This window comes from Amycolatopsis mongoliensis (assembly GCF_030285665.1).
Classification (GTDB): domain Bacteria; phylum Actinomycetota; class Actinomycetes; order Mycobacteriales; family Pseudonocardiaceae; genus Amycolatopsis; species Amycolatopsis mongoliensis.
In genome coordinates, this window is the sequence record NZ_CP127295.1 from 1801431 (window position 1) to 1857123 (window position 55693).

At 70.4% G+C, this 55693-nt stretch carries 61 protein-coding genes and 1 pseudogene (2 of these 62 only partly in view); 17 read left to right on the top strand and 45 right to left on the bottom strand.

The features are described from left to right. On the top strand, positions 1-99 hold the final stretch of the coding sequence (locus tag QRX60_RS08540) for a 2-oxoacid:ferredoxin oxidoreductase subunit beta (RefSeq protein WP_286000231.1). The gene continues 966 nt to the left of window position 1, outside the view; the window shows 99 of its 1065 coding nt (coding positions 967-1065); the start codon falls outside the window, past its left edge; the stop codon is at positions 97-99. A gap of 116 nt (positions 100-215) precedes the next feature. Beyond that, positions 216-545, top strand: a complete 330-nt coding sequence (locus QRX60_RS08545) for a VOC family protein (RefSeq protein WP_286000232.1) — start codon at positions 216-218, stop codon at positions 543-545. 46 nt (positions 546-591) lie between these two features. Here QRX60_RS08545 and QRX60_RS08550 read toward each other — a convergent pair whose 3' ends face one another. The 3 genes from QRX60_RS08550 to QRX60_RS08560 all read right to left on the bottom strand — a co-directional run bounded on the left by QRX60_RS08550 (position 592) and on the right by QRX60_RS08560 (position 3354). After that, positions 592-1839 carry a sunset domain-containing protein gene (locus QRX60_RS08550; protein ID WP_286000233.1) on the bottom strand — a complete coding sequence of 416 codons (1248 nt, stop codon included), beginning with the start codon at positions 1837-1839 and terminating at the stop codon, positions 592-594. A 19-nt stretch (positions 1840-1858) separates the two neighbouring features. Continuing rightward, positions 1859-2911: a polyprenyl synthetase family protein gene (locus QRX60_RS08555; protein ID WP_286003533.1), complete on the bottom strand. Its 1053-nt coding sequence runs from the start codon at positions 2909-2911 to the stop codon at positions 1859-1861. A gap of 116 nt (positions 2912-3027) precedes the next feature. Then, positions 3028-3354, bottom strand: coding sequence for a DUF6204 family protein (locus QRX60_RS08560; RefSeq protein ID WP_286000234.1), 327 nt, complete (start codon positions 3352-3354; stop codon positions 3028-3030). Between the two features lie 171 nt (positions 3355-3525). Here QRX60_RS08560 and QRX60_RS08565 point away from each other — a divergent pair, with 171 nt between their 5' ends. From QRX60_RS08565 to QRX60_RS08585, 5 genes are all read left to right on the top strand, one after another. Then, entirely contained in the window at positions 3526-4182 is a 657-nt protein-coding gene (locus QRX60_RS08565) for a hypothetical protein (RefSeq protein ID WP_286000235.1), read from the top strand. Positions 4183-4341: 159 nt separating this feature from the next. After that, positions 4342-4764: a hypothetical protein gene (locus tag QRX60_RS08570; RefSeq protein WP_286000236.1), complete on the top strand. Its 423-nt coding sequence runs from the start codon at positions 4342-4344 to the stop codon at positions 4762-4764. A 41-nt stretch (positions 4765-4805) separates the two neighbouring features. Continuing rightward, positions 4806-5384: a DUF3558 domain-containing protein gene (locus QRX60_RS08575; RefSeq protein ID WP_286003534.1), complete on the top strand. Its 579-nt coding sequence runs from the start codon at positions 4806-4808 to the stop codon at positions 5382-5384. 4 nt (positions 5385-5388) lie between these two features. Beyond that, positions 5389-6642 (top strand): PPE domain-containing protein, encoded by a 1254-nt coding sequence (locus QRX60_RS08580; RefSeq protein WP_286000237.1) that lies wholly within the window; start codon positions 5389-5391, stop codon positions 6640-6642. A gap of 28 nt (positions 6643-6670) precedes the next feature. Then, the gene (locus QRX60_RS08585; RefSeq protein WP_286000238.1) at positions 6671-7360 is read left to right on the top strand and encodes an ESX secretion-associated protein EspG; all 690 of its coding nucleotides are present in this window, start codon (positions 6671-6673) and stop codon (positions 7358-7360) included. Positions 7361-7391: 31 nt separating this feature from the next. On the opposite strand, the gene nuoN is transcribed toward QRX60_RS08585, so the two are convergent. The 17 genes from nuoN to QRX60_RS08670 form a co-directional block, all read right to left on the bottom strand. After that, positions 7392-8966, bottom strand: a complete 1575-nt coding sequence (gene nuoN, locus QRX60_RS08590; protein WP_286000239.1) for an NADH-quinone oxidoreductase subunit NuoN — start codon at positions 8964-8966, stop codon at positions 7392-7394. 2 nt (positions 8967-8968) lie between these two features. Then, complete coding sequence (locus QRX60_RS08595; protein WP_286000240.1) at positions 8969-10519, bottom strand: NADH-quinone oxidoreductase subunit M; 1551 nt, start codon at positions 10517-10519, stop codon at positions 8969-8971. Beyond that, positions 10519-12420 carry an NADH-quinone oxidoreductase subunit L gene (gene nuoL, locus QRX60_RS08600; RefSeq protein WP_286000241.1) on the bottom strand — a complete coding sequence of 634 codons (1902 nt, stop codon included), beginning with the start codon at positions 12418-12420 and terminating at the stop codon, positions 10519-10521. The genes QRX60_RS08595 and nuoL overlap by 1 nt, the downstream gene beginning before the upstream one ends. Before the next feature lie 10 nt (positions 12421-12430). Further along, positions 12431-12730: an NADH-quinone oxidoreductase subunit NuoK gene (gene nuoK, locus QRX60_RS08605; RefSeq protein WP_286000242.1), complete on the bottom strand. Its 300-nt coding sequence runs from the start codon at positions 12728-12730 to the stop codon at positions 12431-12433. Further along, positions 12727-13587: an NADH-quinone oxidoreductase subunit J gene (locus QRX60_RS08610; protein ID WP_286000243.1), complete on the bottom strand. Its 861-nt coding sequence runs from the start codon at positions 13585-13587 to the stop codon at positions 12727-12729. The genes nuoK and QRX60_RS08610 overlap by 4 nt, the downstream gene beginning before the upstream one ends. After that, entirely contained in the window at positions 13584-14111 is a 528-nt protein-coding gene (gene nuoI, locus QRX60_RS08615) for an NADH-quinone oxidoreductase subunit NuoI (protein WP_286000244.1), read from the bottom strand. The genes QRX60_RS08610 and nuoI overlap by 4 nt, the downstream gene beginning before the upstream one ends. Next, positions 14098-15447, bottom strand: a complete 1350-nt coding sequence (nuoH, locus tag QRX60_RS08620) for an NADH-quinone oxidoreductase subunit NuoH (RefSeq protein ID WP_286000245.1) — start codon at positions 15445-15447, stop codon at positions 14098-14100. The genes nuoI and nuoH overlap by 14 nt, the downstream gene beginning before the upstream one ends. Then, a complete protein-coding gene (locus QRX60_RS08625; RefSeq protein WP_286000246.1) occupies positions 15444-17918 on the bottom strand; it encodes an NADH-quinone oxidoreductase subunit G in 2475 nt (824 codons plus the stop codon). Before QRX60_RS08625 ends, nuoH begins: the two co-directional genes overlap by 4 nt. Further along, a complete protein-coding gene (gene nuoF / locus QRX60_RS08630; RefSeq protein ID WP_286000247.1) occupies positions 17915-19195 on the bottom strand; it encodes an NADH-quinone oxidoreductase subunit NuoF in 1281 nt (426 codons plus the stop codon). Before nuoF ends, QRX60_RS08625 begins: the two co-directional genes overlap by 4 nt. Then, positions 19195-20073, bottom strand: coding sequence for an NADH-quinone oxidoreductase subunit NuoE (gene nuoE, locus QRX60_RS08635; RefSeq protein WP_286000248.1), 879 nt, complete (start codon positions 20071-20073; stop codon positions 19195-19197). The genes nuoF and nuoE overlap by 1 nt, the downstream gene beginning before the upstream one ends. Then, a complete protein-coding gene (locus tag QRX60_RS08640; protein ID WP_286000249.1) occupies positions 20070-21440 on the bottom strand; it encodes an NADH-quinone oxidoreductase subunit D in 1371 nt (456 codons plus the stop codon). The genes nuoE and QRX60_RS08640 overlap by 4 nt, the downstream gene beginning before the upstream one ends. Next, entirely contained in the window at positions 21437-22186 is a 750-nt protein-coding gene (locus QRX60_RS08645) for an NADH-quinone oxidoreductase subunit C (protein WP_286000250.1), read from the bottom strand. Before QRX60_RS08645 ends, QRX60_RS08640 begins: the two co-directional genes overlap by 4 nt. Before the next feature lie 3 nt (positions 22187-22189). Then, entirely contained in the window at positions 22190-22738 is a 549-nt protein-coding gene (locus QRX60_RS08650) for a NuoB/complex I 20 kDa subunit family protein (RefSeq protein WP_155548771.1), read from the bottom strand. Between the two features lie 4 nt (positions 22739-22742). Next, on the bottom strand, positions 22743-23162 hold the full coding sequence (locus QRX60_RS08655; protein WP_286000251.1) for an NADH-quinone oxidoreductase subunit A: 420 nt from the start codon (positions 23160-23162) through the stop codon (positions 22743-22745). Positions 23163-23669: 507 nt separating this feature from the next. After that, positions 23670-24956, bottom strand: a complete 1287-nt coding sequence (locus tag QRX60_RS08660; RefSeq protein WP_286000252.1) for a geranylgeranyl reductase family protein — start codon at positions 24954-24956, stop codon at positions 23670-23672. A 10-nt stretch (positions 24957-24966) separates the two neighbouring features. Continuing rightward, a complete protein-coding gene (locus tag QRX60_RS08665) occupies positions 24967-25656 on the bottom strand; it encodes a class I SAM-dependent methyltransferase (protein WP_286000253.1) in 690 nt (229 codons plus the stop codon). Positions 25657-25665: 9 nt separating this feature from the next. Next, on the bottom strand, positions 25666-26211 hold the full coding sequence (locus QRX60_RS08670) for a DUF4386 domain-containing protein (RefSeq protein ID WP_286000254.1): 546 nt from the start codon (positions 26209-26211) through the stop codon (positions 25666-25668). Positions 26212-26264: 53 nt separating this feature from the next. Here QRX60_RS08670 and QRX60_RS08675 point away from each other — a divergent pair, with 53 nt between their 5' ends. Beyond that, complete coding sequence (locus tag QRX60_RS08675) at positions 26265-26732, top strand: MarR family winged helix-turn-helix transcriptional regulator (protein WP_286000255.1); 468 nt, start codon at positions 26265-26267, stop codon at positions 26730-26732. A gap of 44 nt (positions 26733-26776) precedes the next feature. Here the strand turns inward: QRX60_RS08675 and QRX60_RS08680 are convergent, their stop codons facing one another. Then, positions 26777-27880, bottom strand: coding sequence for a glycosyltransferase family 4 protein (locus QRX60_RS08680; protein ID WP_286000256.1), 1104 nt, complete (start codon positions 27878-27880; stop codon positions 26777-26779). Between the two features lies 1 nt (position 27881). Then, entirely contained in the window at positions 27882-28952 is a 1071-nt protein-coding gene (locus tag QRX60_RS08685) for a glycosyltransferase family 4 protein (RefSeq protein ID WP_286000257.1), read from the bottom strand. A gap of 191 nt (positions 28953-29143) precedes the next feature. On the opposite strand from QRX60_RS08685, the gene QRX60_RS08690 reads away from it, so the two are divergent. Both QRX60_RS08690 and QRX60_RS08695 read left to right on the top strand, forming a co-directional pair. After that, positions 29144-29980, top strand: coding sequence for an inositol monophosphatase family protein (locus QRX60_RS08690; protein WP_286000258.1), 837 nt, complete (start codon positions 29144-29146; stop codon positions 29978-29980). Between the two features lie 249 nt (positions 29981-30229). Further along, a complete protein-coding gene (locus tag QRX60_RS08695; protein WP_286000259.1) occupies positions 30230-30844 on the top strand; it encodes a GNAT family N-acetyltransferase in 615 nt (204 codons plus the stop codon). Here the strand turns inward: QRX60_RS08695 and QRX60_RS08700 are convergent. The 3 genes from QRX60_RS08700 to menD form a co-directional block, all read right to left on the bottom strand. Next, on the bottom strand, positions 30753-31208 hold the full coding sequence (locus QRX60_RS08700; protein WP_286000260.1) for a DUF3592 domain-containing protein: 456 nt from the start codon (positions 31206-31208) through the stop codon (positions 30753-30755). The genes QRX60_RS08695 and QRX60_RS08700 overlap by 92 nt on opposite strands. A gap of 22 nt (positions 31209-31230) precedes the next feature. Continuing rightward, positions 31231-32748, bottom strand: coding sequence for a M1 family metallopeptidase (locus tag QRX60_RS08705; RefSeq protein WP_286000261.1), 1518 nt, complete (start codon positions 32746-32748; stop codon positions 31231-31233). Between the two features lie 134 nt (positions 32749-32882). Next, positions 32883-34556 (bottom strand): 2-succinyl-5-enolpyruvyl-6-hydroxy-3-cyclohexene-1-carboxylic-acid synthase, encoded by a 1674-nt coding sequence (menD, locus tag QRX60_RS08710; RefSeq protein ID WP_286000262.1) that lies wholly within the window; start codon positions 34554-34556, stop codon positions 32883-32885. 51 nt (positions 34557-34607) lie between these two features. Here menD and QRX60_RS08715 point away from each other — a divergent pair, with 51 nt between their 5' ends. The 4 genes from QRX60_RS08715 to QRX60_RS08730 are packed head-to-tail and all read left to right on the top strand — an operon-like array spanning position 34608 to position 37842. Next, positions 34608-35531, top strand: coding sequence for a 1,4-dihydroxy-2-naphthoyl-CoA synthase (locus tag QRX60_RS08715; RefSeq protein WP_286000263.1), 924 nt, complete (start codon positions 34608-34610; stop codon positions 35529-35531). 60 nt (positions 35532-35591) lie between these two features. Continuing rightward, positions 35592-36725: an o-succinylbenzoate--CoA ligase gene (menE, locus tag QRX60_RS08720; RefSeq protein WP_286000264.1), complete on the top strand. Its 1134-nt coding sequence runs from the start codon at positions 35592-35594 to the stop codon at positions 36723-36725. 51 nt (positions 36726-36776) lie between these two features. Next, complete coding sequence (locus tag QRX60_RS08725) at positions 36777-36920, top strand: hypothetical protein (protein WP_286000265.1); 144 nt, start codon at positions 36777-36779, stop codon at positions 36918-36920. Between the two features lie 49 nt (positions 36921-36969). Then, positions 36970-37842: a 1,4-dihydroxy-2-naphthoate polyprenyltransferase gene (locus tag QRX60_RS08730; protein WP_286000266.1), complete on the top strand. Its 873-nt coding sequence runs from the start codon at positions 36970-36972 to the stop codon at positions 37840-37842. Here the strand turns inward: QRX60_RS08730 and cds1 are convergent. Genes cds1 through QRX60_RS08745 form a run of 3 tightly spaced genes read right to left on the bottom strand, consistent with a single transcriptional unit; the run spans position 37839 to position 39690 of the window. Continuing rightward, complete coding sequence (cds1, locus tag QRX60_RS08735; RefSeq protein WP_286000267.1) at positions 37839-38921, bottom strand: L-cysteine desulfhydrase Cds1; 1083 nt, start codon at positions 38919-38921, stop codon at positions 37839-37841. The two genes, QRX60_RS08730 and cds1, sit on opposite strands and share 4 nt — an antisense overlap. Then, positions 38918-39205: a DUF4229 domain-containing protein gene (locus tag QRX60_RS08740; RefSeq protein WP_286000268.1), complete on the bottom strand. Its 288-nt coding sequence runs from the start codon at positions 39203-39205 to the stop codon at positions 38918-38920. The genes cds1 and QRX60_RS08740 overlap by 4 nt, the downstream gene beginning before the upstream one ends. Before the next feature lie 11 nt (positions 39206-39216). Next, on the bottom strand, positions 39217-39690 hold the full coding sequence (locus QRX60_RS08745; protein WP_286000269.1) for an Lrp/AsnC family transcriptional regulator: 474 nt from the start codon (positions 39688-39690) through the stop codon (positions 39217-39219). 279 nt (positions 39691-39969) lie between these two features. On the opposite strand from QRX60_RS08745, the gene QRX60_RS08750 reads away from it, so the two are divergent. Together QRX60_RS08750 and QRX60_RS08755 are read left to right on the top strand one after the other, a co-directional pair. After that, entirely contained in the window at positions 39970-40182 is a 213-nt protein-coding gene (locus QRX60_RS08750; protein ID WP_072474890.1) for a BldC family transcriptional regulator, read from the top strand. A gap of 153 nt (positions 40183-40335) precedes the next feature. Then, positions 40336-40521 carry a hypothetical protein gene (locus tag QRX60_RS08755; RefSeq protein ID WP_286000270.1) on the top strand — a complete coding sequence of 62 codons (186 nt, stop codon included), beginning with the start codon at positions 40336-40338 and terminating at the stop codon, positions 40519-40521. A gap of 130 nt (positions 40522-40651) precedes the next feature. Here QRX60_RS08755 and QRX60_RS08760 read toward each other — a convergent pair whose 3' ends face one another. From QRX60_RS08760 to hemL, 8 genes are all read right to left on the bottom strand, one after another. Beyond that, positions 40652-42001 (bottom strand): MinD/ParA family ATP-binding protein, encoded by a 1350-nt coding sequence (locus QRX60_RS08760; protein WP_286000271.1) that lies wholly within the window; start codon positions 41999-42001, stop codon positions 40652-40654. Between the two features lie 76 nt (positions 42002-42077). Continuing rightward, positions 42078-43046: a c-type cytochrome biogenesis protein CcsB gene (ccsB, locus tag QRX60_RS08765; protein WP_286000272.1), complete on the bottom strand. Its 969-nt coding sequence runs from the start codon at positions 43044-43046 to the stop codon at positions 42078-42080. 3 nt (positions 43047-43049) lie between these two features. Next, on the bottom strand, positions 43050-44645 hold the full coding sequence (resB, locus tag QRX60_RS08770; protein WP_286000273.1) for a cytochrome c biogenesis protein ResB: 1596 nt from the start codon (positions 44643-44645) through the stop codon (positions 43050-43052). Beyond that, on the bottom strand, positions 44642-45415 hold the full coding sequence (locus QRX60_RS08775; RefSeq protein WP_286000274.1) for a cytochrome c biogenesis CcdA family protein: 774 nt from the start codon (positions 45413-45415) through the stop codon (positions 44642-44644). The genes resB and QRX60_RS08775 overlap by 4 nt, the downstream gene beginning before the upstream one ends. 358 nt (positions 45416-45773) lie before the next feature. Further along, the gene (locus QRX60_RS08780) at positions 45774-46139 is read right to left on the bottom strand and encodes a hypothetical protein (protein ID WP_286000275.1); all 366 of its coding nucleotides are present in this window, start codon (positions 46137-46139) and stop codon (positions 45774-45776) included. An 89-nt stretch (positions 46140-46228) separates the two neighbouring features. Further along, a complete protein-coding gene (locus QRX60_RS08785) occupies positions 46229-46798 on the bottom strand; it encodes a TlpA family protein disulfide reductase (RefSeq protein ID WP_286000276.1) in 570 nt (189 codons plus the stop codon). Beyond that, complete coding sequence (locus QRX60_RS08790; RefSeq protein WP_286000277.1) at positions 46795-47421, bottom strand: histidine phosphatase family protein; 627 nt, start codon at positions 47419-47421, stop codon at positions 46795-46797. The genes QRX60_RS08785 and QRX60_RS08790 overlap by 4 nt, the downstream gene beginning before the upstream one ends. Continuing rightward, a complete protein-coding gene (gene hemL / locus QRX60_RS08795) occupies positions 47418-48719 on the bottom strand; it encodes a glutamate-1-semialdehyde 2,1-aminomutase (protein ID WP_286000278.1) in 1302 nt (433 codons plus the stop codon). The genes QRX60_RS08790 and hemL overlap by 4 nt, the downstream gene beginning before the upstream one ends. 27 nt (positions 48720-48746) lie before the next feature. Here hemL and QRX60_RS08800 point away from each other — a divergent pair, with 27 nt between their 5' ends. After that, positions 48747-49256, top strand: coding sequence for a TspO/MBR family protein (locus QRX60_RS08800; protein WP_408630219.1), 510 nt, complete (start codon positions 48747-48749; stop codon positions 49254-49256). Here QRX60_RS08800 and QRX60_RS08805 read toward each other — a convergent pair. The 9 genes and pseudogenes from QRX60_RS08805 to QRX60_RS08845 all read right to left on the bottom strand — a co-directional run. Further along, a pseudogene (locus QRX60_RS08805) lies at positions 49253-49848 on the bottom strand (hypothetical protein). The gene QRX60_RS08800 and the pseudogene QRX60_RS08805 overlap by 4 nt on opposite strands. A 37-nt stretch (positions 49849-49885) precedes the next feature. Beyond that, positions 49886-51091, bottom strand: a complete 1206-nt coding sequence (locus QRX60_RS08810; protein WP_286000280.1) for an ABC transporter permease — start codon at positions 51089-51091, stop codon at positions 49886-49888. Further along, positions 51088-51792 (bottom strand): ABC transporter ATP-binding protein, encoded by a 705-nt coding sequence (locus QRX60_RS08815; protein WP_286000281.1) that lies wholly within the window; start codon positions 51790-51792, stop codon positions 51088-51090. The genes QRX60_RS08810 and QRX60_RS08815 overlap by 4 nt, the downstream gene beginning before the upstream one ends. Next, positions 51789-53078, bottom strand: coding sequence for an efflux RND transporter periplasmic adaptor subunit (locus QRX60_RS08820; protein WP_286000282.1), 1290 nt, complete (start codon positions 53076-53078; stop codon positions 51789-51791). Before QRX60_RS08820 ends, QRX60_RS08815 begins: the two co-directional genes overlap by 4 nt. 62 nt (positions 53079-53140) lie before the next feature. Continuing rightward, the gene (locus QRX60_RS08825) at positions 53141-53479 is read right to left on the bottom strand and encodes a hypothetical protein (RefSeq protein ID WP_286000283.1); all 339 of its coding nucleotides are present in this window, start codon (positions 53477-53479) and stop codon (positions 53141-53143) included. A 13-nt stretch (positions 53480-53492) separates the two neighbouring features. Further along, positions 53493-53939 carry a hypothetical protein gene (locus tag QRX60_RS08830; RefSeq protein ID WP_286000284.1) on the bottom strand — a complete coding sequence of 149 codons (447 nt, stop codon included), beginning with the start codon at positions 53937-53939 and terminating at the stop codon, positions 53493-53495. After that, positions 53936-54478 (bottom strand): heme-copper oxidase family protein, encoded by a 543-nt coding sequence (locus tag QRX60_RS08835; RefSeq protein ID WP_286000285.1) that lies wholly within the window; start codon positions 54476-54478, stop codon positions 53936-53938. The genes QRX60_RS08830 and QRX60_RS08835 overlap by 4 nt, the downstream gene beginning before the upstream one ends. Positions 54479-54495: 17 nt before the next feature. Continuing rightward, positions 54496-55467 (bottom strand): porphobilinogen synthase, encoded by a 972-nt coding sequence (gene hemB, locus QRX60_RS08840; RefSeq protein WP_286000286.1) that lies wholly within the window; start codon positions 55465-55467, stop codon positions 54496-54498. A gap of 165 nt (positions 55468-55632) precedes the next feature. After that, positions 55633-55693, bottom strand: the 3' end of a protein-coding gene (locus QRX60_RS08845) for a bifunctional uroporphyrinogen-III C-methyltransferase/uroporphyrinogen-III synthase (RefSeq protein ID WP_286000287.1). It continues 1472 nt past the right edge of the window; 61 of the gene's 1533 nt are visible here — the last part of the coding sequence; its start codon lies beyond the right edge, outside the window; the stop codon is at positions 55633-55635.

Here is a 55693-nt window from a genome sequence, read left to right on the forward strand (position 1 = left end):
GACGACGGCGCCCGCGCCCAGGTCGAGCAGGCCCGCGCGGCCCGCACGCCCGACCTGCAGGGGCTGCTGCGCGGCAAGGACACCTGGACGGTCGCGTAGCTTTCGCTGTCCCGAGGTCCGTGAAGGCCTCCTTACCGGCTCAAGATGCCGCTAAGGAGGCCTTCACGGCTTTTCGGGGTTACCAGAGTTAGGACGCGTGTCCTAAGTTTTGGGTCATGCGACCTTTCGTGTTCTTCGACGTCCGGACGTCCGATGTGGACGGCACCAAGCGGTTCTTCGGCGAGTTGCTCGGCTGGGAGTCCGACGGACAGCTGCTCACCGCGGACGGCGCCCCCTGGGGCGGCCTGACCGACCTGGCCCCCGGCGACGACCGCGCGCCGCAGTGGCTGCCCTACGCGCCGGTGTCCGATGTGGACTCCGCGGCGGCGAAAGCCGTGGAGCTGGGCGGGAAGATCGTGCGGGAGCGCACCGATCTGCCGGTCGGCTCGCTGGTGGTGGTCACCGATCCCGGCGGCGCGGCCATGGTCCTGTTCCAGGCGGCCTGAAAACGACGAAAGGCCGCCCTGGGGGCGGCCTTTCGTTCCGGAAAACTCAGCTGAGCGGCCGGAACCCGACCCGCTCGGCGTCCTCGGCGGTCCGGAACCACACCTCGGCCACCATCTTCGGGAACTGCGCCGAATCCTCGGTGCAGTACCGCAACGCCGTCACGCTCGCCTTCACCTCGAACCCGTCACCCGGCCGCCCGCCACCGGGCCGCGGCATCGCCGAGCCGGGGCCGAACGGGCCGGGCGGGACGGCGTCGCCGGCCACCTGCCGCGCGGGCGGCGGCTCCGGCGCCGAAAGGGCGGCCTGGTTCGGCTGCACCGACGGCTCGAACAGCGAACCGCTGTGGGCGCCGGACAGGTCGGTCTCGCGGCGCTCGACGGTGCGCATGGACGGCTGGATCGGCTGCGGCGTGTCGAATCCGCCGCGCAGCGCCTCCCGCGGCTGCCGCTTCGGCAGCACCTGCGTCGCCTCGGCCGGGGTCTCCGGCGGCACGTCCAGCTCGCCGTTGGCCCCGCTGTCGCCGTCGCTGAACGCGTACTGCGGCGCCTCCTCCGGTTCGGCCTCCTCGGGCTTTTCGGGCTCCTCGGCGCCGACCGAGCCGAGGTAGCGCGTGCGCTCCACCGGCTCCTCGAACGCCGACCGCTCGGCCGGCGGCTCGTGGTCGAACCAGTCCGGCGCCGGCGCGTGCGTCTCCTCCGCCGGGGGCTGGAACAGCGAGCCCGCGGGGTCCGGGTCGAGCTGCTGCTCGAGCCGCGAGAGCGCCGGCTCGGCCGGCTCGGCTCCGGGGTCCTCACCCGGAACCAGGTACTCCGTCGCGGCGGCGCGGTACGGGTCCTCCGGCTCGGCGACCGGAGTCAGGAACTGGGTTTCCGAGGCCAGGCCCGAAGCAGCTTCTTCGACCTCGGGCTCCGGCCGGAAGGCGTCGTCGGGGTCCGGGCGCATCCCCGGCGGCACCTGGGAGTCCAGCTCGGCGAAGTCCTGGTCGATGTCGTCGTGGACGTCGTCGCGGTTGAACGGCGCCGGGGCGACGAGCGTCCCCGGGTAGGAGGTCTCCTGCCGCGCCGGCTCCGGCTCCCGGCGCGGTTCGGGCCGGGCGAAGACCTCGGTGCCCGGCGCGGCCAGCCCGGCGGCGTTCGCGGGGGTGCGCGCGGCGTCGGCGTGGGCCTGCGCCAGCGAACTCTCCAGCTTGCGAACGCTCCTGCGGAGCGGCAGCACCAGCACCAGCCAGGTGAGCAGCACCCCGACGAAGAACGCCGCGAGACTCCACAGCCAAACCTGTCCGAAAATGGACATCTCTTTTTCCTGCCCCTGTTTAGTGCGTGCGCGCGACCAGGTAGTCGGCGACCGACTCGCACGCGTCCCGGGCGGGTGACGCGGGCAACGCGGCAAGCTCGGCTCGCGCGCGCTGAGCGTAGTCGGAAAGGGTGACGCGTGCGCGTTCGAGTCCACTACTCGCCCGCAGCAGCTCCAGGGCCTCCTGGACGAGGACGTCGTCGGCGATCGGGCCGGAAAGCAGCTCGATGAGCCGCGGATCCGTGTCCGGGTCGGCCAGCGCGTACAGCATCGGCAGCGTCCGGACGCCTTCGCGCAGGTCGGTGCCCTGGGCCTTGCCGAGCTCGTCGGACGGCGACGCGATGTCGATGATGTCGTCGGAGATCTGGAACGCGGTGCCGATGATGTCGCCGAACCGGCGCAGCGCCTCGATGTGCTCCTCGGCGGCGCCGGACATCATCCCGCCGAAGCGGCCGGACGTCGCGATCAGCGAGCCGGTCTTCTGCGCGATCACGGTGAGGTAGTGCGCGACGGCGTCGTCACCCGGTCCGGGGCCGACGGTCTCGCGCATCTGGCCGGTGACCAGCTCGCCGAAGGTCTCGGCGATGATCCGCGCCGCGTCCGTGCCGAGGTCGGCGACCAGGCGCGAGGCGTGGGCGAAGAGGAAGTCGCCGGTGAGGATGGCGATGGTGTTGTCCCAGCGCGCGTTGACGCTCTCGGCGCCGCGCCGCATGTCGGCCTCGTCCATGACGTCGTCGTGGTAGAGCGTGGCGAGGTGCACCAGCTCGACCGCGGCGGCGGCGATCACGACGTGGTCGTCCTGCTTCGGGCCGAACTGCGCGGACAGCAGGGTGAAGAGCGGACGAAAACGTTTGCCCCCCGCCTCGACCAGGTGCAACGCGGCGTCGTTGACGGCCTGGACGTCGCTGCGGACGACCTCGCGCAGCAGCTTCTCGACGTCGGCCAGCCCGGCGGCGATCGCGCGCAGCAGGGTCTCGTCGGCGATCTGCAGGCCGACCGACGCGCGCAGGTCCTCGAGGGCGCCACCCGGCGCAGCGGGGAGGGATCCCGCCCCGGGGGCTGGGGAAGGCACAGACACGTCGGCTCCGCTCTACTCGTGCACCGGTCGGGTTATGGCCTTGAGCGTAGTGGCTACCCCGCGCGGTCGTTTACCCGCTGTCCAGCGGAAACGGTGACGAACATGACACCTCAGCGGCGCTTGATCCGGATGTCGTCCATGCACGTCGAGCTGACGGTGAGGTCGCGGTACGGATAGCCCTCCCGCTCCAGCAGTTCCATGGCCATCAGCTCGGCCGTGTCGTGGGCCCGCCGCGTGGCGTCGTCACCGGGAGCGACGTCGAGGGCGACGCGGAAGCTGAAGCCGCCGAGGTGGTGACTGTAGGTGAGCGTGCCTTCGGGGCTGAAGAGCTGGCCCGCGACGTCCTCACCTGGCCCGAGAGCGCTCAGGAGCTTCTCGCGGATGACCTGGGTGGGCCGGTCGAACTTGCCCCGGACGAGGGCGCGGTAGGTCGGCATGGGCGTCAATATACAGAGCTGTATCCGAATACCGACGGGATTATCCACCGGGTGGTTCATGATCCACGAAGGGGTGATCAGCGGTTTCGGACGCAACGGACGTCTCCGGCGGGCGGATATTCAGCTCGAGGAAGAGCGGCCGCTCTCCCCGTTCGTCAAGGAGGACGCGACATGCGCAACACCATCGCGAAGCGGGCCGCGCTCGCCGGGACACTGCTGGTGGCGGGACTCACCGTGGCCGCGGCCCCGGCGCAGGCAGAACCGCAACCGGGCGTGGCGAACATCGGCTCGGCCGAGTTCACGAAGGCCGGCTCGACGATCAAGGTCCCGACCCAGGGTCACTGCTCGGTGGACGGCCCGACGAGCGCGACGGCCCAGGTGGTGTCGAAGACGGGCATCACCTTCGGCGGCGGCACCTCGTCCTGCACGACAACGGTGACGGACCCGGACACGGACGCGACCACGACGACGTCCACGGCGACGGGCAAGAACTTCGAGCTGTCGGCCCTGGTGAGCGCGGGCGGCCCGCGCGTCAAGCTGTCGACGTTCTCGGTGAAGTGCACGGCGACCCAGACGCAGACGAGTGCGAACTGGACGTACGGCGGCATGTCGGGCATCCCGAACCCGCCGAGCCCGGTCCCGGTGGGGTACGTGTCGCCGATCAAGAAGTCCAACGGAACGGTGCTGGCGAACGCGGTGTTCAACACGCAGAACCTGCCGGGTGACGGAAGCATCGGGCTGACGATGCTGAAGATCACCTTCCTCCCGGCCTCGGGAATCAGCGGCCAGGTGGTGCTGGGCCACACATCCTGCTCACCGACGCCGTAGGTGTTTCGAGGGCCGCGGCCGAGGGGGTCGCGGCCCTCGTTCTTTCCCGGCTTTTGGGGTGTGGGAACCCTGGTAGTCTGTGCGCCGTCGGATACGCAGGGTGCCCGGGGTGGAGCACACTGCAAGCTAGGGGAGAGCTGATGACGACGGGGTTGAGCAATGCCTGAGGGTCCGGTTTACGACCCGCACGGCACACGGCGGGCGCCACTGCGTGCGATCACCCATCAGGCGGGGTCTTATGGGGGTGAGCACCATGCGGAGCCCAGCGCGGCGGGGTTCCAGTACGACGAGGCGACGCTTCGTGAGTTGATGCACGACTGGAACGACCTGGCGAACGAGTTCGCGGACGACTTGAGCAGGGCGCGCGCAATCGCCACCGCAGAGGGGCCTGGTCTCGAGTACGCCAGCGACGGAAACGCCGAGCTGATTCGCCAGTCTGGCTTGGCGCTCACGACCACTCTCGAAGGACGCGAGTCATACTGCCGGGCGATGGCTGCGAAATTCCAGACGGCATTGGGCAAGTACGCCGCTGCAGAGGACAACCACTCGACGGAGATCAACCAGACCGGAGGCAGTCTGTGAAACGCCCGTTGTTACTCGGACTGGGCGCAACGTTGCTGCTTGTGGCTGCTTGCACCACAACTCAAAACGGCACAGCCACGCCTTCGCAGACTGACTCGGTCACGCCTTCGACCAGCGACCCGGACTCCCAGCTTCCCGGAGCAGGCGTGCCCGGAGTGGCGATCCCGATCGACACCACGCAGTTCCAGCAGAAGCCCTGCACGACGCTCACCGACGCGCAGATCGCAGAACTCCTGGGTCCCAACGTGGAGCCGAAGGAGGAGCAGACCGGTGAGGCCGGCCCCAGCTGTTTCTGGCACCCGAAATCTGTCACCCAGGCAGCGGTTTCAGTCATCTACGCCACCAAGAACAGGCGCGGCCTGACTTCGATCTATCAGCAGCAAGGGACGACTTTCCCGCTCTTCATTCCCATGGACCCGATCGATGGCTACCCGACCGTGGCCTACGGGCAGGCCGATCTGCGGTCCAAGGGCAACTGTGCGATCGCCCTGGGAACCAGCAACCAAGACATCGTCGACGTGTCGGTGGGCCTTTCCGAGGGCAACATCGGCAAAAAAGACCCCTGTGCGGCGGCCCACGAGGTCGCGGCGACCGTACTGAACAATTTCCGGGCCAGGTGAGTCGATGGTTACCGAAGGACCTCTGTCTGCCGCTCAGATCTATGAACAGATCACCGGCGGCAAGGGTACCCAGTCGTTGGGTGCAGCTCACGACAGCGCAAGTCAGCTGACCAACCGGATGGTCGAGCGGGCTCAGCGGATCAGCTCTCTCCGCGCCAAGACCATGTCCGGCTGGCAAGGTGGCGCCGGGGACGCTGCTGCTGATGCCACCCTTCCCCTCGTTCAAGCCGCCGCCGATGACGCAGTCCACCTCAAGACCGCTCAAACCGCCGTTGGTGCCCAGATGGATGCCTTCGGGACCGCCAAGAACTCCGTCAAACCCGTTGCCCCTCAGCCTCCCGAAATCACCGCTGCGGATCTTCTTCATGCCATCAACGGGGACGGTGTCGACTCCTACCGAACCAAAGTCACCAGTTGGCAGGCCGACAGCCAGGCCAACATCGACGCCTTCAGTGCCTACCACTCCGCCAGTGGCACCAATGGTGGGCAGATGCCCGCCCAGTACGCGCAGCTCGCCGACTCCGGGACTCCTGTTGCCATGACGACGCCCGGTCAGGGCACAGACAGCAAGACCACCGGGAAGACCGGCCCCACCGATACCGGTGAGTGGGCCCGGAACCCGCGGCAGCCCCAGGTTCCCTCGCAGCAGAACCGGCAGACCGTCCAACCCGGACAGAACCAGGTTCAGCCCCAACTTCAGAACCAAGTCCAGAGCCAGACCCAAAACCAGTTCCAGCACCAGGTCCAGCAGCCCGGCACCGGCAACCCGGACAACACCCACGCCAACAGCTACGTCCCCAAGCCCGTCCTGCCTCCCGCCGCTCAGAGTGGGTATGAGTTCGGGCCCACCGGGCAGCCCGGCAACAACTTCGGCGGGAACACCACCTTCGGGCCTGGCACCGGGGGCTACTCGAGCGGGTTCGGGCCAGGCAGCGGAACAGGCACAGGAACCGGGTACCGGCCAGGCACAGGACCGGGAACAGGGACAGGGACAGGCATGCGAGGCCCGGGAGTGAACACCGGCGCCCGGATGCCCGAGGAGCGGCTCCCCGGCGGAGCAGTCCGAGGCGCCGCCGGGGCCCGAGGCGCCAACGGCATGCCCATGGGCGCCCCCGCAGGCGGACGTGGCGGTAAAGAAGAAGACAAAGAAAAGAAAGCCGCGGCCTACCTCCGCAATCCCGATCCGGAGGAAACCTTCGGCGGGTTCACCGAAAAGCCGATGCCTCCGGTGATCGGCGAGCACCGGCCCAAGAACTAGAGCACCGGAAAACGGGGAGGAAACAACGGTGCTCAAGGCCGAGTTCACGCTGAACACCCTGCTCACCGCCATGCGCAACGTCGGCTGCGGCGACCCGCACCCGATCTTCGCCGGTGGGCTGCGCTACATCCCGCCGTCGGCGCGGAACGCCACGAACCGTGCAGCCTTCGAGGAACTCAGCCATTACGGCTTCACCCAAGGCAACGGCTTCACGCCCGAATTCGAAGACGTCCTGCACCTCATCGACCGCCCGAAACAGGAGTTCTTCGCCTACGCCCGCGACACCGAAGAGCAAATCGGCATCCTCGTCGCCGCGCAGAACCGGAGTGCCGTCAGTGTTCTCTGCCGGGGGGAGACGGTCGAACTCGCCGGGGTCTCCCCCGACACCCATCCCGCCGACGCGCTGGTCAAACTCCTGCCGCCGTACGAGCCCGCGCCCATCAGGCCCTTCTCGCTTCCTCAGGATGACTTCAAACCGCAGGTAGGAAGCGACATCTTCGACGACGCCCCCGCCCGGAGCCGGGAAGCTCAGGAACTCGACGCCCTCTTCCAGCAGCCTCACTTCGGTGTCGGGCAGCTCTACTCCGGAAACACGTCCGTCAACTACCTCGACCTCAACGCGGGACGCGTGGGGATCGCACTCGCCGGCGGTTACATCAGCGTGCTGCCCGGAGAACCGAAGCAACTGAGCCACAAACTGAAGGCCGCCACCCCCTGAGAACGGGAGTGGCGGCCTGAAGAAACCAGTCTCAGGAAGCGAAGCCGCCCGCGCCGGCCCAGCCCAGGGCGAACGCCGGGACCAGGCCGAGGACCAGGGTCACCGCCGTGCCGAGGAAGATCGCCGTTCCCGTGCCGAAGCCCGGGACCGACACCGAAGGACCGTCGGCCGCCGGCTCGGAGAAGTACATCAGGACGATCACCCGCAGGTAGAAGAACGCCGCCACCGCGCTGAACACCAGGGCGACCACCACCAGCGGCGCCATCCCGTCCGACAGTGCGGCCGAGAACACCACGAACTTGCCGACGAACCCGGACGTCAACGGGATCCCCGCCAGCGCCAGCAGCAGGAACGTGAAGATGCCGGCCACCAGCGGTGAGCGCTTCGCGAGACCGGCCCACGCCGAGAGGTGCGTCGCCTCGCCCGAGGAGTCCCGGACCAGGCTGATCACGCCGAACGCCGCCAGCGTCGTGAAGCCGTACGCCAGCAGGTAGAACAGCGTGCTCGACAACCCATCGCGCGTCATCGCGATCGCACCCACGAGCAGGAACCCGGCGTGCGCGATCGACGAGTACGCGATCATGCGCTTGACGTCCGTCTGCGTCAGGCCCAGCACCGCGCCGATCACCATCGAGATGATCGCGACGCCCCAGAGGACTCCGCGCCACTCCCAGCTGGTCGAGGAGAACGCCACCGACAGCACCCGCAGGATCCCGCCGAACGCGGCGACCTTCGTGCACGCCGCCATGAACGCCGTCACCGGTGTCGGCGCGCCCTGGTAGACGTCCGGGGTCCACGTGTGGAACGGGCCGACCGACCCCTTGAACAGCAGGCCCACCACGAGCAGGCCGAGGCCGGCGAACAGCAGCGTGTCCGACCGGTCCGAGCCCGCCGCCGCGGCCGCGATGTCCGCCAGCTTCACGGAGTTCGCGTAGCCGTACAGCAGCGCGAGTCCATAGAGGAAGAACGCCGAGGAGAACGCACCGAGCAGGAAGTACTTGACCGCCGCCTCCTGCGACAGCAACCGCCGCCGCCGGGCCAGGCCGCACATCAGGTACAGCGGCAGCGAAAGCACTTCCAGCGCGATGAACATCGTCAGCAGGTCGTTCGACGCGCAGAACGCCATCATGCCGCCGAGCGCGAACAGCGTCAGCGGGAACACCTCGGTCTGCATGACCGTCGCCGTCTGCTGGGCGCGGTCCTGGATCGTGCCCGGGCGGATGCCGGCCTGCGCGACCAGCGCGCCGCCCGGCTCGACCACGCGGTCGGAGATCAGCAGCACCGCGCCGACGGCCAGGGCCAGCAGCGTGCCCCAGAGGAAGAGCGCCGGCTTGTCGATCGAAATCGCGCCGCTGAACGTCTTGACGCCGCCCGCGGGCGCGCTGCCCGTGGCGTAGACGACCAGGCTGACGCCGGCCGCGACGATCGCCGCCAGGCTCAGCCCGACCTGCAGGCCGAAGCGCGAGCGCTTCGCGGCGAACGCCTCGACCAGCACACTGACGCACGCCGCGCCGAAGACGATCAGCATCGGCAGGACCGCCGGGTAGTCCACCGACGGCGTCGCGATCGGCGGCTCCGGCGCCTGGGTCAGGAGGATGTCGAGCACGGTTACTTGCCTCCCTGGACCGCGGACAGCGTCTGCTGCACCGTCGGGGTGACTGTGTCGAGCACCGGCTTCGGGTAGAAGCCGAGGAAGAGGACCAGCACGACCAGTGGCGCCACGATCGCGATCTCACGGCCGGTCAGGTCGCGGATGGCCTTCTTCGCGCCCAGCTCCGGCGCCATCGCGGTGCCCGGCCCGCCGCCGACACCCACCAGGGCGTCACCGCGGACGGGGCCCTGCATGACGCGCTGGTAGAGCCACAGGACGTACGCCGCGGCGAGGACCATGCCCACCGTGGCGAGGATCGTGTACACCGGCTGGTCCACGAACGCCCCGATGAGCACCAGGAACTCCGAGACGAAGGAGTTGGTGCCCGGCAGCGAAAGCGTGGACAGGCCGGCGAGCAGGAACAGGCCCGCCAGCAGCGGCGTCACCTTCGCCATGCCGCCGTAGTCCGAAATGCGAGTCGACCCGCCGCGCGCGACGACCAGGCCGATCACCACGATCAGCATGCCGGTCGCGATGCTGTGGTTCAGCATGTACGTCGCCGAGCCGACCATCGCCTGCTCGTTGAACGCGAAGATGCCGAGCGAGATGAAGCCGAAGTGGGCGATCGAGACGTAGGCGATGAACCGCTTCATGTCCCGCTGCCCCGCCGCGAGGATCGAGCCGTAGAGGACACCGATCACCGAGAGCACCAGCACCAGCGGGGCGAGGGTCCTGCTCGCGTCCGGGAACATCGGCAGGCAGTAGCGCAGGAACCCGAACGTGCCGACCTTGTCCAGCACGCCGACCAGCAGGACGGCGACACCGATCGGCGCCTCCCCCGCCGCGTCCGGCAGCCAGGTGTGGAACGGCACCAGCGGTGCCTTGATCGCGAACGCCAGGAAGAACCCGAGGAACAGCCAGATCTGCGTGTGCAGCGGCGCGTCGCGGACGACCGTCACCAGCGTCGCCCAGTCGAACGTGCCCTTGCCGAGCTTGTCCGACGCCAGCGAGTACGCCCCGATCGCCGACGCCAGCATGATCAGGCCGCCGAGGAACGAGTAGAGGAAGAACTTCACCGCCGCGTACTGCCGGTTCGCGCCGCCGTAGCCGCCGATCAGGAAGTACATCGGGATCAGCATGATCTCGAACAGCACGTAGAACAGGAAGACGTCGGTCGCGGCGAACACGCCGATCGTGAGCGCTTCCTGCAGCAGGATCAGCGAGAGGAACCCGCCCGCGCTGCGGCCCGGGGGCAGCTTGTCGAGCGTGCCGAGGCCGCCGACGACGATCGGCACCAGCAGCGCGATCACCGCGATCATGATCAGCGAGATGCCGTCGGTGCCGAACGCGATGTGCACGCCGAAGCTGGGGATCCAGTCGAAGCTCGACGTCTGCTGCAGCCGCGCGCCGGAGGGCGAGTAGCTCGCCCAGAACGGGATCACGAGCAGGAACTCGAGGATCGAGAACCCCAGCGCGGCCAGCACCGCGGCGCGGTCGTTCCCCTTGAGGAACGCCAGCACCAGGGAACCGGCGAGCGGCACCAGGATGAGGATGAGCAACCAGGTCATCAGGAGAACCTCACCAGCAGGAGAGCCGCCAGAAGCAGGAACGCGCCGCCCAGCATCGACAACGCGTAGGACCGGACGAACCCGGTCTGGAGCCGCCTCAGCCGGCCGGAGCCGCCGCCGAGGCCGGCCGCCAGGCCGTTGACCGCACCGTCGACGCCGCGGTTGTCGACGAACACCAGCGCCCGCGAGAGCCAGGTGCCCGGGCGGGCGACCAGCGTCTCGTTGAGGGCGTTGCCGTAGAGGTCCTTGCGCGCGGCGCGGGTGACGAACGAGACGCGCTGCGGCTGCTCGACCGGCACGTCACGGCGGAAGATCAGCCACGCGATCAGCACGCCCAGCACGGAGAACACGATCGCGGCCACGGAGATCACCCAGGCGTCGAACGGCGCGTGGTGCGCCTCCTCCAGCGCACCGACCGACGGGGTCAGCCACTCGGCGAAGCGGTCACCGAGGGCGAAGAACGCGCCGGCGCCGACCGAGCCGACCGCCAGCACCGCCATCGGGACCCACATGATCGCCTTCGACTCGTGCGGGTGGAAGTCGTGGCCGTCGGTGCTCTTGATGTCCTTCCAGCGCTCCTTGCCGAAGAACGTCATCACCATCAGGCGCGTCATGTAGAACGCGGTGAGCCCGGCGCCGAGCAGCGCGGCGCCGCCCATCACCCAGCCGCGCCAGCCCCCCTGGCCGAACGCCGCTTCGATGATCGCGTCCTTGGTGAAGAAGCCCGACAGCGGCGGGATGCCGATCAGGGCCAGGTACCCGAGTCCGAACGTGATGAAGGTGATCGGCATGTGCTTGCGCAGGCCGCCGAACTTCCGCATGTCGACCTCGTCGTTCATGCCGTGCATGACCGACCCGGCCCCGAGGAAGAGCCCGGCCTTGAAGAAGCCGTGCGCGACCAGGTGCATGATGCCCAGCGCGTACGCGATGGGCCCGAGCCCGACGGCCAGCATCATGTAGCCGATCTGGCTGACCGTGGAGTACGCGAGGACCTTCTTGATGTCGTCGTACGCGCAGCCGATGATGCACCCGAGGAGCAGGGTCACCGTGCCGACGAGCGTGACGATCAGCCGGCCGTCCTCGGTGGCGTTGAAGATGTCCTTCGAGCGGGCCACCAGGTAGACGCCCGCGGTGACCATCGTCGCCGCGTGGATCAGGGCCGAGACGGGGGTCGGGCCCTCCATCGCGTCCGGGAGCCAGGCCTGCAGCGGGAACTGGCCGGACTTACCGCAGGCGCCCAGCAGGAGCAGGATCGCCATCGCGGTGATCGCCGCCGGCGAGAACTTGCCGTCGGCGACCGCCTGGAAGACCTGCGCGTAGCCGGTCGAGCCCGCGTACTTGAACATGATGAAGATCGCCAGCGCGAGCCCGACGTCCCCGACGCGGTTCATCAGGAACGCCTTCTTCGCCGCGGTCGCGGCGGACGGGCGGCCCTGGTACCAGCCGATGAGCAGGTAGGACGCGAGACCCACGCCCTCCCAGCCGAGGTACAGCGTCACGAAGCTGTTGCCCAGCACCAGGATCAGCATCGAGGCGACGAAGAGGTTCAGGTACGCGAAGAAGCGGTACCGGCCCTCGTCGTCGGCCATGTAGCCGATCGAGTAGTAGTGGATCAGCATGCCGACGCCGGTGATGAGCAGCACGAACGTCAGCGAAAGCGCGTCGATCCGCAGCCCGAAGTCCACCTGCAGCTGGCCGACCGGGATCCACGAGTAGACCTTGGTGTCGGTGGTGGTGCCCGTGTCGGCAGTGAAGAACAGGATCAGGCCGTAGACGAAGGCCAGCGTGACGGTGGCACAGCCGAGCAGATGCCCCCAGGCCTTGGCGCGCTTGCCCGCCAGCAGCAGGATCAGGGCGCCGAGAGCCGGAAGGGCCACCAGCAGCCACGATGATGCGGTCACTCGGTGTCTCCTAGTACTTCAGCAGGTTGGTGTCGTCGACCGAGGCCGAGCGCCGGGTGCGGAAGATGGCCATGATGATCGCCAGGCCGACCACGACCTCGGCGGCCGCGACGACCATGACGAAGAACGCCATGATCTGGCCGTCGAGGTTGCCGTTGATCCGGGCGAAGGTGACCAGCGTCAGGTTCACGGAGTTGAGCATCAGCTCGATGCACATGAACACGACGATCGCGTTGCGCCGCACCAGCACGCCGACCGCGCCGAGCGCGAACAGCAGCGCCGACAGCAGCAGGTAGTACGTGGGGGTCATTCCTTCTCCCCTTCCGAAGCACCCTCGGAGCCGACCAGCGCGTGCGCGTCCGGGTGCGGGCCCTCGTCCTTGACGAGCTTGCGTTCCTTCGCCAGCTCGATCGCTGACGTGGACTCGATGATCGCCGAGAGCGACTCCGGGGCGACCGAGCCGTCCGGCAGCAGCGCCGGCGTCGCCACCGAGTTGGCGGTGGCGAAGACACCCGGGCCGGGCAGCGGCGAGGGCCGGTCGTGCTCACCGCGGAAGCGGGCGACGACCAGTTCCTTCTGCGTCTGCTTGCCGCCCTTGCCGTGCCGGTCGGTGAAGGCCAGCACCATCGCGCCGACCGCGGCGGTGATGAGCAGCGCCGAGGTCAGCTCGAACGGGAACAGGTAGTCGGTGAAGATCAGCCGGCCCAGGCCCTTAGGCCCGCCGCCCGCCGATGTCGTCGAGTCGAGCGGGGTGGCCGGGGTGACGTTGGCCAGCGCCCGGTAGATGCCGGTGGCCAGCAGCGCGGCGAGCCCGATGCCGAGCACCGTCGCGGCCAGCCGCTGTCCACGCAGGACTTCGACGACCGAGTCCGAGCTCTCCCGGCCGACCAGCATCAGCACGAACAGGAACAGCATCATGATCGCGCCGGTGTAGACGATGATCTGCGTGAAGCCCAGGAACGGCGCCGACTGGATCATGTACAGCGCGCCCAGGCTCAGCATCGTGAGCACCAGCCACAGCGCCGAGTGGACGGCGTTGCGGGAGAAGATCATGCCGAGGCCGCCGAGCAGCGAAAGCGGGCCGAGGACCCAGAACGCGATGGCCTCACCGGTGGTGACACCCGCGGCCGCGCCGGTCGGGGTCTGGGCCAGGAGCGCGGTGATCACTGGACGCCCTCCCCGCCGCGAGCCAGTTCGGGACCGTTCACGTAGTAGTCCTGCTCGTTCTCGCCGAGCCGCATCGGGTGCGGCGGCTGCTCCATGCCGGGCAGCAGCGGGGCGAGCAGGTCTTCCTTCGTGTAGATCAGCCGCTGGCGGTCGTCGTCGGCCAGCTCGTAGAAGTTGATCATCGTCAGCGACCGCGTCGGGCACGCCTCGATGCAGAGGCCGCAGCCGATGCAGCGCAGGTAGTTGATCTGGTAGTCCGCGCCGTACCGCTCGCCCGGGGAGTACCGGGCTTCCTCGGTGTTGTCACCGCCCTCGACGAAGATCGCGTCCGCCGGGCACGCCCACGCGCACAGCTCGCAGCCGACGCACTTCTCGAGGCCGTCCGGGTGGCGGTTCAGCTGGTGCCTGCCGTGGTAACGCGGGGCGGCGGGCGCGCCGGCCTCCGGGTACTCCTCGGTGGCGACCTTCTTGAACATCATCCCGAAGGTGACGCCGAAGCCCTTGACGGGATCAAGAAACCCCATCTTGCGCTCCTTCCTTTGCGGTACCGACGGCTGCCGGCTTGCGCCGGGCCGCCTTCGCCTCGGCCTTGGCCAAAGCCTTCTGACGCGGGGTGGTCTGCGGGACCTTGAGGTCCAGCGGCGGGACCGGGAAACCGCCGCCGGTCACCGGGACGGTCTCGCTCTCAACTTCACGGCCCGACGCGCGGACGTAGAAGAACAGCATGATCAGAATGATGATCGCGATCGTGGCGATGGCGATCGTCAGTGGTGTCCAGTGGATGACCTTCGCGAAGGTCACCATGACGATCCACACGAGGTTCAGCGGGACCAGGACCTTCCAGCCCAGGCGCATGAACTGGTCGTAGCGCAGGCGGGGCAGCGTGCCGCGCAGCCAGATGAACCCGAAGAGCAGGACGAACATCTTCGCGAAGAACCACAGCACCGGCCACCAGCCGGTGTTGAGCACGTTGTTCCCGATCAGCGACAGCGGCCACGGGGCCATCCAGCCGCCGAGGAACAGCGTGGTGGCGAACGCCGAAACGATCACCATGTTGACGTACTCGGCGAGGAAGAACATCGCGAACTTCATCGAGCTGTACTCGGTGTGGAACCCGCCGACGAGCTCCGACTCGGCCTCCGGGAGGTCGAACGGGGCCCGGTTGGTCTCGCCGACCATCGAGATCAGGTAGATCACGAAGCTCGGCAGCAGGAAGAGGAACCACCAGTGCTGCTGGGCGCCGACGATGTCGGCCAGGTTCAGCGACCCGGCCTGCAGGATCACCGCGACGATCGACAGGCCCATCGCGATCTCGTACGAGATCACCTGCGCGGCGCTGCGGAGCCCGCCGAGCAGCGGGTACGGCGAGCCGGACGACCAGCCGGCGAGCACGATGCCGTAGACGCCGATCGAGGAGCAGGCCAGGATCACCAGCGCGCTGACCGGCAGGTCGAGCAGCTGGAGCACGGTGCGCTCACCGAAGATCGACACGACCGGGCCGAACGGGATGGCCGACAGCGCGATCAGGGCGGGCACCGCGGAGAGCACCGGCGCGAGGAAGTACACCTTGCGGTCGGCGGTGTCCGGGATGATCTGTTCCTTGAACGGCAGCTTGATCGCGTCCGCCAGGGACTGCAGGTAGCCGTTCGGGCCGACCCGGTTGGGGCCGGGCCGGTTCTGCATCCGGCCGACCGCCTTGCGCTCCCAGACGATCAGGAAGATCGTCATGATCGGCCCGATCAGCAGGATTACCACGCACTTGAGCAGGATCAGCCAGAACGGGTCGTCCGCCAGCAGCGCCGCACGCGTCGCCGCGTCCGGGACACTGCCCACGGCGGCCTCGGCCAGCAACGGTGTCACTGTTCACCCCCAGCGAGGTTCACCACGGCACCGTGACCGGCGCCGAGCGTCTTGAACACGGCGGAGCCGTCGGAGTTGCCCGGCAGCCACACGACGCCGTCGGGCAGGTCCGCGATCTCCACCGGCAGCGTGATCGCGCCGCGTTCGGTGCTCACCTTCACGGTGGTGCCCAGCCCTTCGGCGGTCTTCGCGGACAGCCGCGCGACCGGGGTGCGCTGGGTGCCCTTCAGGTGCGGCTCGCCGTCCTGCAGCGATCCGTTGTCGATCAGCTGGCGCCAGCTCGACAGGACCGCCTGGCCGGCGCCCGGGGCCGCGGTGGCGCCGCCCGTCTCGGCCTGGACAGTGCCCCAGCGCAGTGCCGAAGCCGGGGCGAGCTTCTCGAAGTCGCCGCGGGCGGCGGCCGGCGTCTGCGTGAACAGGTCGGCGTCCATCTCGACGGCGAGGGTGTCGAGCACCCGGCAGTCCGGCAGGGTGCCGGTGCCTTCGATCGTGACGTCGAACGGGCGGGTGCGGCCCTCCCAGTTGAGGTAGCTGCCCGCCTTCTCGTCCGCCGCGGCCACCGGGAGGACGACGTCCGCGCGCTCGGTCACCGCGCTGTGGCGGAGCTCGAGGCTGACGACGAAGCCGGCGTTGTCCAGCGCGCGCAGCGCGAGGTCCGGGTCCGGCAGGTCGAACGGGTCGACGCCGCCGACGACCAGGCCGCCCAGCTCACGGCCCGCAGCCGCCTGCAGGATGCCGGTGGTGTCGCGGCCCGGCGCGGCCGGGATCGGGACGCCCCAGGCGTTTTCGACGGCGACGCGGGCCGCGTCGTCGCCCACCCGGTGGCCACCCGGCAGCAGCGTCGGCACGCAGCCGACCTGCAGCGCGCCCCGGTCACCGGCGCGGCGCGGGATCCACGCGAGCCGGACGCCGGTGCGCTCCACCAGGTCGTGCAGGGCGGAGAACAGGCCGGGCACCTGGGCGGCGCGCTCGCCGACCAGGACGACGGCGTGCTCGCCGCGCAGGGCCTCGTCGAGGTCCGGCGCGTGCTTGGCGATGCCTTCGACGGCCGCGGCTTCCTGGCCGGGAACGCAGGCGAGCAGCTCGCCGAACGTCTTGCGCACCGACGACGTCGTCCACTGTCCCAAGTGGACGACCCGGGTGCGGTTCTTGCGGGCCGCCTTGCGCAGCCGCAGGAACACGATCGGCGCCTCGTCCTCGGGCTCGAACGCCACGCACAGGACCGTGCGGGCCCGCTCGATCTCGGCGAAGGTGACCCCGGAGTCCGGCGTCACGCCCACGACGTGCGAGGTGAGGAACGCGAGCTCCTCGGCCGAGTGCGCGCGGGCGCGGAAGTCGACGTCGTTGGTCTGCAGCGCGACCCGGGCGAACTTCGAGTACGCGTAGGCGTCCTCGACGGTCAGCCGGCCTCCGGGCAGGACGCCGACGCCGCCGTCCGACCGGGCCTCGGCGAGGCCGGCCGCCGCGACGCGCAGCGCGTCGGTCCAGGACGCCTCTTCCAGCTCACCGGTCTCGCGGTTGCGGACCAGCGGACGCCGGATGCGGTCGTCGGCCGAGGTGTAGCGGAAGGCGAACCGGCCCTTGTCGCAGATCCACTCCTCGTTGACCTCGGGGTCGTCGCCGGCCAGCTTGCGCTGGACCTTGCCGCGGCGGAAGTCGGTCCGCTCGGCGCAGCCGGACGAGCAGTGCTCGCAGACGCTCGGCGCGGACACCAGGTCGAACGGGCGGGAGCGGAACCGGTAGGCGGCGCTCGTGAGCGCACCGACCGGGCAGATCTGGATGACGTTGCCGGAGAAGTAGCTCTGGAACGGCTGGCCGGACGTCGTCCGCGACGCGAGGTCGAGGACGTCCGCCGTCTCCGCGGTGCCGATCTGCTGGTGGGCGCCGCGTTCGAGGAGCTCGATGAACGGGTCGCCGGCGATCTGCGCGGAGAACCGGGTGCAGCGCTGGCAGAGCACGCAGCGTTCCCGGTCGAGCAGCACCTGCGTCGAGATCGGCAGCGGCTTCGCGAACGTCCGCTTGGTGTCGACGAACCGCGACTCCGCGCGGCCGTGCGCCAGCGCCTGGTTCTGCAGCGGGCACTCGCCGCCCTTGTCGCAGATCGGGCAGTCCAGCGGGTGGTTGATGAGCAGCAGCTCCATCACACCCTGCTGGGCCTTGTCCGCGACCGGCGACGTCAGCTGCGTCTTGACGACCATGCCGTCGGCGACGGTCATCGTGCAGGACGCCTGCGGCTTCGGCATCGGCCGGCCGCCCATCTCGACCTCGACCAGGCACTGGCGGCACGCGCCGGCCGGGTCGAGGAGCGGGTGGTCGCAGAACCGCGGGATGACCGTGCCGAGGCGTTCGGCCGTGCGGATCAGCAGCTCACCCTTGGGGGCGATGACCTCTTCGCCGTCGATGACCAGCTTGACGTGGCCTTCGGGGACCGGCGTCTCCTGGGTCTCGGTCTTGTCGGGGGCGATCGTCATGCCTGCGCTCCCACCAGTTCGCGCTTGTTGCTCTCACACAGAGCGAGGAATTCGTCGCGGAAGTACTTGATGCCACTGGTGATCGGCGACACCGCGCCGTCGCCGAGGGCGCAGAACGCGCGGCCGAGGATGTTGTCGCAGACGTCGAGGAGGGTGTCGATGTCCTCCTCGGTGCCGTGGCCCGCGACCATCCGCTCGAGGATCTGCGCCAGCCAGTACGTGCCCTCGCGGCACGGCGTGCACTTGCCGCAGGACTCGTGCTCGTAGAACTTCGTCCACTTCATCACGGCCCAGGGCACGGACACCGTCTCGTTGAACACCATGACGGCGGTGGTGCCGAGCATCGAGCCCGCCTCGGCCGCGCCCTCGAAGTCCAGCGGGATGTCGAGGTGCTCCGTGGTGAACATCGGCGTCGACGAGCCGCCCGGCGTCCAGAACTTCAGCGGGATGCCGTCCTTCATGCCGCCCGCCATGTCCAGCAGCTCGCGCAGCGTGGTGCCGAGCGGGCACTCGTACTGGCCGGGCTTCTCGACGTGGCCGGAGATCGAGTAGATCTTCGGGCCGGGCGACTTCTCGCGGCCCATCTCGCGGAACCAGCTGGAGCCGCCGTTGACGATGAACGGCGCGCTCGCGATGGTCTCGACGTTGTTGACCGTGGTCGGCGCGGCGTAGAGGCCCGCGGCCGCGGGGAACGGCGGCTTGAGCCGCGGCTGGCCGCGACGGCCTTCGAGCGAGTCGAGCAGCGCCGTCTCTTCACCGCAGATGTACGCGCCCGCTCCCGCGTGGACGGTGATCTTGAGGTCGAAGCCGGAGCCGAGGATGTTCTCGCCCAGGTAGCCCGCCGCTTCGGCCTCGCGCACGGCCGCGTTGAGCCGGCGGATGCAGTGCAGCGCCTCGCCGCGGACGTAGATGAAACAGTGGTGCGACCGCATCGCGTACGCGGCGATGATGCAGCCCTCGATGAGCGAGTGCGGGTCCGCCATCATCAGCGGGATGTCCTTGCAGGTCCCCGGTTCGCCCTCGTCGGCGTTGATCACCAGGTAGTGCGGCTTGTCCTCGTTCGGCGGCATGAACGACCACTTGACGCCGGCCGGGAAGCCCGCGCCGCCACGGCCGCGCAGGCCGGAGTCCTTGACCAGCTGGACGAGCTGCTCCGGCGTGCCGGCGAGTGCCTTGCGGACGGCGGTGTAGCCCTCCAGCGCCTCGTACGTCCCGATCTGCCAGGAGTTCGGCGACAGCCAGCGCTTCGTGAGGACCGGGGTAATGGGGTCGGCCATTACTTCTTCTCCCCTTCTTTAGAGGGCAGAGCGGGGAGCGGGACATCGGAAGCCACCGGGGCGACCCAGCCGCGGTCCTGGGCGAGCTTCGCGCCCCGCAGCGTCTCGACGGCCTGCGAAGGACCGTCGACGTCCGCGCGGTACTGGCGCTCGTCCTCCGGGAAGAACCCGGCGAGCTGCAGCTCGGCGCCCTTGAAGTTCGTCAGCGGCGCGCCGCGCGTCGGGGCCGGGCGCTTGCCCGCCTGCAGCGCGTCGACCAGCGCGACGGCCTTGTCCTCGGTCTGGTTGTCGAAGTACTCGTAGTTGACCTGGATGACCGGCGCGAGGTCGCAGGCCGCGAGGCACTCGGCGTGCTCGAGGGTGATCGAGCCCGGCTCGTTCGGCGTGCCCGCGGTCTCGTTGTGCCCCAGCGGCTTCTCCTCGGAACCGAGGTGCGTCTGGAGCTTCTTGTAGATCGCGTCGCCGCCCATGGCCGCGCACAGCGTGTTGGTGCAGACGCTCACGAGGTGCTCGCCGCACGGCTTGCGCTTGTACATCGTGTAGAACGTCGCGACCGCGCTGACCTCGGCGTCGGACAGGTCGAGCTGCTTCGCGCAGAACGCGATGCCCTCCTGGCTGACGTAGCCCTGCACCGACTGCACGAGGTGCAGCATCGGCAGCAGCGCCGAGCGGGACACCGGGTAGCGCGCGATCAGGTCCTGGGCCCGGGCGACGACGCCTTCGTCGAAGATGTCTTCGAGCGGCGTGTCTTCGATGATCCCGGCGGCCACCTCGGGGTCCGGCGCGATGGCGATCACGTCGACGTCGCCGCCGGCCGCGACGTGCGTCCGGTCGGCCGCGTTGGGCCCGGGCTCGGGCACTGCGGTGGAAGAAGTCATCGGTCCACTCCCCCCATGACGGGGTCGATCGAGGCGATCGCGGCGATCACGTCCGCGACCAGGCCGCCTTCGGCCATTGCGGGCATCGACTGCAGGTTCACGAAGCTCGGTTCGCGCACGTGGACCCGCAGCGGCCGGGTGCCGCCGTCGGAGACCAGGTGCGCGCTCAGCTCGCCGCGCGGCGACTCGACCGAGGTGTACACCTGCCCGGCCGGCACCTTGAAGCCCTCGGTGACCAGCTTGAAGTGGTGGATCAGGGACTCCATCGACTGGCCCATGATCTTCTTGACGTGCTCGAGCGAGTTGCCCATGCCGTCGCTGCCGATCGACAGCTGCGCGGGCCACGCGACCTTCTTGTCCTCGACCATGACCGGGCCCGGCTCGAGCTTCTCGAGGCACTGCTCGATGATCTTGAGGCTCTCGTGCATCTCGTGCACCCGGATCAGGTAGCGCGACCAGCAGTCGGCGCCGTTGTCGACCGGGACGTCGAAGTCGAACTCGTCGTAGCAGGAGTACGGCTCGGTCTTGCGCAGGTCCCACGGGAGACCGGCGCTGCGCAGCACCGGGCCGGTGACGCCGAGCGCGAGGCACGCGTCCACCGGCAGGTAGCCGACGCCCTTGAGCCGGTTGCGCCAGATCGGCTGGCCGGTGAAGAGCTTGTCGTACAGCGGAAGGCGTTCCTTCATCGTCTTGACGAATTCGGTGACCTTCTCGCGGTAGTCCTCGGGCATGTCCTGCGCGAGGCCGCCGGGGCGGATGAACGCGTGGTTCATGCGCAGGCCGGTCAGGTGCTCCAGCAGGTGCAGCACGACCTCGCGCTCGCGGAAGCCCAGCGTCATCGCGGTGGTGGCGCCGAGCTCCATGCCGCCGGTGGCGATGTAGACCAGGTGCGAGCCGATGCGGTTGATCTCCAGCAGCATCACGCGCAGCAGCTGCGCGCGGCGCGGGGCCTCGATCTGCAGCAGCTTCTCGACGCCGAGGCAGTAGGCCATCTCGGTCGAGAGCGGCGCCAGGTAGTCCATGCGCGTCACGAAGGTGACGCCCTGGGTCCAGGTGCGGTACTCGCAGTTCTTCTCGATGCCGGTGTGGAGGTAGCCGATGACCGACCGCAGCTGCGTGACGGTCTCGCCCTCCATCTCCAGCACGAGCCGGAGCACGCCGTGCGTCGACGGGTGCTGCGGGCCCATGTTGATGACCATGCGCTCGTCGTGCGCCGCGTCGGCGATGACGTCGTCCCAGTCGCCGCCGGAGACCGAGTAGACGCGGCCTTCGGTGGTTTCGCGGGAGTCGGCGTACTCGACGCTGTCCGCGCCCTCGGGGGACGTGTCCGTGCCGGTCTTGACGTCGGAAAGGTTCTCGGTGCTCACGAGTACGACCTCCGCTGGTCCGGCGGCGGGATCTCCGCGCCCTTGTATTCGACCGGGATCCCGCCGAGCGGGTAGTCCTTGCGCTGGGGGTGGCCGTCCCAGTCGTCCGGCATGAGGATCCGGGTCAGCGCCGGGTGGCCGTCGAAGACGATGCCGAACATGTCCCAGGCCTCGCGCTCCTGCCAGTCCGCGGTCGGGTAGATCCCGACCAGCGACGGCACGTGCGCGTCCTCGACGTCGAGGGTGACCTCGAGGCGGATCCGGCGGCGGTAGGTCAGCGACGTGAAGTGGTAGACCGCGTGCAGCCGCTGCGGGATGTCGACGCCGTAGTCCACGCCGGACACCGAGCTGAGCAGCTCGAAGCGGAGACCGCCGTCGTCGCGCAGGACCTTGGCGATCGCCGGCAGCTGCTCGCGGGCGACGTAGAAGGTGATCTCGCCGCGGTCGACCGTCGTCTGCAGGATCGCCTCGGCGGGGATCTTGTTGTCCGCCAGTGCGGCGTAGAACTCGTCGGCGAACTGGTCGAACCAGCCGCCGTACGGGCGTTCGGCCGGCGCGGGGCTGTAGGCCGGGAGCCGGACGCCGCCGTAGCCGGAGGTGTCGCCGGTGCCGTGGACGCCGAACATGCCTTGGCGTTCGCGGCCGGTGACGACCGGTTCGGCGGGCCGGGCGCCCGTCGGCTCGAGGCCGCCTTCGGGACGGTCGGCGCTGGACTGCTCGCCGCCGGGTTCAGGAGTCTCAGTCATCGTTTACTTCTTCGCGTACTTGATCGACGACGCGACGAGCTCGGTGCGGGCCCCGCTGGCGGCGCGGATGGCGGCGCGGCGGGCGTTGATCGGCTCGTCCTGGATCTTGGCGTGCAGCTTGAGGATCGCGTCCAGCAACATCTCCGGCCGCGGCGGGCAGCCGGGCAGGTACATGTCGACCGGCACGACGTGGTCGACGCCCTGGACCACGGCGTAGTTGTTGAACATGCCGCCGGAGGAGGCGCAGACGCCCATGGCGAGCACCCACTTGGGCTCGGCCATCTGGTCGTAGATCTGGCGCAGGACCGGGGCCATCTTCTGCGTGACCCGGCCGGCCACGATCATCAGGTCGGCCTGCCGCGGCGTCGCGCTGAAGCGCTCCATGCCGAAGCGGGCGATGTCGTAGCGGGAGCCGCCGACCGTCATCATCTCGATCGCGCAGCAGGCGAGCCCGAAGGTGGCCGGCCACATCGAGTTCTTCCGCGACCAGTTGACGAGACCTTCGAGACTGGCCAGCAGGATGCCGTTGGGGAGTTTCTCTTCGAGGCCCATGGGTCTAGTTCCAATCCAGGCCGCCGCGCCGCCACACGTAGGCGTACGCGAAGCCGACCGTCGCGATGAACAGCAGGATCTCCACCAGGCCGAACGTGCCCAGCGCGTTCGCCTGCACGGCGAACGGGTAGAGGAAGACCATCTCGATGTCGAACAGGATGAACAGCATCGCGGTGATGTAGTAGGCCACCGGCATCCGCCCGGCGCCGACGAGCGGCTGCGGGGACGGTTCGATGCCGCACTCGTAGGCCTCGAGCTTGGCCTTGTTGTAGCGACTGGGACCGACGAGCGGGCCCAAGAGCACCGACAGCACGGCAAACCCGAGCGCCAGCACGAACAACAGGACCAGGGGCAGGTAGGGCTTCAGGCTCGGGGCCTCTTGAGCCAGCTGCACCGTGTCGGTTCGGGTCAGCAACGTCAGCACGGGGTCTTCGCCATCCTTTCCGCGCCGCTGCGGTTGTGCTTGTGGTGGGAACCGCTTGAGCCTCGTCGGCACCCTAAGGGACCTGGGTCACACCGCCGAGGGTCAGGGTCTCCTTACGGCCCGTGGCGGGGCCCGGACGTGCTTGTGAAATAGTTCACAAGCCACTCGTCGTGGATGTGAAGGGATTCACAAAGCATGGGGGGAGTGTAGGACGCGACTCACATTCTTGTCCCTAGGCCCCCGCGTTATAAGGGTGCCCTAAGTTTCGGCGCCAACGTTGTCACGGCCCGGCAACGGCGCGCGTGCGACCTGCGCGAAGACCGTTCAAGATCCCCTGACGACCGGACAATCCGGGCGCTGACCTGTGACCTATCCCACTGACCGCACGGCCAACTTGCTACGCCACCCGAGTGTCCGCGCGCGGACAACCCCGAGCTTTCCCTAGGAAAGATGCGTCCACAGGCCCTCGGGACGCATCTTTCCTAGGGAAAGTGACGGGTTTGGGGGTCAGCGTGGGGTGGGTGTGACGCGGGCGAGCGCCGAGATCAGGCGGTCGACGCAGTCGCCGCCCTTGGCGTCGTAGCAGCCCGACAGGCCCTTGTAGACCAGCGGCAGGAGCTTGTTGATGCGCAGCCCGTACTTCGTGCAGGCGTGCATGATCTTCGGCTTGCCGATGATCTTCGCGAAGACGTTCCCCAGCCGGTAGTAGCCGCCCATCAGCTCGCCGACCGCCCGCGGGTACGCCTCCAGCGCCCGCTCGCGCGAAGCCCCTTCGCGCCGGGCCAGCGCCTGCACGACGACCTCCGCGGCGATCTGCGCCGACTCCATCGCCGCCGAGATGCCTTCGCCGTTGAACGGGCTGACCATGCCGCCCGCGTCGCCGAGCAGCAGCAGGCCGTCGCGGTAGTGCGGGGTGCGGTTGAAGCCCATCGGGAGGCCGGCGCCGCCGACCTTGCCGATCGCGTTCTCCTCGCGGTAGCCCCACTCCTCCGGCGTGCCGTCGAGCCACTGGCGCAGCAGCGCGCGGTAGTCGGTGTTCCGGAACGAGGCCGACGTCGAGAGCATGCCGAGGCCGACGTTCACCGTGCCGTCGCCGAGCGGGAACGCCCAGCCGTAGCCCGGCAGCAGCTTCGGGTTCCGCGGGTCCGAGCGGTCCCACAGCTCGAGGTGGCCCTCGATGAACGGGTCGTCGTGACGCGGGCTCTTGTAGTACTGGCGCACCGCCACGCCCATCGGGCGCTTCTCGTTCTTCTGGATGCCGACGCTCAGCGCGAGCCGCGCGGACACGCCGTCGCAGGCCAGGACCAGCGGCGCGCGGTAGTGCACCGGCGTCCGCTCCGGCCCGACCTTGGCCTCGACGCCGACCACGCGCCCGGCCGGGCTGGTGATCGCGCCGGTGACCGTCGTGCGCTCGTACAGCCGCGCGCCGGCCTTCACCGCGAGCCTCGCGAGGAGGTCGTCGAAGTCGTGACGAGTACGGGAGACGCCGTACGGCGGGTAGCTCGTCAGGTCCGGCCAGTCGAGCTCCAGCGTCAAGTCGCCGGTGAGGATGCGCAGGCCGCGGCTGTGCATCCAGCCGGCGTCCTCACTGGTGTCGATCCCCAGGTCGATCAGCTGCTTGACGCCGCGCGGAGTCAGGCCGTCGCCGCAGACCTTCTCGCGGGGGAACTCGGTCTTCTCCAGCAGCAGCACGTCGACGCCCGACCGGGCGAGGTAGGTCGCGACGGTGGACCCGGCCGGTCCGGCGCCGACGACGATGACTTCGGCGTCCTGGTCAGGGCTTCGACGACTCATGTACGCGAGTTTAGGCAGGCTTGCGCGCGCGGTGGATCGCCACGACGCCGAATGTGAGGTTCAACCACTCGACGTCGGCCCAGCCCGCGCTCGCGATGATCTCGCCGAGGGTGCGCTGGTCGGGCCAGGTGAGCATCGATTCGGCCAGGTAGGAGTACGCCTCGGGGTTCGACGACGTCCGCTTGCCGACCCAGGTGAGCAGCTTCAGCATGAACCGCCGGTGGATGAACCGGATCGGCGCGAACGGCGGCGTCGAAACCTCGCAGATCACCAGGCGGCCGCCCGGCTTGACCACGCGGGCGATCTCGGTGAGCGCCGCCTTCGGGTCGACGAAGTTGCGCAGCGCCAGGGAGATGGTCACGGCGTCGAAGCTCTCGTCGGCGAACGGCAGGTTCAGCGCGTCCGCCGCGACCATCGGGACCTTGCGGTGCAGCCCGGCGCGCAGCATCCCGAACGAGAAGTCCGCGGCCAGGCACCAGGCGCCACCGCGGGCGTACTCGACGGTGGACACCCCGGTGCCGGCGGCAAGGTCCAGCACCTTCTCGCCGCGGCGGGCGTCGAGCACGCGGGCGGTGGTGGTGCGCCAGCGCCGGTCGAAGCCGAAGGTCATGAACGAGTTCGCCCGGTCGTACCCGGACGCGACGCCGTCGAACATCGCGGCGACTTCGTGCGGGTCCTTGTCCAGGCTTGCGCGTGACATGGCTTGAGATTAGCCGCGGGGCTTGAGGAAGGTCGCGAGCACCAGCCAGATGAGCCCGCCGAAGCGTCCCACCGGGATCAGCGGGTAGAGCACGTCGGCCAGCATGCCGAACGCGGAGAGCCCGGCGAGCGCGGCGATGACGTAGCCGGTGACCGCCAGCCACTTCCGTTCGGTGCGAGCCACGACCGCGATCAGGAGCGCGAGGGGCACCGCGAACCCGAAGGCGCCGGCGGCGAAGGCCAGCGAGGTGAAGGCGCGGGCGAAGTCCGGGTTCTGCGCGGCCGTCCACGTGGCGAGGCCGCTCAGCACGAGGCTCCCGGACGCGAGGAGGCCGCCGGCGAAGCCGAGACGCGGCGGTCCGGCGGCCGCGGTCCACGTCGCGAGGGACAGCCCCGCGCCGAAGACGACCAGCGCGAGCAGCTGGACGAGGCCCTGGTGAGTGGCGTTGTAGGCCGCGACGTCGGCGGCGGAGGAGCCCGGGCGGGTGCCGGTCGCGCCGAGGACTCCCCCGGCAACGGTGAACAGGCCGTAGGCGACGATCGCAAATCGTTTCATGCCTTAAACGATTACACTGGTGTAATCGATTGTCAAGGACTATCGTTCCGGCCATGGAAGCTCCCCGGTTCGGCAACGCGTTCCTGCTCGCGCAGGTCGGCGCGCACGCGGCGACGCGGTTCACCGAGCGGATCGGCGAGCTGGACCTGACGCCGGCGCAGGTCGGGCTGCTGCGGCTGGTCGCATCGCGGCCGGGGCAGAGCCAGCAGGCGCTGGCCAAGCAGCTCGGGACGCCGGCGACGCGGCTGGTCCCGCTGGTCGACGGCCTGGAGAAGCGCGGCCTGATCGAGCGGCGCCGCAACGCGGAGGACCGGCGGCTCTACGCGCTGGAGCTGAGCCAGGACGGCCGGGAACTGATGGGCCAGGTCGCCCGGACGGCGGCGTCGCACGAACGCACGATCACCGCGGTCCTCACCGACGACGAGCGCGCGCTGCTGCACGACCTCCTGACGAAGATCGCCGACGACCAGGGCCTCACCCCCGGCGTCCACCCCGGCTATGCGCGTGGTCGGCTCTCGTGAGTGTTTAGGCGGGTTCTAACCCGCCTAAACACTCACGACGGGTGTCAGCGGAAGGCGGCCAGCATCCCGGCCACCGCGGCGGGCCAGGTGAACTCCTCGGCCCGCGCGCGGGCGGCCGCGCGGCGCAGGTCTTCCGGGCTCTCCAGGAGGTTCGTCACCGCCGAGGCGAACGCGGGCGCGTGGTCGTCCACCGCCGCGCCGCAGCCCGGCCGCACGATCTCCCGCAACGCCGACGACGCCGACACGACCACCGGCGTCCCGGACGCCAGCGCCTCCAGGGCGGCGAGCCCGAACGTCTCGTGCGGGCCGGGCGCCAGCGAGACGTCCGCGCTGGCCAGCAGCCGCGCGACGTCGCCGCGGCCGGACAGGAACCCCAGGAACGTCACCGGCAGGCCGCGGGCCCGGCGTTCCAGGGCCCGCCGTCGCGGTCCGTCGCCCGCCACCACCAGCCGGACCCGCGCGCCCGCCTCCGTCAGCTCGGCGACGGTGTCCACGCTGCGCTCCACGTGCTTCTCCGGCGACAGACGTCCACAGTGGACGAGCAGCGCGTCCGCCCCGCCAGCGAGTCCGGTCCGCCAGCCGTCGTCGCGCATGGCGGGCCGGAACGTCGCCAAGTCGACGCCGAGCGGCACGCGGCGGACGTTGGGGGCCGCGATCCGGTCGAACTCCGCCCGCGCGAACGCCGTCGTGCAGACGACGGTGTCGTAGCTGGCGGCCATCCGCCGGTTCGCGACGTCGGCGACGCGGCGCGCCACCGGCTCGGGCAGCAGGAACTGCTCCAGCAGCCGGTCGAGGCGCTCGTGCGAAATGACCGTGCTCGGGACGCCGTGCCGCCGCGCCCAGCCCCCCATCCCCCGCAGCGTCAGCCGGTCCGACACCTCCAGCCGGTCCGGTTCGAGTCTGCGCAGGACCGCGCGGACGCGGTGCGGATCGACGGCGCGGTAACCGCCGGTGCCCGGGATCTTCGGCGCCGGCAGGGAAAAGCGGCGCACACCGGTCGGCAGGACCTCGTCGGCGTACCGCGTGCCGGGCACGACCAGCGTCACCTCGTGCCCGCTCGCGACGTACCCCGCGCCGAGGTGGTGCAGCGCTGTGCGCAGCCCGCCCGAGCGCGGCCCGTAGAAGTTCGCGAGCTGGACGATGTGCATGTCAGGCCGCGCGGGCGGCCCGGCCCTGCACGGCTTCGTAGTGCCCCATCAGCTCGCGGCAGACGGCCGGCCAGGTGCGGCCCAGCACCACCTTGCGCGCCTTTTCGCCGAGCCTCGCCCGCAGCGCGGGATCGCGCAGGGCGTCGACCTTCTCGACGAGCGCCGGGCCGAACCGCTCGCGGTCCGCGGGCAGCAGGTAGCCGGTCCGGCCGGGCAGCACTAGGTCCTTCGGGCCGCCCGCGTCCGGCGCGAGCACCGGCAGGCCGGACGCCATCGCCTCCTGCACCGCCTGGCAGAACGTCTCGTGCGGACCCGTGTGGACGAAGACGTCGAAGCTCGCGTACGCCGCGGAGAGCTCGTCGCCGTACTTCGCGCCGAGGAAGGCCGCGCCGGGAAGCTGCTCCCTGAGGTTTTCGATTTCGGGCCCGTCGCCGACGACGACCACGCGGATCCCCGGCATCCCGGCCAGCGCGGCCAGCCGGTCGACCTCCTTCTCGGGCGCCAGCCTGCCGACGAACCCGACGAGCAGCTCGCCGTCCGGCGCCAGCTCCGCCCGCAGCGCCGGGTCGGCGTGCTCCGGGGAGAACCGCTCGATGTCGACGCCCCGCGCCCACCGGTGCACGCGCGGGACGCCGTGCAGTTCCAGCTGCTCGACCGAGTCGCGGGACGGCGCCAGCGTCCGGTCGGCACGCGAGTGCAGGCGCCGCACCCAGCGCCACGCGGCCCGCGCGGCGATGCCGAAGCCGTACGCGGCGGCGAACCCGGCGATGTCGGTCTGGTAGACGGCGATGGACGGGACGCGCAGCCGGCGCGCGGCGGCCAGCCCGCGCGCGCCGACCACGAACGGCGAGGCGAGGTGCACGACGTCCGGGCCGAACGCGGCGAGCGCGTTGAGCACCGTGCGCGTCGGCAGGCCGATCGGCAGGGAGTTGACCCCGGGGAAGTCGAGCGCGGGGATCCGGACCACCGGGGCGCCGCGGTAGGAGTCCGGGCCCGGGCCGGGGGCGATGATCAGCACGTCGTGCGCGCGTTCGCGCAGGTGCTCGACGACCCGCAGGACGGAGTTGGTCACGCCGTTCACCTGGGGCAGGAAACTTTCGGTGACTATGGCGACTCGCACGATCCGACCATCGCACCCGATCCTGGCGACCGCGTGACACGGCGGCCAACGGTGTCCGAACACTCGGACCGCCGGAAGATCGGACACGACATGTCATCTCAAGGTCGTGTCCCGGAAACCAGCGGGGCCCAGACTAAGCAGGCATGACCCTCTTGTCCTCCAGGCCGCCGCGGCCCGTGGAGCCCGGCCTGCTGTCGAGGGCCCTCGAAGTGGCCGGGCGACTGGCCAACGACGCCACCGACGTGATCACCGCGACCGCCGGCCGCGGCGCGCATCCCTCCACACTGGACTCGCCGTTCGACTGGGTCACCGACACCGACCGGATCCTGGAGCGGCACACCCGGCGCGTCCTGACGGCGGAGTTCCCCGGCATCCCGGTGGTCGGCCACGAGTTCGGCGCGGACCACGGCGCGGACGTCGCCGAGTACCGCTGGGTGGTCGACTCGGTGGACGGCACGGCGAACTACGTGGCGGGGGTGCCGTGGTGCGCGTACAGCCTGGCGCTGGTCGACGCGGCGGGGCCGGTGGTGGGCGTGGTGGCGGACCCGTACCGGGCCCAGATCTACGCGGCCGCGCGCGGACGAGGGGCCCGCGCGAACGGCAAGCCGGTCCGCCTGACGGACCGCTGCGTGACGGCGGGCGCGCTGGTCTGCACGGAGTTCGCCCGCCGCGGGCCGTGGCCGGGGATGGGCGGCTTCATCGAGCGCGCGGCGGAGGCGCACGCCGGGGTGCGGGTGCTGGGATCGGCGGCGTTGTCGATCGCCCAGGTGGCCTTGGGTCATGCGGCGGCGGCGGTGCTGCACAGCTATCACGAGTGGGACGTGGCCGGGTCGGTGGCGATGGCGATCGAGGCCGGGGCGGTGGTGCTGGACAAGCACGGGGAGGACACGGCGTTGCCGACCGACGGGTTGCTGGTGGCGGCGCCGGGGGTGGCCGATGAGGTGCTGGGGTGGTGGCAGGAGACGGCCCACGCGGGCTGAGTTGTCCACATCGGGTCCGGCTGTCCACAGATTTGCCGCGTCACCCCTTCGGGCAGCCCTGCGCCGATAAGCTGGGACAGGGCACGCCCCCCAGGGTGTGGCGGGGGTCTGTCCGGTGGGCGGGGGTCTGTCCGGTGGGCGGGGGTCTGTCCGGTGGGCGGGGGTCTGTCCGGTGGGCGGGGGTCTGTCCGGTGGGCGCGGCCGGCCCACGCGGGCCAATCGGGTTGCGTGCGCTGTGAGGATCGGGGCATGCCCACGTTGCACACCCCTCGGCTCACGCTCGTGCCGCTGGTCGACGAGCACCTCGAGCTGGAGTACGAGCTGGACTCCGATCCCGAAGTGATGCGGTACCTCACCGGCCGGGCCGCGACCCGGGCCGAGGTCGAACGGGCCCACCGGCGCCGGATCGCCGCCGCGCCCGGGTTCGGCTTCTGGATGGGCTTCGCCGGCGACGACTTCGTCGGCTGGTGGATCCTGCGCCCGCCGCACGGCCCCGACCAGCCGGACGTCGAAGGCGAAGCCGAGCTCGGGTACCGGTTGCTGCGCCGGCAGTGGCGGCGGGGCTACGCCCGCGAAGGCTCCCGCGAGCTGATCCGGTACGGGTTCGAAGTGCTGGGCCTGGACCGCATCTTCGCCCAGACGATGGCCGTCAACTCCCCGTCCCGTGCGACGATGGCGTCGGCCGGCCTCACCTTCGCCAGGGCGTTCACCTCGGCCGCGGACCACGACGATCCGATCGACGGCGCCGAGCAGGGGGAAGTCGAGTACGAGATCACGCGGAAGACGTGGCTGGAGCAGGCGGGACAGCTCGCTTGTCCACCCGCCGGATCCACCACAGCAGCGGCCCGGCCACCAGCCACGTGAACAGCACGAAACTCCCCAGCGGCAGCAGCGTGAGCGTCGCCGACCGGCCGGCCACCCGGGCCAGCTCCGGGTCGGAGGCGTCGTACTCGATGCGGACCAGCTGGCCCGCCGCCAGGCCGTCCGGGTAGAGGACGCCGTTCGCCGGGCTGTGGACGATGCCGTCCGGGGTCTCGAAGTGGATGATCGTGCGGTCGAACGCCACCGAGTCCACCGTCGCGTTCGCCGTGCCCAGCTGGGCCTCGATCGCGCCGTCGTTGCGGATCGCCGCGAACAGGAGGCACACGCACATCACGGTGAGGAGCGAGGCGACGCCGAGGGTGGCCCACCACCCGACGCGCCTCACCCGCTCACCTTTCGTGCTCACGCCGCGAGCGTAGCGGTCCCGCTCAGTGCGAGTGCTCCGCGGCGAGATTCCGGTGGTTCGCCTGGATCTGGTCGTACGACTTCGGCTTCGCCTGAACCGAAGCCGCACGCGCCGTGAACGCAGCAGCGCCGTTCGGGCCGACCGCCGGCTTGCCGGCCGTGTACAGCCACGTCTGGAACAGGTCGTACAGCGGCTTGCCCGAAACCTTCTCGGCCAGCGCGATGAACTCCTGGATGCGCCCGTTCGACCCGCCCTTCTGGACCTGCCAGGTCTGCAGGATCTTGAAGAACGCCTCGTCGCCGACGGCCGTGCGCAGCGCCTGCAGCGTCAGCGCGCCGCGGTCGTACACGGCGTTGTCGAACTGGTTGTCCGCGCCCGGGTCGGCCGGGACGAGCTTCCACAGGTCGCCGTCGGCCGGGTTGGAGTCGTACGTGTACTGGGCCAGCTCGGCGACCGTGCCTTCGCCTTCGTGCTCGGACCACAGCCACTCGGCGTAGGACGCGAAGCCCTCGTTCAGCCAGATGTCGCTCCAGCGGCCGAGCGAGACGTTGTCGCCGAACCACTGGTGGGCGTTCTCGTGCGCGATCAACGTCGTGTTCGAGCCCGCGCGGAAGTTGCGGACGCCGTACGTCGGCCGGGTCTGGTTCTCCAGGGAGAACGTGATACCGCTGGTCACGACGCCGCCCTCGGCCTCGAACGGGTACGGCCCGAACTGCGTCGCCAGGAACGCGTCGATCTCCGGCGTCCGCTCGACGCTGGCCTTCGCCGCGTACAGCGAGTCGCCGAGGTCGGAGCCGTACGCCGTGATGAACGGCTTGCCGTCCGGCGTGGTCGACTGGTTCAGCTCGTACTTGCCGACGATGAACGACGTCAGGTACGTGGCCTGCGGCTTCGTGCTGCGCCACTGCCAGCGGGTCCACCCGGCGCGGCTCTTCGTCTTGCGGACGAGCGTGCCGTTGGTGACGGCAACGTTGTCATCCGGCGCTTCGATGGTGACGTCGTAGGTCGCCTTGTCGGTCGGGTGGTCGTTGGCCGGGAACCACCACGCGGAGCTCTGCGGCTCGTCGACGCCGAGCGCGCCGAAGGAGCCCTTCTTCCAGCCGTTGAGCCCGTCGACCTGCTCGGTGGACGGCGTGTCCGAGTAAGCCACGACGACCGTGGCGGTCTGGCCCTTGAGCAGCGGCTGCGCCGGGGTGACGACGAGTTCGCCGTTGCCGGTCTGGTTCGTGAACCGGGCCGGCCGGTTGTTCACCAGCACGCTCGACGCCTTGAGCGCGAAGTCCAGGTCGAACCGCGACAGGTCCTGCGTCGCGGTGAGCAGCAGCGTCGTGGTGCCGGCGAGGACGTCGGTAGCGGGCTGGTAGGTCAGCCGGATGTCGTAGTGCAGCACGTCCGTCCCGCCGTTGCCGGCGTTCGGGTAGTACGAGTCACCGACACCGGGGGCACCAGGCGTCGGGGCCGCACTGGCGGTGCCGGCGAGCAGCACCGAGGCGACCCCGGCCGCGAGCACACCGAGGCCGGTGCGAGTTCTTGCACGCATTCGAATCCCTCCAACGGGTGAGGATCAGCGCGCTCGAACGTAGCCAGCCAAGGAGGGGCCAGGTACAGCCGAAGGAAGGTTCTTGCCTACTGGGATCAAGATCGGAAACCGCTTGACGTGGCGGTTTGCCCCGGTCAGACGGCCGAAACCGCGCTCGACACCGCCGCCCGCAGGCGGCCGTGCAGGTCCCGGTGCCGCGCCCGGTCCACCCGCACCTCGACCACCCGCAGCCCCGGCGCCGGCCGCAGCGCCGCCCGGAACTCCGTCAGCGTCTCGGCGACCACGTGCGGCACCCGGTACCCCGCGCACAGCGCGCCCAGGTCGGCACCGTGCGGCGTCCCGAACACCCGCTCGAAGCTCGCCGCGTGCTCCGGCGCGCCCTGCTCCAGCAGCGAGAAGATCCCGCCGCCGTCGTCGTTGCACACCACGATCGTCAGGTCCGGGCGCTGCTCCGCCGGCCCGGTGAGCAGGCCCGAGGCGTCGTGCAGGAACGTCAGGTCGCCCAGCAGCGCGTACGACGGCCCGCGGTGGACGTACGCCGCGCCGATCGCCGTCGAGACCGTGCCGTCGATGCCCGCCACCCCGCGGTTGCGGTGCACCAGGACGTCCGGGCGCAGCCGGCCGGCCAGTGCCACGTCCCGGGTCGGGTTGGACGAGCCGACCACCAGCAGCGAGTCCGCGGGCAGCGCGTCCACCAGCTCCGACGCCAACCGCAGCCCGGACGGCCACGGCTCCGAGTCCAGCACCGACGCCACCGCCGAAGACGCCGCCGCGTCGGCTCGGCGCCAGCTCGCCAGCCACTCCGGGTCGGCCGGCTTGGTCGGCTCGTCGAACCACTGCCCGACCTGTCTTACGTTGTGCGCGGGCGCCGGCCAGTCCGAGTCCGGGCGCACCAGCAGGACCTCGATCGACGGGTCCGAGATCACCTTCTGGATCTGCCGGAACACCGTCGGCCGGCCGAGGCAGAGCACCTGTTCCGGCTTGTGCTTCGCGATGAACTCCTCGACGCCCAGCAGCCAGGCGCCGGACGAGATCGCCGTGCCGCCGGACAGCCCCAGCCCACCCGTCTCCGACACCACCGGCCAGCCGTGCTGCTCGGCCCACTCGCTGGCCGCCTGGACGCCGGTGTCGCACGCGATCACCAGGCCGTGCCGCGCCGAGGGCACCACGAACGACGGCAGCGCGCCGAAGTCGGGCAGCTCGGTCCAGCGGGACCCGTCGGCCCGGCCGTCCAGGGACTCGTACCACTCACCGTCGTCGAGGTCCGGCACGAGCGGCTCGCGGAACGGGATGTTCAGGTGCACCGGCCCGCAACGCCACTCGCCGTAGGCCGCGTTCCAGGCCCGGCAGATCTGGCTGCGCCAGTACGAGTTCTGGCCGGCCCGCCGCTCGGCGACGGCCAGCTCGTCGAAGTAGCGGATGGCGTTGCCGTAGAGCTGGTGCTGGTCGATGACCTGCGACGCGCCCGCGGCCCGCAGCTCGGGCGGCCGGTCGGCGGTCAGGACGATCAGCGGGACCCCGGCGCGGTCGGCCTCCAGCACCGCCGGGTGGAAGTTCGCGGCCGCGGTGCCGGACGTGCAGAGCACGGCCACCGGGCGGCCGGTGCGCGCGGCGATGCCGAGGGCGAGGAACGCGGCACCGCGCTCGTCGATGCGGACGTGCAGCTGGAGCTTCCCGGCCGCCGCCGCGTCGTAGAGCGCGATCGACAGCGGCGCGTTGCGGGAGCCCGGGCAGAGGACGACGTGCGAAACGGTGTTGCGGACGAGTTCGTCGACGATGACCCTGGCCTGCGCGGTGGAAGGGTTCACCGGCAGGCTCCGAACAGATCACAAGTGTCCACAGGTCCTATTCTCCCAAACGTGGATGACGCCCGAGTTTCCGAGCTGTTCGACCCCGCCGCGTGGACCGAGGTCGAAGGTTTCGCCTTCACCGACATCACCTACCACCGCTCCGCTGAGAGCCGTGGCGGCAAACGCGTCGTGCGGATCGCGTTCGACCGCCCGGAGGTTCGCAACGCCTTCCGGCCGCACACCGTCGACGAGCTCTACCGGGCGCTGGACCACGCCCGGATGAGCTCGGACGTCGGCTGCGTCCTGCTCACCGGCAACGGCCCCTCGCCCAAGGACGGCGGGTGGGCGTTCTGCTCCGGCGGTGACCAGCGTATTCGCGGACGCTCCGGGTATCAGTACGCGAGCGGCGAGACCTCCGACACGGTGGACCCCGCGCGGGCCGGCCGGCTGCACATCCTCGAGGTCCAGCGGCTGATCCGGTTCCTGCCGAAACCGGTGATCGCGGTGGTGCCGGGCTGGGCCGCGGGCGGCGGGCATTCCCTGCACGTGGTGTGCGATCTCACGCTCGCCTCGGCCGAGCACGCGAAGTTCAAGCAGACCGACGCCGACGTCGGCTCGTTCGACGGCGGGTACGGCTCGGCCTACCTGGCGAAGATGGTCGGGCAGAAGTTCGCCCGCGAGATCTTCTTCCTCGGCCGCGAGTACTCCGCCGAGCAGATGCACCGGATGGGTGCGGTGAACGCCGTCGTCCCGCACGCCGATCTCGAAAAAGAGGCCCTGGCCTGGGCGTGGGAGATCACCCGCAAGTCGCCGACGGCCCAGCGGATGCTGAAGTACGCGTTCAACCTCACCGACGACGGCCTGGTCGGCCAGCAGCTGTTCGCCGGCGAGACCACCCGGCTGGCGTACATGCAGGACGAAGCCGTCGAAGGCCGTGACGCGTTCCTCCAGAAGCGCGACCCCGACTTCAAGGACGTCCCCTACTACTACTGAGCTCGCACTTTCCCTATGAAAGTGCGAACTCCTCACGCGGACTTCACATCGGAAGGTGAGATGCGGACGGTCGAACTCGACGGCTCTCCGGAGGCGCTCGAGGGGTTGAAGACGGCCCTCGCGGACGCGCTGGACGGCGGCCCGGCCGTGCTGCCCTTCACCGACCCGGCGCTGCGCGACGCGATGACGCCGGACGAGCCCGCCGAACCGGACACGGCCGTGGTCATCGCCACGTCGGGCTCGACCGGCGCCCCCAAGGGCGTGCTGCTCTCGGCCCGGGCGCTGACCGCGTCCGCCGAGGCCACCCACGCGCGGCTCGGTGGCCCCGGGCACTGGCTGCTGGCGACGCCGGCGCACTACATCGGCGGCCTGCAGGTGCTGGTCCGGTCGCTGCTGGCCGGCACCACCCCGGCGCTGCTCACCGGCCGGGGCTTCCGGCCGGACGACTTCGCCGCCGCGGCGGCGAAGCTGAAGGGCGGCCCGCGGTACACGGCCCTGGTGCCGACCCAGCTGGTCCGGCTGCTCGACGACGGCGGCGCCGGGCTGGCCGCGGCGAAGGCGTTCGACGCGATCGTGGTCGGCGCCGCGGCGACGTCGGCGACCCTGCGCGAGCGCGCGGCCGACGCCGGCGTCCGGATCGTGCCCGCGTACGGCATGAGCGAGACGGCGAGCGGCTGCGTCTACGACGGCTTCCCCCTCGACGGCGTCCGGGTCGACCTGTCCGGTGAGCGCATCCGCATCGCGGGCGACGTCCTCGCGCACGGCTACCGGCTCCGGCCGGACCTGACCGCGGAGTCGTTCCGCGACGGCTGGTTCACGACGTCGGACCGTGGGGTCCGGCACGGCGACGGCCGGATCGAGGTCCTCGGCCGGGCCGACGACATGATCAACACCGGCGGCGTGAAGGTGTCCGCGAACGCGATCGAGCGACTCCTGGGCGAGCAGCCGGGGGTGCGGGACGCGTGCGTCGTCGGCCTGCCGGACCCGGAGTGGGGCGAGGCCGTCGTGGCGCTGGTCGTCCCGGAAGGGGAACCGCCCGAAGCGGACGAACTGCGCGCCGCGGTCCGGTCCGAACTGGGCGCGGCGGCGACGCCGAAACGCGTCGAATACGGCTCCGAGCTGCCCCTTCGCGGACCGGGCAAGATCGACCGGGCGGCGGTGAAGGCCCGACTTCGGTCGGGTTTGAGCAGCTGAATGGCGGCACTTCGTTGACATGTACGGCGTGCACCCGCTTGGCTACCCATCATGACGCGCTGGATTCGGACCGCTCTGCTCACGACCGCCGTCGCCATGGGGGTTCTCCTTCCCGCGGGTGCGGCGCTCGCCGACGGGCCGGCGGTGGACCCCAACGGCGGCACGCTGACCTGGCAGCTGCCGACCACCGACTGACTTCCCGGGTTCCCGCTCCGGCTTGATCGTCATGGCGTTGAATGGCGCCATGGCGAGCTTGAGCGAGTGGATCGAAGGGGCCCGGCCGCGGACGCTGCCCAACGCGGTGGCGCCGGTGGTGGCGGGCGTCGGCGCGGCGATCGCGCTGGACGCGTTCTCGTGGTGGCGCTCGGTTCTGGCGCTGCTGGTCTCCCTCTCGCTGATCGTCGGCGTCAACTACGCCAACGACTACTCCGACGGCATCCGCGGCACGGACGAAAACCGCGTCGGACCGTTGCGACTGGTCGGTTCCGGGGTCGCCGCGCCGAAGGCGGTGCTGACGGCGGCGCTCGTCGCGCTGGGCCTGGCCGGGGTGCTGGGCCTGGTGCTGGTGGCGGTCAGCGGGCACTGGTGGCTGCTGGCCATGGGGGCGCTGTGCATCCTCGGCGCATGGTTCTACACGGGCGGCAAGAAGCCTTACGGCTACTACGGTTTCGGCGAGATCGCCGTGTTCGTGTTCTTCGGCCTGGCCGGCGTCCTGGGCACGGTGTACGTGCAGGCCGGGCGGGTCAGCTGGGCGGCGCTGGCGTGCGCGGTCGCGGTCGGCTGCTTCTCGACGGCGGTCCTGACGGCCAACAACCTGCGTGACATCCCGACCGACATCGAGTCCGGCAAGCGCACCCTGGCCACCCGCCTCGGCGACCGGGGCACCCGGAACCTGTACCTGGTGCTGGTGACGGCGCCGTACGTGCTCAGCGTGGTCCTGGCGGTCACCGGGCCCGGACTGGCGGCGCTGGCCGTGCTGACCATTGGCCTGCTGCTGCCCGCCATCGGCGCCGTCCACGGCGGGAAGACCGGGCGGGAGCTGATCCCCGCGTTGCGGGACACCGGCCTGGCCATGCTCCTGTGGGCGGTCGTCACCGCGATCGCGCTGAACCTCTAGTCCTCCGGGACGAACTTCCCCGTCGTCAGGAACTCTTCGAACAACGCCGTGTGCGGCGCCAGGTCGAGTCCCTGCTTCGCGACCCACTCGTCGTTGTAGTACGTGTGCGCGTACCGCTCGCCACCGTCGCAGAGCAGCGTCACGACGCTGCCCGCCTGGCCGTCCTCGACCATGCGCGAGATGAGCCGGAACGCGCCGTAGAGGTTCGTGCCCGTCGAGCCGCCCGCCCAGTGCCCGGTGCGCTCGCGCAGCAGCCGGATCGCCGCCAGGGAGCCCGCGTCGGGGATCCGGAACATCTCGTCGATGACACCCGGCACGAACGACGGTTCGCAGCGCGGCCGGCCGATCCCCTCGATCCGCGACGGCATGCCGGTCGCGTAGTCGAGCGCCCCGGTCTCCCAAGCGCCGTAGAACGACGAGTTCTCCGGGTCGACCACGCAGATCTTCGTGGTGTGGCGCTTGTAGCGGACGTACCGGCCGAAGGTCGCGCTCGTGCCGCCGGTGCCCGCGCCGACCACGATCCACGCCGGCACCGGGTGGCGCTCCGCGCGCATCTGCGCGAAGACCGACTCGGCGATGTTGTTGTTGCCGCGCCAGTCCGTCGCGCGCTCGGCGTAGGTGAACTGGTCGAGGTAGTGCCCGCCGCACTCGGCCGCGAGCCGCTCCGCCTCGGGGTACATCGCCGGCGCCTCGTCGACGTAGTGGCACTCGCCGCCGTAGAACTCGATGAGCGCGATCTTCTCCTTCGACGTGCGCCGCGGCACGACGGTGATGAAGCGCAGGCCCAGCATGCGAGCGAAGTAGGCCTCGGACACCGCGGTCGACCCGCTGGACGCCTCGACGAGCACGGTGTCCGGCCCGATCTGGCCGTTGACGAGCCCGTACAGGAACAGCGACCGCGCGAGCCGGTGCTTCAGCGAGCCGGTCGGGTGGACGGACTCGTCCTTGAGGTACAGGTCGATGCCCCACTCCGGGGGCAGCGGGAAGACGTGCAGGTGGGTGTCGGCGCTGCGGTTCGCGTCGGCCTCGATGATCCGGACGGCCTCGCGGACCCAGCTGCGGGCGTGCAGGCGGCTCATTCCGGCTGGCCGGAGACGTCTCCGCGCAGCTGCGCGCGCAGGTCGGCACGGGCCCGGGCGCGCTTCTCGTTGCGCTTGGCCAGGCCGGCCGTGACGCGGGCGTTCAGCGGGCGGAACAGCAGCAGGCCCAGCGGCAGCCCGACGACCAGGCCGACGACCAGCGCCACCAGCAGCGGCACCCCGGCCAGGGACAGCACCCACGCGATCACCGCGACCAGCACGAACCGCGCCACCAGGTACAGCGTCAGGTCACGGGCCAGCTGCGGGGCCTTCTCGTCGCTCACACCGAAGCAGGCTACGCGCCACCCGCCCGGTCCCGCTGCAGGCCCGCGTTGTTCGGGCGGCCCTCGAAGCGGGTCGAGAGCACGACGGTCGTGTTCGTCCGCCCGACGCCGGGGATGCGCCGGAGGCGGCCGAGGGTGCGCTCCAGCTCGTCGACGGTCGGCACGCGCACCTTGACGACGAAGGCCTCGTCCCCCGCCACCGCGTAGCAGCTCTCGACCTCGTCGAGCTCGGCGAGCGCGTCGGCGACGTCGTCCTCCGTGGCGGTGTCGGTCGGGTGGATGCTGACGAGAGCGGTGACGCCGAGGCCGACCGAGCTCGGGTCGACGACCGCGTGGTAGCCGGTGATCACGCCGGCGGCTTCCAGCTTGCCCACCCGCTCGTGCACCGACGACGCGGAGAGCCCGACGGCCCGCCCGAGGTCCGCATAGGTGGCCCGTCCGTTGATACGCAACGCCGCGATGATCTTCCGGTCCAACTGATCCACGAGATCACTCTATGCGGTTGGACAATCCCCCATTGGCACCATGCCACGCGGCCGATGACCGGGTCGAACGACATCCGGGCACGTCAGGTCACCGCAAATTAGTTGCACAACGTAAGCAAACTGTCCGTTTTGACCTTTAAGGGCTCTTTACTCTTGGACAACCGTTCGAGTACCCGACGGGTGAAGTGCAACGATTGCCGTGTTGGCTACCCCGGCGCGACGGGCCAAAAGGGCCCGGACGCCTCCGGTATAGCAGTGAGGTCGTTAAGGAGGCGGAAAATGACCGCGACGATGGGCGGACGCCTGCTCACCCCTGGTGAGGTGGCAGCACTGTTCCGGGTGGACCCCAAGACGGTCACCCGGTGGGCGACAGCCGGGCGGATCGGCTCGATCCGGACCCCGGGCGGGCACCGGCGGTTCCGGGAGTCCGAGGTGAACGAGCTCCTCGCGGAGCTGACCACGGACGCCAGCGAACCGGCCCGCAAGGCCTGAACCATCTCGAGCGCCGGGCCGTGTCGGGTACGGGGGACTTACCCCCGCCCCGCGCGGCCCTTCGTGTTCTGGTCGTCACCCCGCCCGACGGGGTTCGGGCCGAAACCCGGCTCGACGGGTTAACCTCGGGGGACCCACACGGAAGGATCCGGCATGCTCGCTCTGCTCGCAGCGGTCGGCGCGCTGGTCGTCGCCCTGCTCCTGTGGCGGTCGTTCGCCGGTCAGCGGGTCGGGGTCACCTCGCCCCCGCGCCGCGCCCCGATCGCCCCGGACGACGACCCCGACTTCCTGCGCCAGCTGTCCGAACAGCAGCGCAAGCGCCGGGACGAAGACAGCTGAGCCTTTTACTTTCGCTTGCCGGAACCCGTCACTCGCGTGACTGGACCCGGATCTGACGTGATCGAAGCCGGAACTCGCGAGTTCCGGCTTCGATCACGCGAGTTCCGGCCCGAATCACGCGGGTGACGACTTAGCGGTAGCCCTGCGAGAGCGGGGTGGCGAAGCCGTCGGCCACCGTCGCGGCCAGGTCCAGCAGGGCCAGGCGCGTGTCGCCGGACAGGCGGTCCAATTCGATCTCCGCGCCCTCTTCCAGGTGCGGGTCGAACGGCACCTTGCACACCGCCCGGACCTTCGCACCGAAGTGGGCCGAAAGCTTGTCGAGGTCGACCGAGCCGCCCTTGGGACGGACCGAGTTGATCACCGCCACCGAGCGCTTCACGAGCTCGCCGTAGCCGTGGGCCTCGAGCCAGTCGAGCGTCGCCGAGGCGCTGCGGGCGCCGTCCACCGAGCCGGACGACACGACGACGAGCGCGTCCGCGACGTCCAGGACGCCCTTCATCGCCGAGTGCATCAGGCCGGTCCCGCAGTCGGTGAGCACGATGTTGTAGAAGTGCTCGAGCAGGTTGACCGTGCGCCGGTAGTCCTCCTCGGAGAAGGCCTCGGAAACGGCCGGGTCCTGCTCGCTCGCGAGGATTTCCAGCCGGCTGGCGCCCTGGGACGTGTAGGACCGGACGTCGCTGTAGCGCGTGATGCGGGCCGCGTCGCGCAGGAGGTGGCGGACCGTCGCCGTCGTCTCCAGCGGGAGCTTCTGCGACAGCGTGCCGCGGTCCGGGTTGGCGTCCACCGCCACCACACGGTCACCGCGCAGGGAGGCGAACGTCGCCCCGAGCGTCGTCGTCACCGTCGTCTTGCCGACGCCGCCCTTCAACGACAGCATCGCGATCTTGTAGCACCCGCGCAGCGGCTGGTTGACGCGCGCGATGAGGTCGCGGCGCTGCGTGTCCGCCGGGCTCTCGCCGGGGTTGATCAGCTTCCCGGAACCGACGTAGACGGCCTTGCGCCAGCCCGACTGCGGAGGCCGCTTGACCTGCTTGACCAGGTGCGCGGTCGACAGGTCGTGGCCGTGGCCCGGCTGCTGCGGCGCCGCGTGCCGGCCGCCGCCCTGGGGCTGCGGCAGCCCGGACGGCTGCTGCGGCGGGTACTGGGCCTGCGCCTGGGCGTACTGCGGCTGCAGCGGCGGGAGGTTCTGGTCGTAGCCGTACTGGGGCACCTGGTGCGGCCCCGACACGGCGGGGTTGGGCACCTGGTGCGGCCCCGACACGGCCGGGTTCGGCACCTGGTGGGGCCCGGACACCGCCGGGTTGGGCGGCGGGGCGACCGCCTGCGTCGGCTGCACGTCGAACGCGCCCGACGTCTCCGGGTGCGGGTGCGAGTCCGTCCGGTCGTCGGCGAACAGGCTTACCTCCGGCTGCTGCGGGGCAGCGGCCGGTTCAGCCTGTTCGGGGTGGCCAGGAGCCGATTCTTCACTGGGTCCGGTCACCGGTGTAAACCTCCGCGCACTCCGCCCGACATCAATCCCCCTGATGACGACGGTAGTCGGCGTACCAGCGGGTTGCTCAGCCCACCCCGGCGTACGAGTGCAAGCCCGCCGTGACGAGGTTCACGAAGAACAGGTTGAAGATCATCGCGGCGAACCCGACGATGTTGATCGCCGCGGCCCGGGCCCCGCGCCAGCCGGCGGTCGCCCGCGAGTGCAGGTAGGCCGCGTAGATCACCCAGGCGATGAACGCGACGGTCTCCTTGGGGTCCCAGCCCCAGAACCGGCCCCAGGCCGACTCGGCCCAGACCGCGCCGCAGAGCACGCCGAAGGTGAAGACCGGGAAGGCGAAGATCGTCGTCCGGTAGGCGATCCGGTCGAGGACGTCGGCCGCGGGCAGCTTCGAGGCGAACCGGGCGAACTTCGTCTCGTCCTTCTCGTACGCCGCCCGGAAGAGGTAGAGCACGCTGGCGACACCGGGAACGAGGAACACGCCGGAGCCGATGATGGCCGCCGAGACGTGGATGACCAGCCAGTACGACTGCAGCGCGGGCTGCACCGGCGCCGCGGTCGTGTACAGCAGCGTGCCGTTGATGAACATCAGGATCACGACGGGCAGCAGCAGGAAGCCGGTGAGGTGCCGGACCGGGAACTTCGACATGACGACGATCCAGGTGACCACCGTGATGAAGGTGACCGCCATGCCGTACTCGTACATGTTGCCCCACGGCGCGCGGTGCACGGCGAGCCCGCGCAGCACGATCGCCGACAGCTGCAGCAGCGCGCCGAGCACGAGCAGCGAGGCGCCCATCTTGCCGATCCGCTCGGGGCGGCCGGCCGCACGCTGCGCGACCCGGGCCTCTTCGATCGGCGGGCCGCCGGCACCGACGAGCTCACGCGCCCGCAGCTTGGCCCGCTCGGTGGCGAGCCGGCCCTTGGCGCCGAAGCCCTGCTCGATCAGCGTCATCATCAGCGCGACGACGTAGATCGCGGCGGCGGTGGTGTAGAGCCAGTCGCTGTAGGTGGACAGCGTCTCGTTGATCGGCATGCCTCAGCCCTTCTGACCACTGATCAGGCGTTCACTGATCCGGTGGAACTCTTCGCCGTACCCGGCCTGGTCGGTGCGGGCCAGTCCGGCGACCTCGATCACGGTACCCGGGTCGTCCTCGGTACCCGGCCTCACCCGCACCCACAGCCTCCGGCGCTTGACCAGCAGGGACGCGCCGAGGCCGAGGAACATCGCGATCGCGAAACCGAGCACGAACCCCTGCGTCGGGTCGTGGGAGACCTGCAGGGAGACCCAGTGGTTGACGCCGTCGAAGCGGACCTTCGTGCCGTCGTCGAGCTTGATCTCCTGGCCGACCTTGAGGTTCTCGCGGGCGACCTTCTTCAGCCTGCCGTCGTCCACGAGCGACTGGTCGATCTCGAACACCGACTGGCCGCGCCCGGCGTCCAGGCCGAGGTCGCCGCGCATGATGTCGACGGCGACGGCGGGGTCCTTCAGCTCCGGCGCCGACGACGTCAGGACGTTGCCGTGCAGGAACGACGTCGGCGCGAACAGCCCGGTGATGGCGAGCTGGCGGGTCCGCCGCTGCACCTCGTCGGTGATGCCGGGCTGGTCGAACTTCGTCGCGCCCTCGGCGAGCATCGTGGTCGGGTCGACCGTGCGCCACTGGGTGTTCTGGGTGCGCTTGGTGCCGTCCGGGAAGGTCACCGTGAACTGCGGCGAGTAGCCCTGGCCGAGCAGGTAGACGCGGTCGCCGGCGGTGCGCAGCGGCGAGTTGACCTCGAGGCCGTACGGGCGCCAGGTGTTCGTGTCGAGGTCTCCGCCGGACTGGTACTGGATGTTCGCGTGGTAGTACTCCGGCTCGCCGGCCGGGGTGTACCGCACGGTGAAGTCGTTGACCTTCACGCAGAACGGGTCGAGGTCGGTGCCGTCGACGCGCAGGCCCGCGTTGAAGGAGTCGTAGTTGTAGATGCCGGAGTTGCAGAAGCTGTCGCCGTCGGCCTGGACGATGACCTGGCCTTCGTACCCGTACAGCTTGCCCAGCGCGAAGAACACGATCAGGCCGAGCATGCTGAAGTGGAAGAGCAGGTTGCCGGTCTCGCGCAGGAACCCGCGTTCGGCGGAGATCGTGCGGACGCCGTCGGCTTCTTCGCGCTCGACGCGCCGCCAGCCGGACAGGTGCTTGTGGACGGCGGCGATCTCGGCGCCGACGTCGGACTTGCCGCGGCCGAGCCGGTAGTGCGGCATCCGCGCGAGGTTGCGCGGGGTCAGCACCGGCTTGGCGCGCATCGCCTTGACGTAGTCGAAGCTGCGCGGGGTCAGGCAGCCGACGAGCGAGATCATCAGCAGCAGGTAGATGGCCGAAAACCAGATGCTGGAGTAGACGTCGTAGAACTCGAGCTTGTCGAGCAGGGTGCCCCACCAGCCGTGGGCGGTGATGTACTCGTCGACCTTGGGGGCGTTGAGCTTCCGCTGCGGCAGGAGCGCGCCGGGCAGGGCGGCGAGGGCGAGCAGGAACAGCAGGACGAGCGCGGTGCGCATCGACGTCAGGCCGCGCCAGGTGTTGCGCACGAAGGCGAAGGTGCGCTTGGCGGGCGTCGGGCCCTTGGGGGCCGCGGGCGGGGCCTCGGTGGTCGTCACAGCGGCAGCTCCAGGGTGCCCGTGAGCTCGTTGCGGAGGAAGCCCATCAGGTCTCCCCAGACGCCGGTGACCAGCAGGATCCCGACGACCATCAGCAGTGCGCCGCCGAAGATCTGCACCTGGCGGCCGTGCCGACGCACCCAGTCGGTGGCCCGGACGGCCCAGCGAGCGCCGAGTGCGATGAGCAGGAACGGCACCCCGAGGCCGAGGCAGTAGACGGCGATCAGCAGGTAGCCGCGGGCCGCGGCGCCGCCGGTCGCGCTGGCCAGCGACATGACGGCGGAGAGTGTCGGGCCGATGCAGGGCGTCCAGCCGAGGCCGAAGACCGCGCCGAGCAGCGGCGCGCCCCAGACGCCCCCGCCCGGGACGCGGTGAGAGCGGACCTCGCGCTGCAGGCCGGGGATCCAGCCGAGGAACACCAGCGCCATGGCGATGGTCAGGACGCCGCCGATCCGCTGGAGGAGGCTCTGGTTGAGGGTGAGCGTGTCGGCCAGCCAGACGAGGGTGCCCAGCGTGGCGACGAAGACGACGGTGAACCCGAGCACGAACAGCAGCGCGGCGCCGAGAACGGCCCAGCGGCCCTTCTTGCGGTCCTCGTCGGCGCTGACGGCGGGCGCGTCCGCGCCGACGAGCGCGGCGAGGTACGCGAGGTACCCCGGCACGAGCGGAACGACGCACGGCGAGGCGAAGGAGATCGTTCCGGCCAGCAGCGCGACGCCCGCGGCGAGCAGCAGCGGTCCGGAGATCGCCAGCTCGGTCACGGAGTTCACCCCGTTGAGGGTAGGCAGTGAGGTCCCGGTGAGAACGCCGGGGCCGCTTCACAGGACCTACGCCACAGCAGATCAGGACCTTGGTCCCGCCCGTCCGCTCACACCGGAGCGCCCCAATGTGGCGGTGGTTGCGTCCCACGCACCCAATGTGGCGTTCGCCGGCTGCCAACGGACAGCCCGTGAGCGTCCGGCCTGTCAGGCCTTCAGGCGTTGCGTCCCTGCAGTTGTCCACAGCGCGCCGCGAATGTGGACAGCTCCGGCGCGGAGCCGGCTGTCAGCGGGGTTTGTCGCACCTCGCCGATAGACTGGACAAGGGCACGCCCCCCAGGGATGGGTGGGGGCGCCGGGGCGCCGTCGATCAGAAGTGCACCTCGACGCACGGCCGGCCGCGCAGGGCGTGGCCGGCGCCGGTCTGCTCCCAGCCTTCGACGCACAGCACCGAGCCGTTCGGCAGGTCACGCCCCGGGTAGATCCTGTACCCGGAGAAGCCCCAGGTCTGCGTCGGGCTGTTGACGTCGATGCCGCCGCCGTAGATGTGGAAGTGGCCGTAGAAGCTGTCCCCCGGCTTGGTGTGGGCCTGGATCATGTCGACCCGCAGCCCGCTCCCGTCCACCTCGATGCAGCTCCGGTCGTTGCAGCCGCCCGCGGACGCGAGCGCGGGCGTCGCCACCGCGGTGGTGGCGGCCGCCGCGATCAGTGCGGCGGCCGCGATCTTCTTCAGCATGGTTCCTCCCCATGGTCGAGCGAAACGATCATGGGCAAACCTAGCCGAAAACTGCGCAAGCCGGTAAAAATCCGGCAAAAGCCCTTCGATCAGGCTTCCTTCTCCAGGCTCTGCGTCACCGGGAGGAGGTCCTGGGCCAGCACCTGCCGCAGGAAGACCGCCGCCACGCGGTGCTGTTTGTCCAGGACGATCGTCGACGGGATGATGTTGCGCGGGTAGCCGCTCAGCTTGAGCAGCACCCGGCCGTCCGGGTCGTAGATCGACGGGTACGTCAGCTGCCGGTCCCGGACGAAGTCCTGCGCCACGTCGCGCGCCGGGTCGCGGACGTCGATGCCCACCACCTGGACCTCCGGTGCCTGCTTCGCCAGCGACTCCAGCTCCGGGACCTCCGTGCGGCACGGCCCGCACCACTGGCCCCACAGGTTGAGCACGACGACCTTGCCGGGGAAGTCCGCCAGCGACAGCTGCTTGCCCTCGTTCATCAGGTCGTCGCCGGCCAGCACCGGCGCCGTCTGGCGCTGGGCGAGGTCGTAGGTGATGTCGACCTTGCCGCCCGGGGAGACGAAGCTGAAGCTGCTCCCCTGCACCACCGCGTCCTTGCCGCTGCTGCACCCGGCGAGCGCCAGCACCGCGACGACCCCGACGACCAGCCGTTTCATGCCCCGGTCACCTTCGGATCGGTGGTGCCGGCGGGCTCGCTGTAGACGATCTCGCGCAGTTCGCCGCCGTCGAAGACGAGGCTGGTCAGCGACGCCAGCGAGCACTGGCGGCGCCGCGGGTCGTGCCACAGCTTCTTGCCCTCGAGGAACCGCCGCAGCGTCCAGATCGGCAGCTGGTGCGACACGCAGAGCGCCTCGTGGCCGTCGGCCGCCTCCCGCGCCCGGTGGACCGCGCCGAGCATCCGGTGCGCGATCTCGAGGTAGGGCTCGCCCCACGACGGCTTGAACGGGTTGATCAGCTTGGGCCAGTGGCGAGGCTCCCGCAGCGCGCCGTCGCCGACCGCGACGTGCAGGCCCTCGAACTGGTTGCCGGCTTCGATCAGGCTCTCGTCGGTCGCGATGTCGAGCCGGTGCGCCGCGGCGATCGGGCCCGCCGTCTCCTGCGCGCGCTGCAGCGGCGACGCGACGACGTGCACGAGGTCGTGGCCGGCGACGGCCTCGGCGACCGTCAGCGCCTGCCGCTGCCCGCGCTCGGACAGCCGGTAGCCGGGCAGCCGGCCGTAGAGGATCTTCTCGGGGTTGTGCACTTCGCCGTGCCGCAGCAGGTGGACGACGGTGGTCACTTGACCGCCTCCGCCGCCGCGCGAGCCGCCGCCGGCAGGGCCGCTTCGATCACCGAGAACGCTTCGTCGTCCATCGCCGCGTTGACGAACCAGGCCTCGTACGCGCTCGGCGGCCCGTACACACCCGCGTCGAGCAACGCGTGGAAGAACGCCGGGTACCGCCACGTCTCGGACGCCTGTGCGCCCGCGTAGTCGCGCACCGGCTGGTCCCCGAAGAACACGCTGACCAGGTTGCCCGCGTACTGGACGTGGTTCGCGACGCCGGCGGCGCTCAGCTCGCGGCGGAAGAGGTCGCCGAGGCGCTTCGCGTTCGCGTCGAGCGCCGCGTACACGGCGTGGTCGGCCGCGCGCAGCGTCGCGAGGCCCGCGGCCACCGCGACGGGGTTCCCGGAGAGCGTCCCGGCCTGGTAGACCGGCCCGCCCGGGGCGAGCTTGGCCATCACGTCGGCGCGGCCGCCGAACGCCGCCGCCGGCAGGCCGCCGGACATCACCTTGCCGAACGTGTAGAGGTCGCCGGCCACGCCTTCGAGGCCGAACCAGCCCGCGCGCGAGACGCGGAACCCGGTCATCACCTCGTCCATGACGAGCAGCGCGCCGTGCTCGTGGGCCAGGTCACGCAGGCCGGCGTTGAAGCCCTCGTCCGGCGCGATCGCACCCATGTTGCCGGCCGCGGCCTCGGTGATCACCGCGGCGATCTCGCCCGGATTGTCCACAAAGGACTTCCGGACGGCGTCGAGGTCGTTGTAGGGCAGCACGATCGTGTCCGCGGCCTGCGCGCCGGTGACGCCCGGCGACGTCGGCAGCCCGAGCGTCGCGACGCCGGAGCCGGCCTGCGCGAGCAGCGCGTCGACGTGACCGTGGTAACACCCGGCGAACTTCACGATCTTCGACCGGCCGGTGAACCCGCGGGCCAGCCGGATCGCGCTCATCGTCGCCTCGGTGCCGGAGTTGACCAGCCGGACCTGCTCGACGGGCTCGACCCGGCCGATGATCTCCTCGGCCAGCTCGACCTCGCCGATCGTCGGCGTGCCGAACGACAGCCCGGACGACGCCGCCGCGCGTGCCGCCTCGACGACCGCCGGGTGCGCGTGCCCCAGGATCATCGGCCCCCAGGAGGACACCAGGTCGACGTAGCGGTTGCCGTCGGCGTCCCACAGGTGCGGGCCCTCGCCGCGGACCATGAACCGCGGGGTGCCGCCGACCGAGTTGAACGCCCGGACCGGCGAGTTCACCCCGCCCGGGACGGCCGCCTTCGCGCGTTCGAACCATGCCTTGGACTGCTCGGTTCCAGTGCTCACCTGCCCAGTCTCCCAAACCCCCCTAAGATGGCCGGACGCCGCCCGGGAGGGGAACAGCCGGTGACCGATCGTGTGTCACAGCGCAACCCGTGGCTGGTGCTGGCCTGCTTCCTCGGCGTCGTCGCCGTGGTGGCCGTGGTCGGCGCCCTGGCCGCGGCGTCGGCGAAGGACGTCTACGCGCGGCTCGAGCTGCCGCTGTGGGCTCCGCCCTCGTCCCTGTTCGGTCCGGTGTGGACAGTTCTGTACGTCCTGATCGCGGTGTCCGGCTGGCTGTACTGGCGCACGGACGGCGAAACCCGGGGCTTCGCCGCGTACGGCATCGGTCTGCTGGCCAATCTGCTGTGGACCCCGCTGTTCTTCGAGGGCGGCGCGGCGCAGGCGGCGCTGGTCGACATCCTCGTGCTGGACGTCGTCGTGGTCGTCACAATCGTCCTGTTCGCCCGCCGCTCGAAGGCCGCCGCCGCGCTGCTGGTGCCCTACCTCGCGTGGATCCTCTACGCGACGGCCCTCAACACCGCGATCGTCACGCTCAACTAGCGCGCGGCCTGCTGGGTGATGGCCTGCGCGGCCACCGTCCCGTCGTCGCCCACCTGCCCCTGGACGACGACCGTCGAGCCCGGCTTGAGGTCGGAGAGCTTGCCCTGCTGGGTGACGCCGACCGTGGTCGAGTCCGATGTGGACACCTTGACGTCGTCGCCCTGGGCGGTCTTGACGTAGACCGTGGTGCCGTCGACGCGGTCGACCGTGCCCGTGGTGCCGCGCCCGCCCGCGCCGCGGAAGCCGCCACCCTGCTGGCCGGTGCCGCCCTGAGTCCCCCTTGGGTGCCGCCGGCCGGCCGGGTGGGCGTCGCTGAAGACGACGAACCGAACGCCGCGTGCGTCCAGGCGCCGCCGCCGAACGCGATCGCGAGCACGACGAGCCCGGCCAGCACCATGGTGGTGCGGGAAAACGGCTTCGCGGCGCGGCGCATCTCGGCGTTCAGGTCACCCTCGACCGCCGGGCGGGCGACGATCTGCTCCGCGGTCGGCTCCGGAGCGTCGCTCTCACGGGAAAGCGCCGCCAGGGGAAGCTCGGTCGTCGGGTCGTCCCCGGGGGCCGAGCCCGGCGGGTTCGTCGTGGACGAAGACATAGGCGAAGACTCCTTACTCGTGACGCACGGCGGCGGTCTATTCGTGACGCAGGGCGTCGATGGGCCGCAGCTTGGCGGCCCGGTTCGCCGGGAAGCTGCCGAAGAACAGCCCGATCAGGGCGGATACCGCGAAGGCGAGCAGGATCGAGGACGGCACCACGACGGGCTTGATCCCGGAGATGGTGAACCGGCTGCCGATCAGCCCGATCGCGACGCCGAGCAGCCCGCCGAACAGGCTGAGCATGGTCGCTTCGGCGAGGAACTGGCCGAGGATGGCCGCGCGCGGGGCGCCGATGGCCTTGCGGATGCCGATCTCGCGGATCCGCTCGGTGACGGTGACGAGCATGATGTTGGTGACGCCGATGCCGCCCACGAGCAGGGAGATCGCCGCGACCGCCGCCAGCAGCACGGTGAACGTCTCGGTCGCCGACGTCCGCGTCGCGAGCAGCTGCTCGGAGTTCTGGATCTGGTAGTCGGCGGTGCCGCCGAGCCGGATGCCGTGCCGCGCGTTGAGGATCGCGGTGATCTCGGACTGCGCCAGCGAGACGGAGTCCGCGCTGGTGGCCTGGACGGCGATCTGGCTGAGGCTGCCGTACCCGGCGAGGGAGTTCTGCACGGCCGAGATCGGCGCGATGGCGACGTCGTCGGCGTTCTGCAGCCCGGTGCTGCCCTTGGCCTGGAGCACGCCGATCACGGTGAACTGGATGCTGTTCAACAAGACGTTCTTGCCGACCGGGTCTGTGGCGGTGCCGAAGATCGACTCCGCCGTCGTCGGGCCGAGCACGACGACCTTGCGCGCGGCCGTGACGTCCTCGCTGGTGAACAGCGAGCCCTGGGCCAGGTCGCGGTTGGTCGTCGTGAAGTACGCCGGCTCGGTGCCCGCGACGCTGGAGATGTCGTACGACGTCTGCCCGTAGGTCGCGGTCGCCGTCGTGTTCACCACCGGCGAGGCCGCCTTGACGTCCGGCGCGCCGACCGGGTCGACGAGCGCGTGCGCGTCCTGGACGGTCAGCGGCCGCGCGGACGCGCCCTGGCCGCCGCCGCGCGCCGGGGAGACGTTGACGACGTTGGTGCCGAGGCCCTGGATGCTGGCCGCGATGGCCGCCGACGCACCGTTGCCGACCGCGACGAGCAGGATCACCGCCGCGACGCCGATGGTGATGCCGAGCGTGGTGAGCGCCGAGCGCAGCTTGTTCGCGGTGAGCCCGCGGACGGCGAAGCGCAGGATTTCGAGGAAGTTCACGAGACCGCTCCGACCGCGCGAGTGACCTCGTCCGACACGATGAGGCCGTCGTCGACCCGCACGACGCGGTGCGCGTGGTGCGCGACCTCGTCCTCGTGCGTGATCACGACGATGGTGCGGCCGAGCTGGTTGAGCCGGTCGAAGACGCCGAGGACGTCCTCGGTGCTGCGGCGGTCCAGGTTGCCGGTCGGCTCGTCCGCCAGCAGCATCGCCGGGCCGGTGACCAGCGCCCGCGCCACGGCGACGCGCTGGATCTGCCCGCCGGAGAGCTCGCTGGGGAGGTGCTTGGCCCGGTCGGACAGCCCGACCATCTCGAGCGCCGCGAGCGCGCGCCGCCGCCGTTCCGACCGGCGGAGTCCACTGTAGACGAGCGGAAGCTCCACATTGGACAAAGCGGACGTCCGCGGCACCAGGTTGAACGACTGGAAGATGAAGCCGATCTTCCGGTTGCGCAGCAACGCCAGTTGCCGTTCGTTCAGCCGGCCGACGCCGAATCCGTCCAGCAGGTACTGGCCGGACGTCGGGACGTCGAGGCAGCCGAGCATGTTCAGCAGGGTCGACTTGCCCGAGCCCGAGGCACCCATGATGGCGACGTACTCGCCGGGCCACACGGTGAGGTCGACGCCGCGCAGCGCGTGCACCGCCGTCTCGCCGGCGCCGTAGGTCTTGCGCAGTCCGGAGACCGCGATCACCGGGTTCACCCGCGGCCGCCGAAGCCGCCGCCGGTGCCCGTGCCGCGCTGGCCGCCGCCGGGGAAGCCCCCGGTCCCGCCGCCGGGGAACCCGCCGGTGCCACCCGTCCCGGTGCCGGTGCGGCCGGTGCCGGTGCCGCCGGTCGCGGCCGTCGCGGTGAGCACCACGTTCTCGCCCTCGGTCAGCCCGGAGGTGATCTGCACGGTCGACTCGCCGCGGATGCCGACCTGCACCTGGCGCGTGACGTTCTGGCCGTTCTCCTGCACGGTGACGACGTTGGTGTTGCCGGCCGTCGTCACGGCCGCGGCCGGCACGCTCAGCGCGTTCTGCGCCTCGGCGACGGTGATCACGACGCTCGCCGACTGGCCGGGCCGCAGTCCGTCCGGCGGGTCGGTCAGGGCCAGCTGCGCACCGTAGGACACGACGCTGCCGCTCGTCGTCGGCGTCAGGTTGATGCTCGAGACGGTCGCCTGGACCGGCTTGTCCGGCAGCGCGTTGAGCGTCACGGTGGCCTTCTGGCCCGCCTTGACCTTGCTGACGTCGATCTCGGCGACCGAGGTGTTCACGACCAGGCCGGTCATGTTCGTGATGGTGATGAAGCCACTGCTGGAGCTGCTACTGCTACTGGCCGCGGCGCTGTTCGAAGATCCCTGCCCGCCTTGGCCGCTGCCGCTGGAGGACGGCTGGGCGCTGCTGCTCGACGCGGAGCCGCTGGAGGACTGCTGCCCGACCGTGCCGTTGACCGCGGTCACCGTGCCGGCGCCGGGCGCGACGAGCGTGGTGTTGTCGAGCGCTTCCTGCGCGGTCTGGACGTCGAGCTCGGCCTGGTCCAGCTTCGCCTGCGCCGACGTGACGCTGGTGGCCGCCGACTGCGTGCTGTTCTGGCTGTTCTGCCCGGTCGCCGGGGTGCTTTCGGCGGTCTCGGCGGAGTCGAGGTTGTCCTGCGCGACGGCGAGGTTCGCTTTCGCGACCTGAAGCTGCTTCGCCGCCTGCGTGCTGTCGATGGTGGCGAGCTTCTGGCCGGCGCTCACGACGTCGCCGACCTTCACGTCGATCGAGGTGACCTTCCCGGCCGACGAGAAGTTCGCCGCGCCGGTGTAGCTGCTGGCGAGGGTCCCGGCGGCGGAAATGGTTTCGGTGACCGTCGCGCGGCGCACCGGGGTGCTGCGGGTCTGCGCCTGCGCCGTGTTCGGTTCGGGGCTGAATGCCTGGTATATCCCGAAACCCGCTCCGGCCAGCAGTACGACCAGAGCACCGTTGATCACCCATGCCTTCGAGGCACGCACGCGCGTCATGCGGCAACCCTGCTGCCGCTGTTTAGCAATTGACTGTTCGTTCCCTGTGCGGGAGCTGTGTATCAGGCCTTCGGTTCGCGGTGCCGCGCACGGACCGCGAGCGAGAGCTGACGGATCGCGTCGACCAGCAGGAGCACGGCCACGGTGCCGAGCCCGATGGCGGCGGCGAGCATCCCGCCGAAGTACCGGTGCGACTCGAGCGCCGCACCGTCGTCGGTGTGCGTGACGACGGTGGCCGCACCGCCGTGCCAGAGCGCGTAGGCGGCCCACCCGGCGGCCACGGCCAGCACGACTTCCACGACGGCGACGAGCGTCCGCCACGGCTTGTGCAGCCGAGCGCGCGGGCCGGGTTCTTCCGGCGGCCAGAGCTCGGCCCCGGTGGGCTGCGGGAGGTCGATCACAGGAGGGATTTTCTCATGCTTCCTTCGGCGTCGCCCGGACGAGCCGGTCGAGCGCGTCCTGGAGGGCTTCGACGTCCTTCGCCCACGCCAGGACGACCGTGCCGTCCACCAGCTCGACCGGTAGGGAGTCGTACTTGCGCGGGACCGACCAGCCGCCACCGAGCACTCGCGCCCCGACCGGGGCGCCGACGTCCTTCACCGACGCCAGCTGGTCCGCCGCGACCTTCTCGCGGCCCTGGCGCAGCTGCTTCGTCGTGACTTCCAGCGAAAGGAACCGGCGCCGCGCGTACACCCACGGCACGGTGATCACGCACAGCCCGGCGCCGACCATCACCCAGCCCACGACGTGCACCGGCCCGCCCGTGGCGAGTTCCGCCAGCGCGCCGACCAGCGCGAACACCGGGCCCCACACGATGGCGGCCCAGCTCACGCCGGATTCGGCGTAGAGCCGGTCGCTCACGGCTTCCGGCCGGCCTTCGGGAAGTAGCCGGCCACCGAAGGCAGGTACATCAGGATCAGCGCGATGACGAACAGCAGCACCGCGACCAGCGTCAGGTAGTTGATGATCGGGGCGACGACCATGATCAGCAGCACCATCACGATCGGCAGGATCGTCAGCACCGTCCGGGCCGAGCGGGTGCCTTCGCGGGCCTTGTACGCGAAGAGCAGGAACAGCAGCACGAACACGATCGACCCGCCGAGCAGGTACCACAGCAGCGCCGTGACGCCGTCCGCGATCATCTGCGGCGTGTACTTCGGGTCGGTGGTGCCCTTGACGTACTGGTCGATGACCGCGGACTTGCTGGTCAGCAGCTGGACGTAGCTGAGGATCAGCACCACACCGCCGCCGAGCCACAGCCAGAACGAGATCGCCACCGGCCGCGGCGGCGTCGCTTTCGGTGCCTTCTGCCCCGGCAGCACCGGGTCCGGCGAGCGGCCCTGCTTGCGGCGTTCGTCGTCGGTGAGACCGCTGAGGTCCTCGGTGTCCTTGTCCGTCACGCGGTGACTCTAACCGGTCAGTCCAGCCAGGCAGCGGCCTCGGCGGCCCAGTACGTGAGGATCATGTCGGCGCCCGCGCGGCGGATCGACGTCAGCACCTCGAGGATCGTCCGCTCGCGGTCGAGCCAGCCGTTCGCCGCGGCCGCCTCGACCATCGCGTACTCGCCCGAGATGTTGTACGCCGCCACCGGGACCGGGGAGATGTCCGCGGCCGCCTTGATGACGTCCAAATAGGACAGCGCGGGCTTGACCATGATCATGTCCGCGCCCTCGGCGAGGTCCAGCTCGATCTCGCGCAGCGCCTCGCGGCCGTTGCCCGGGTCCTGCTGGTAGGTCTTGCGGTCGCCCTTGAGCTGCGAGTCGACGGCCTCGCGGAAGGGGCCGTAGAACGCGCTGGCGTACTTCGCGGAGTAGGCGAGGATCGCCTTGTCGCGGTGGCCGGCCTCGTCGAGCGCGCGGCGGATGACGCCGATCTGGCCGTCCATCATCCCGGACGGCCCGAGCACGTGCGCCCCGGCTTCGGCCTGCGCGACGGCCATCTCGGCGTAGATGCGCAGGGTGGCGTCGTTGTCGACCACGCCGTCGGCGTCCAGGACGCCGCAGTGGCCGTGGTCGGTGAACTCGTCGAGGCACGTGTCGGCCATCAGCACGGTCGCGTCACCGAGCTCGTGCCGCAGGTCGCGCAGGGCGACGTTGAGGATGCCGCGCTCGTCGACCGCCCCGGAGCCCTCGGCGTCGCGCGTGGCCGGGATGCCGAAGAGCATGAGCCCGCCGACCCCGGCGTTGACCGCGTCGACGGCGGCCTTCCGCAGCGTGTCGCGGGTGTGCTGGACGACGCCCGGCATGCTCGAGATCGCCTTCGGCTGGTCGAGGCCCTCGGCGACGAACATGGGGAGGATCAGCTGGCGTGGCCGCAGCGTCGTCTCACCCACCAGCCTGCGCATGGCCGGGGTGGTGCGGAGCCTGCGGGGACGATGCTCTGGGAACACCCTTCCAAGTTACTCCGCGCGGTCCGGCGGAAGTTCCGCAAGGGTGCCCAGCGGCCGCTTCCGCACGATGAGCGTGCGGGTCGCGACCCGCGGGGCCGAAAAGCCGTGAAGGCCTCCTTCCCGGCCTTTACAGCCGGTAAGGAGGCCTTCACGGACCAACGAACCTCAGGAGCGGCGGGCCCGCTTCGCCTTGCGCGGCGGCGGCAGCGCACCCTCCGCGCGAAGC

Coding starts and splice junctions, on each gene's coding strand:
- QRX60_RS08625 (WP_286000246.1), bottom strand. CDS start 17,918: ATGACGATCGCCCCCGACAAGACCGAGACCCAGGAGACGCCGGTCCCC.
- ccsB (WP_286000272.1), bottom strand. CDS start 43,046: ATGCCGATCAACGAGACGCTGTCCACCTACAGCGACTGGCTCTACACC.
- QRX60_RS08545 (WP_286000232.1), top strand. CDS start 216: ATGCGACCTTTCGTGTTCTTCGACGTCCGGACGTCCGATGTGGACGGC.
- nuoE (WP_286000248.1), bottom strand. CDS start 20,073: ATGACTTCTTCCACCGCAGTGCCCGAGCCCGGGCCCAACGCGGCCGAC.
- QRX60_RS08755 (WP_286000270.1), top strand. CDS start 40,336: ATGCTCGCTCTGCTCGCAGCGGTCGGCGCGCTGGTCGTCGCCCTGCTC.
- QRX60_RS08570 (WP_286000236.1), top strand. CDS start 4,342: ATGCCTGAGGGTCCGGTTTACGACCCGCACGGCACACGGCGGGCGCCA.
- QRX60_RS08680 (WP_286000256.1), bottom strand. CDS start 27,880: ATGCACATCGTCCAGCTCGCGAACTTCTACGGGCCGCGCTCGGGCGGG.
- QRX60_RS08565 (WP_286000235.1), top strand. CDS start 3,526: ATGCGCAACACCATCGCGAAGCGGGCCGCGCTCGCCGGGACACTGCTG.
- QRX60_RS08730 (WP_286000266.1), top strand. CDS start 36,970: ATGGCGAGCTTGAGCGAGTGGATCGAAGGGGCCCGGCCGCGGACGCTG.
- nuoF (WP_286000247.1), bottom strand. CDS start 19,195: ATGGCCGACCCCATTACCCCGGTCCTCACGAAGCGCTGGCTGTCGCCG.
- QRX60_RS08690 (WP_286000258.1), top strand. CDS start 29,144: ATGACCCTCTTGTCCTCCAGGCCGCCGCGGCCCGTGGAGCCCGGCCTG.
- nuoK (WP_286000242.1), bottom strand. CDS start 12,730: ATGACCCCCACGTACTACCTGCTGCTGTCGGCGCTGCTGTTCGCGCTC.
- QRX60_RS08580 (WP_286000237.1), top strand. CDS start 5,389: ATGGTTACCGAAGGACCTCTGTCTGCCGCTCAGATCTATGAACAGATC.
- cds1 (WP_286000267.1), bottom strand. CDS start 38,921: ATGAGCCGCCTGCACGCCCGCAGCTGGGTCCGCGAGGCCGTCCGGATC.
- QRX60_RS08595 (WP_286000240.1), bottom strand. CDS start 10,519: ATGACCTGGTTGCTCATCCTCATCCTGGTGCCGCTCGCCGGTTCCCTG.
- QRX60_RS08560 (WP_286000234.1), bottom strand. CDS start 3,354: ATGCCGACCTACCGCGCCCTCGTCCGGGGCAAGTTCGACCGGCCCACC.
- QRX60_RS08780 (WP_286000275.1), bottom strand. CDS start 46,139: ATGCTGAAGAAGATCGCGGCCGCCGCACTGATCGCGGCGGCCGCCACC.
- QRX60_RS08550 (WP_286000233.1), bottom strand. CDS start 1,839: ATGTCCATTTTCGGACAGGTTTGGCTGTGGAGTCTCGCGGCGTTCTTC.
- QRX60_RS08750 (WP_072474890.1), top strand. CDS start 39,970: ATGACCGCGACGATGGGCGGACGCCTGCTCACCCCTGGTGAGGTGGCA.
- QRX60_RS08645 (WP_286000250.1), bottom strand. CDS start 22,186: ATGACTGAGACTCCTGAACCCGGCGGCGAGCAGTCCAGCGCCGACCGT.
- QRX60_RS08800 (WP_408630219.1), top strand. CDS start 48,747: ATGGCCGGACGCCGCCCGGGAGGGGAACAGCCGGTGACCGATCGTGTG.
- menE (WP_286000264.1), top strand. CDS start 35,592: ATGCGGACGGTCGAACTCGACGGCTCTCCGGAGGCGCTCGAGGGGTTG.
- QRX60_RS08650 (WP_155548771.1), bottom strand. CDS start 22,738: ATGGGCCTCGAAGAGAAACTCCCCAACGGCATCCTGCTGGCCAGTCTC.
- QRX60_RS08665 (WP_286000253.1), bottom strand. CDS start 25,656: ATGTCACGCGCAAGCCTGGACAAGGACCCGCACGAAGTCGCCGCGATG.
- QRX60_RS08725 (WP_286000265.1), top strand. CDS start 36,777: ATGACGCGCTGGATTCGGACCGCTCTGCTCACGACCGCCGTCGCCATG.
- QRX60_RS08820 (WP_286000282.1), bottom strand. CDS start 53,078: ATGACGCGCGTGCGTGCCTCGAAGGCATGGGTGATCAACGGTGCTCTG.
- QRX60_RS08785 (WP_286000276.1), bottom strand. CDS start 46,798: ATGAAACGGCTGGTCGTCGGGGTCGTCGCGGTGCTGGCGCTCGCCGGG.
- nuoI (WP_286000244.1), bottom strand. CDS start 14,111: ATGGGGTTTCTTGATCCCGTCAAGGGCTTCGGCGTCACCTTCGGGATG.
- QRX60_RS08675 (WP_286000255.1), top strand. CDS start 26,265: ATGGAAGCTCCCCGGTTCGGCAACGCGTTCCTGCTCGCGCAGGTCGGC.
- QRX60_RS08705 (WP_286000261.1), bottom strand. CDS start 32,748: ATGCGTGCAAGAACTCGCACCGGCCTCGGTGTGCTCGCGGCCGGGGTC.
- QRX60_RS08670 (WP_286000254.1), bottom strand. CDS start 26,211: ATGAAACGATTTGCGATCGTCGCCTACGGCCTGTTCACCGTTGCCGGG.
- QRX60_RS08695 (WP_286000259.1), top strand. CDS start 30,230: ATGCCCACGTTGCACACCCCTCGGCTCACGCTCGTGCCGCTGGTCGAC.
- QRX60_RS08660 (WP_286000252.1), bottom strand. CDS start 24,956: ATGAGTCGTCGAAGCCCTGACCAGGACGCCGAAGTCATCGTCGTCGGC.